General features: G+C 62.1%; 47 protein-coding genes. 39 read left to right on the forward strand and 8 right to left on the reverse strand.

Annotated elements, in window-relative coordinates; all coding sequences use genetic code 11:
* The 32 genes from PLL20_10160 to PLL20_10315 all read left to right on the forward strand — a co-directional run.
* A partial coding sequence (locus PLL20_10160; protein ID HPD30349.1) for a TetM/TetW/TetO/TetS family tetracycline resistance ribosomal protection protein occupies positions 1 to 1,364 on the forward strand: 1,364 nt, incomplete at its 5' end.
* 362 nt (positions 1,365 to 1,726) lie between these two features.
* On the forward strand, positions 1,727 to 2,035 hold the full coding sequence (gene rpsJ / locus PLL20_10165; protein HPD30350.1) for a 30S ribosomal protein S10: 309 nt from the start codon (positions 1,727 to 1,729) through the stop codon (positions 2,033 to 2,035).
* Positions 2,036 to 2,163: 128 nt separating this feature from the next.
* A complete protein-coding gene (gene rplC, locus PLL20_10170) occupies positions 2,164 to 2,817 on the forward strand; it encodes a 50S ribosomal protein L3 (protein HPD30351.1) in 654 nt (217 codons plus the stop codon).
* 41 nt (positions 2,818 to 2,858) lie between these two features.
* Positions 2,859 to 3,512 (forward strand): 50S ribosomal protein L4, encoded by a 654-nt coding sequence (gene rplD, locus PLL20_10175; GenBank protein ID HPD30352.1) that lies wholly within the window; start codon positions 2,859 to 2,861, stop codon positions 3,510 to 3,512.
* Between the two features lie 40 nt (positions 3,513 to 3,552).
* Positions 3,553 to 3,864 (forward strand): 50S ribosomal protein L23, encoded by a 312-nt coding sequence (gene rplW / locus PLL20_10180; GenBank protein ID HPD30353.1) that lies wholly within the window; start codon positions 3,553 to 3,555, stop codon positions 3,862 to 3,864.
* 47 nt (positions 3,865 to 3,911) lie between these two features.
* Positions 3,912 to 4,778: a 50S ribosomal protein L2 gene (gene rplB, locus PLL20_10185; protein ID HPD30354.1), complete on the forward strand. Its 867-nt coding sequence runs from the start codon at positions 3,912 to 3,914 to the stop codon at positions 4,776 to 4,778.
* A 33-nt stretch (positions 4,779 to 4,811) separates the two neighbouring features.
* Positions 4,812 to 5,144 carry a 30S ribosomal protein S19 gene (rpsS, locus tag PLL20_10190; protein HPD30355.1) on the forward strand — a complete coding sequence of 111 codons (333 nt, stop codon included), beginning with the start codon at positions 4,812 to 4,814 and terminating at the stop codon, positions 5,142 to 5,144.
* A 60-nt stretch (positions 5,145 to 5,204) separates the two neighbouring features.
* Complete coding sequence (rplV, locus tag PLL20_10195; GenBank protein HPD30356.1) at positions 5,205 to 5,558, forward strand: 50S ribosomal protein L22; 354 nt, start codon at positions 5,205 to 5,207, stop codon at positions 5,556 to 5,558.
* A 67-nt stretch (positions 5,559 to 5,625) separates the two neighbouring features.
* Positions 5,626 to 6,330: a 30S ribosomal protein S3 gene (gene rpsC / locus PLL20_10200; protein ID HPD30357.1), complete on the forward strand. Its 705-nt coding sequence runs from the start codon at positions 5,626 to 5,628 to the stop codon at positions 6,328 to 6,330.
* Positions 6,331 to 6,397: 67 nt separating this feature from the next.
* Positions 6,398 to 6,817, forward strand: a complete 420-nt coding sequence (gene rplP / locus PLL20_10205; protein ID HPD30358.1) for a 50S ribosomal protein L16 — start codon at positions 6,398 to 6,400, stop codon at positions 6,815 to 6,817.
* 24 nt (positions 6,818 to 6,841) lie between these two features.
* Positions 6,842 to 7,081 carry a 50S ribosomal protein L29 gene (gene rpmC, locus PLL20_10210; protein HPD30359.1) on the forward strand — a complete coding sequence of 80 codons (240 nt, stop codon included), beginning with the start codon at positions 6,842 to 6,844 and terminating at the stop codon, positions 7,079 to 7,081.
* 70 nt (positions 7,082 to 7,151) lie between these two features.
* Entirely contained in the window at positions 7,152 to 7,439 is a 288-nt protein-coding gene (rpsQ, locus tag PLL20_10215; GenBank protein ID HPD30360.1) for a 30S ribosomal protein S17, read from the forward strand.
* 39 nt (positions 7,440 to 7,478) lie between these two features.
* Positions 7,479 to 7,883, forward strand: coding sequence for a 50S ribosomal protein L14 (gene rplN / locus PLL20_10220; protein HPD30361.1), 405 nt, complete (start codon positions 7,479 to 7,481; stop codon positions 7,881 to 7,883).
* 42 nt (positions 7,884 to 7,925) lie between these two features.
* Positions 7,926 to 8,282, forward strand: a complete 357-nt coding sequence (gene rplX, locus PLL20_10225) for a 50S ribosomal protein L24 (GenBank protein ID HPD30362.1) — start codon at positions 7,926 to 7,928, stop codon at positions 8,280 to 8,282.
* 2 nt (positions 8,283 to 8,284) lie between these two features.
* Positions 8,285 to 8,848, forward strand: coding sequence for a 50S ribosomal protein L5 (rplE, locus tag PLL20_10230; GenBank protein HPD30363.1), 564 nt, complete (start codon positions 8,285 to 8,287; stop codon positions 8,846 to 8,848).
* Between the two features lie 49 nt (positions 8,849 to 8,897).
* Positions 8,898 to 9,083 carry a type Z 30S ribosomal protein S14 gene (locus tag PLL20_10235; GenBank protein HPD30364.1) on the forward strand — a complete coding sequence of 62 codons (186 nt, stop codon included), beginning with the start codon at positions 8,898 to 8,900 and terminating at the stop codon, positions 9,081 to 9,083.
* 67 nt (positions 9,084 to 9,150) lie between these two features.
* A complete protein-coding gene (gene rpsH / locus PLL20_10240) occupies positions 9,151 to 9,546 on the forward strand; it encodes a 30S ribosomal protein S8 (protein HPD30365.1) in 396 nt (131 codons plus the stop codon).
* Positions 9,547 to 9,600: 54 nt separating this feature from the next.
* Positions 9,601 to 10,215, forward strand: a complete 615-nt coding sequence (gene rplF, locus PLL20_10245; protein HPD30366.1) for a 50S ribosomal protein L6 — start codon at positions 9,601 to 9,603, stop codon at positions 10,213 to 10,215.
* A gap of 29 nt (positions 10,216 to 10,244) precedes the next feature.
* Complete coding sequence (gene rplR, locus PLL20_10250; protein HPD30367.1) at positions 10,245 to 10,613, forward strand: 50S ribosomal protein L18; 369 nt, start codon at positions 10,245 to 10,247, stop codon at positions 10,611 to 10,613.
* 281 nt (positions 10,614 to 10,894) lie between these two features.
* Positions 10,895 to 11,341, forward strand: a complete 447-nt coding sequence (gene rpsE, locus PLL20_10255; GenBank protein ID HPD30368.1) for a 30S ribosomal protein S5 — start codon at positions 10,895 to 10,897, stop codon at positions 11,339 to 11,341.
* A 25-nt stretch (positions 11,342 to 11,366) separates the two neighbouring features.
* The gene (gene rplO / locus PLL20_10260) at positions 11,367 to 11,816 is read left to right on the forward strand and encodes a 50S ribosomal protein L15 (GenBank protein HPD30369.1); all 450 of its coding nucleotides are present in this window, start codon (positions 11,367 to 11,369) and stop codon (positions 11,814 to 11,816) included.
* A 31-nt stretch (positions 11,817 to 11,847) separates the two neighbouring features.
* Entirely contained in the window at positions 11,848 to 13,197 is a 1,350-nt protein-coding gene (secY, locus tag PLL20_10265) for a preprotein translocase subunit SecY (protein HPD30370.1), read from the forward strand.
* 30 nt (positions 13,198 to 13,227) lie between these two features.
* Positions 13,228 to 13,887 carry an adenylate kinase gene (locus tag PLL20_10270; protein HPD30371.1) on the forward strand — a complete coding sequence of 220 codons (660 nt, stop codon included), beginning with the start codon at positions 13,228 to 13,230 and terminating at the stop codon, positions 13,885 to 13,887.
* Positions 13,888 to 13,891: 4 nt separating this feature from the next.
* Entirely contained in the window at positions 13,892 to 14,698 is an 807-nt protein-coding gene (map, locus tag PLL20_10275) for a type I methionyl aminopeptidase (protein ID HPD30372.1), read from the forward strand.
* Positions 14,699 to 14,726: 28 nt separating this feature from the next.
* On the forward strand, positions 14,727 to 14,840 hold the full coding sequence (rpmJ, locus tag PLL20_10280) for a 50S ribosomal protein L36 (GenBank protein ID HPD30373.1): 114 nt from the start codon (positions 14,727 to 14,729) through the stop codon (positions 14,838 to 14,840).
* A gap of 33 nt (positions 14,841 to 14,873) precedes the next feature.
* A complete protein-coding gene (gene rpsM, locus PLL20_10285; GenBank protein ID HPD30374.1) occupies positions 14,874 to 15,263 on the forward strand; it encodes a 30S ribosomal protein S13 in 390 nt (129 codons plus the stop codon).
* Positions 15,256 to 15,651 (forward strand): 30S ribosomal protein S11, encoded by a 396-nt coding sequence (gene rpsK / locus PLL20_10290; GenBank protein HPD30375.1) that lies wholly within the window; start codon positions 15,256 to 15,258, stop codon positions 15,649 to 15,651. Before rpsM ends, rpsK begins: the two co-directional genes overlap by 8 nt.
* Positions 15,652 to 15,809: 158 nt before the next feature.
* Positions 15,810 to 16,442: a 30S ribosomal protein S4 gene (gene rpsD / locus PLL20_10295; protein ID HPD30376.1), complete on the forward strand. Its 633-nt coding sequence runs from the start codon at positions 15,810 to 15,812 to the stop codon at positions 16,440 to 16,442.
* Positions 16,443 to 16,590: 148 nt separating this feature from the next.
* Entirely contained in the window at positions 16,591 to 17,715 is a 1,125-nt protein-coding gene (locus tag PLL20_10300; protein HPD30377.1) for a DNA-directed RNA polymerase subunit alpha, read from the forward strand.
* Positions 17,716 to 17,821: 106 nt separating this feature from the next.
* Positions 17,822 to 18,466 (forward strand): 50S ribosomal protein L17, encoded by a 645-nt coding sequence (rplQ, locus tag PLL20_10305; GenBank protein HPD30378.1) that lies wholly within the window; start codon positions 17,822 to 17,824, stop codon positions 18,464 to 18,466.
* An 85-nt stretch (positions 18,467 to 18,551) separates the two neighbouring features.
* Positions 18,552 to 18,974, forward strand: a complete 423-nt coding sequence (locus PLL20_10310; GenBank protein ID HPD30379.1) for an HIT family protein — start codon at positions 18,552 to 18,554, stop codon at positions 18,972 to 18,974.
* 117 nt (positions 18,975 to 19,091) lie between these two features.
* Positions 19,092 to 20,780 carry a glycosyltransferase family 2 protein gene (locus PLL20_10315; protein HPD30380.1) on the forward strand — a complete coding sequence of 563 codons (1,689 nt, stop codon included), beginning with the start codon at positions 19,092 to 19,094 and terminating at the stop codon, positions 20,778 to 20,780.
* Positions 20,781 to 20,967: 187 nt separating this feature from the next.
* Here PLL20_10315 and PLL20_10320 read toward each other — a convergent pair whose 3' ends face one another.
* On the reverse strand, positions 20,968 to 23,250 hold the full coding sequence (locus tag PLL20_10320; protein HPD30381.1) for a glycosyltransferase: 2,283 nt from the start codon (positions 23,248 to 23,250) through the stop codon (positions 20,968 to 20,970).
* 300 nt (positions 23,251 to 23,550) lie between these two features.
* Here PLL20_10320 and PLL20_10325 point away from each other — a divergent pair, with 300 nt between their 5' ends.
* A complete protein-coding gene (locus tag PLL20_10325; GenBank protein HPD30382.1) occupies positions 23,551 to 23,769 on the forward strand; it encodes a hypothetical protein in 219 nt (72 codons plus the stop codon).
* Between the two features lie 336 nt (positions 23,770 to 24,105).
* Here PLL20_10325 and PLL20_10330 read toward each other — a convergent pair whose 3' ends face one another.
* The 3 genes from PLL20_10330 to PLL20_10340 all read right to left on the reverse strand — a co-directional run bounded on the left by PLL20_10330 (position 24,106) and on the right by PLL20_10340 (position 27,309).
* Positions 24,106 to 24,303: a ferredoxin gene (locus PLL20_10330; protein HPD30383.1), complete on the reverse strand. Its 198-nt coding sequence runs from the start codon at positions 24,301 to 24,303 to the stop codon at positions 24,106 to 24,108.
* Between the two features lie 373 nt (positions 24,304 to 24,676).
* Positions 24,677 to 26,629, reverse strand: a complete 1,953-nt coding sequence (locus PLL20_10335) for a cytochrome b N-terminal domain-containing protein (protein ID HPD30384.1) — start codon at positions 26,627 to 26,629, stop codon at positions 24,677 to 24,679.
* A gap of 164 nt (positions 26,630 to 26,793) precedes the next feature.
* Positions 26,794 to 27,309, reverse strand: coding sequence for a Rieske 2Fe-2S domain-containing protein (locus tag PLL20_10340; GenBank protein ID HPD30385.1), 516 nt, complete (start codon positions 27,307 to 27,309; stop codon positions 26,794 to 26,796).
* Positions 27,310 to 28,152: 843 nt separating this feature from the next.
* Between PLL20_10340 and PLL20_10345 the strand changes: the two genes are divergently transcribed.
* A complete protein-coding gene (locus PLL20_10345; GenBank protein ID HPD30386.1) occupies positions 28,153 to 28,749 on the forward strand; it encodes a hypothetical protein in 597 nt (198 codons plus the stop codon).
* Between the two features lie 31 nt (positions 28,750 to 28,780).
* On the opposite strand, the gene PLL20_10350 is transcribed toward PLL20_10345, so the two are convergent.
* Together PLL20_10350 and PLL20_10355 are read right to left on the reverse strand one after the other, a co-directional pair.
* On the reverse strand, positions 28,781 to 31,036 hold the full coding sequence (locus PLL20_10350) for a tetratricopeptide repeat protein (GenBank protein ID HPD30387.1): 2,256 nt from the start codon (positions 31,034 to 31,036) through the stop codon (positions 28,781 to 28,783).
* A gap of 100 nt (positions 31,037 to 31,136) precedes the next feature.
* Positions 31,137 to 35,285, reverse strand: a complete 4,149-nt coding sequence (locus PLL20_10355) for an SUMF1/EgtB/PvdO family nonheme iron enzyme (protein ID HPD30388.1) — start codon at positions 35,283 to 35,285, stop codon at positions 31,137 to 31,139.
* An 821-nt stretch (positions 35,286 to 36,106) separates the two neighbouring features.
* Here PLL20_10355 and PLL20_10360 point away from each other — a divergent pair.
* The 5 genes from PLL20_10360 (at position 36,107) to PLL20_10380 (ending at position 42,099) form a co-directional block, all read left to right on the forward strand.
* On the forward strand, positions 36,107 to 36,763 hold the full coding sequence (locus PLL20_10360) for a hypothetical protein (GenBank protein HPD30389.1): 657 nt from the start codon (positions 36,107 to 36,109) through the stop codon (positions 36,761 to 36,763).
* Positions 36,764 to 37,111: 348 nt separating this feature from the next.
* Positions 37,112 to 38,116 carry a flagellar motor switch protein FliM gene (fliM, locus tag PLL20_10365; protein ID HPD30390.1) on the forward strand — a complete coding sequence of 335 codons (1,005 nt, stop codon included), beginning with the start codon at positions 37,112 to 37,114 and terminating at the stop codon, positions 38,114 to 38,116.
* Positions 38,117 to 38,338: 222 nt separating this feature from the next.
* Complete coding sequence (locus PLL20_10370; protein ID HPD30391.1) at positions 38,339 to 39,364, forward strand: uroporphyrinogen decarboxylase family protein; 1,026 nt, start codon at positions 38,339 to 38,341, stop codon at positions 39,362 to 39,364.
* A gap of 351 nt (positions 39,365 to 39,715) precedes the next feature.
* Positions 39,716 to 40,921, forward strand: a complete 1,206-nt coding sequence (locus tag PLL20_10375) for a 2-oxo acid dehydrogenase subunit E2 (protein ID HPD30392.1) — start codon at positions 39,716 to 39,718, stop codon at positions 40,919 to 40,921.
* A 260-nt stretch (positions 40,922 to 41,181) separates the two neighbouring features.
* Entirely contained in the window at positions 41,182 to 42,099 is a 918-nt protein-coding gene (locus PLL20_10380) for a hypothetical protein (GenBank protein HPD30393.1), read from the forward strand.
* Here the strand turns inward: PLL20_10380 and PLL20_10385 are convergent, their stop codons facing one another.
* Together PLL20_10385 and PLL20_10390 are read right to left on the reverse strand one after the other, a co-directional pair.
* On the reverse strand, positions 42,100 to 42,708 hold the full coding sequence (locus PLL20_10385) for a methyltransferase domain-containing protein (protein HPD30394.1): 609 nt from the start codon (positions 42,706 to 42,708) through the stop codon (positions 42,100 to 42,102).
* Between the two features lie 208 nt (positions 42,709 to 42,916).
* Positions 42,917 to 43,195 carry a hypothetical protein gene (locus tag PLL20_10390; protein ID HPD30395.1) on the reverse strand — a complete coding sequence of 93 codons (279 nt, stop codon included), beginning with the start codon at positions 43,193 to 43,195 and terminating at the stop codon, positions 42,917 to 42,919.
* Positions 43,196 to 43,472: the final 277 nt, after the last annotated feature.

The raw sequence follows: 43,472 nt of genomic DNA on the forward strand, positions 1-43,472 counted from the left end.
ATCTGGCCCATCCGGTGTTTTGCGGGTCGGCGCTGGCGTATATCGGTATCCAGCGGCTGCTTGACGGCGTGATCGACTACCTGCCGAGCCCGCTTGATTGTCCGCCGATCGTCGGCCAGGTGCCGGATCTCGCCGACAAGTCGCACAAGGGCAGGTCGAAGGAAAAAGCCAAGGGCGGCACGGTGGAATGTCGCTGCGATCCGACCGGCCCGCTTGTTGCATACGTGTTCAAGGTCGTGGCCGAGAAGCCGGTGGACGTTTTTTTTGTTCGCGTTTACTCGGGGACATTGAAGACGAACTCGCGAGTGCTCAACCCGGCCCGCGGCGTCAAGGAAAACGTCAGCCGGATCCTCCGCGTCTTCGCCAAGCGGCGCGAGCCGATCGACAGTGCCGTGGCGGGTGATATCGTGGCCGTGACGGGTTTGAAGGAATCGCTTACGGGCGACACGTTGTGCGATCCGAAGCATCCGGTGCTGCTCGAGAAGATCGAGTTTCCCGAGACGGTGGTCAGCATGTCGATCGAGCCGCAGTCGTCGGCGGATCGTGACCGCATGCTGGAGGCGCTTGCGATGTTGTCCCGCGAGAACCCGACGTTCGAATACCGGGCGAACGAGGAAACCGGGCAGACGCTGATCAGCGGCATGGGCGAGCTTCATCTCGAGGTGCTTGTCAATCGGTTGCGGCGTGACATGAAAGTTGACGTCCGCGTCGGGACGCCCAGGGTCTCGTATCGGGACACGATCACGGCCGTGGCCGTCTGCGAGGAGGAATTCAAGCGGCAGACGGGCGGCAAGGGCCTCTATGCCAGGGTCAAGTTGCAGCTCGAGCCGTTCACTCCGAAGGAAGGCGAAGAGCACGTGGTTTTCGAGAGCAGGGTGCCGGAGGGGGCCATACGGCCGGAGTTTCTGGCGGCCGTGGCCAATGCGGTGAAGGATGCGGCAAGAACCGGTCTTCGCGGCTACCCGATCATCAATCTCAAGATCATCCTGCTGGAGGCCGCCGAGCACGAGACGGACAGCACGGAGGGCACCTTTGAGGCCGCAGCCCGAATGGCCTTCGATCGGGCGGCCGAGTCGGCCCAGCTTGCCCTGATGGAGCCGATCATGAGGGTCGAGGTCATCACGCCGGAGAGCTATTTTGGGGCGGTCAGTGGCGACCTTACCCGTCGCCGGGGGGTGGTCAACGACGCGACGGTACGTGGGGGGCAGAGGGTGATCGAGGCGATGGTTCCGCTTCGGGAGATGTTCGGCTATGCCACCGATCTCCGCAGTCTTACCCAAGGTCGTGGGAGCTGGACCATGGAGCCGTCCCACTATGCGATTGTGCCACCCTCTATTGGAGACGCAATTATTGCTGCGAGTTGAAGTTATGTCAGTTTGAATCCTTTGATGGGCGGCGCACTAGCGTCCGATAACTATCTCGGAAAGCGGCGGGCTGACGGACGTCGGAAAAGCGGAAAAAATCACGGCGGGCTGGGGTTGACAGATTCCTCAGGATGGCTAAACTTACGGGTCTGCGTCTAACCCATGCAAACCCTGTCGCCGTGGAGGTTTAGCGCGGAGGGTTTGGCGGACCGGAACCGATGACGAGGCCGATGGCAGCCCGTGTGATTGCCCGCGGAGGCGGGAGCGACGGGGGTTGCCGGGTCTTTTTCGGGGTTGTGGGTGCGGGCGGGAGCAGTGAGACAAGGCCGCAAAGGGCCGCAAGAAGCATTTAGAGGAAGGTCATGCAGGGCGAACGGATCCGGATCAGGATGGAGGCATACGACCCGCGGGCATTGGACGCATCGGCCCGCGAGATCGTGGATCATGCCAAGCGGACGAACGCGCGGGTGTGTGGTCCGATTCCGCTGCCGACCCGGATCGAGCGTTACACCGTCCTGCGCTCGCCGCACATTGACAAGAAGTCCCGCGAGCAGTTTGAGATGCGAACGCACAAGCGTTTGATCGACATCTACGAGCCGACCGCGCGGACGGTAGAAGCCTTGAATCGGCTGGTTGTTCCAGCGGGGGTGTTCGTCAAGATCAAGGCCTGATACCGACTGGGCGGCGGCTTTTTCGCTCCTACAGTCATCGTTTTTCAGCAGCTTGGCCGTGTGAGCTTGATCGCGCGGCATGACCCAAGAGGATGAGCCCGCAGGGCTTTGAAGGGAAGTCTTTTCACATGGTGGCGGCACTGCTAGGCAGAAAAGTCGGAATGACTCGGGTGTATACCGAGAACGGCGAGGTCGTGCCGGTGACCGTGATCCAGGCGGGGCCGTGCTCGGTTCTGGCGACCAAGTCGGCCGCGGGACCGGACAAGTACGATGCCGTGCAACTGGGCTTCGAGGACGTGAAGCCTCATCGGTCGACGCTTCCGATGATCGGGCACGCCGCCAAGGCGGGAACCGGTCCGAAGCGGCTGATTCGCGAGGTTCGCCTGAAGGAGGCCCCGCAGGCCAGTCCTGGGGATGTATGGACGGTTGAGCTGTTTGAGAGCGCCCAGGTCCGGTACGTGGACGTTGTTGGAACGACCAAGGGGCGGGGTTACGCGGGCGTCATGCGGCGTCACCACTTCGGTGGTCAGCCGAACTCACACGGGACGGAGCGGAAGCATCGTTCTCCGGGGGGTATCGGGGGCATGGCTCAGCGGGGTCGAGGCCGTTGCATTAAGAAGGGCAAGCGCATGGCCGGTCACATGGGCAATGCGCGAAGGACCAGCCGCAATCAGGAACTGATCCGTGTGGACAAGGAGAACCATCTTCTTCTGGTGAAGGGGAGCGTTCCTGGGCCGAACGGCGGTTACGTGCTGGTGCGGCAGGCCAAGGCCAAGAAGTAGGGTGGCGTGAGCCGCCCTGGGGCGGCAGCGGAGTGCAGGTGATGATCGAGGTACCTGTATACAACATGAGTGGCGAACGGACCGGAGCGGTCCAGGTTGACGAGGCCATCCTGGGCGGCCGCGTCCGCTACGACCTGCTCAAGCAGGCCATCTCGGCGTTTCAGATGAACCAATGGCAGGGCTCCGCGCGCACGAAATGCCGGTCCATGGTGGAGGGATCGACGCGCAAGTTGTACCGGCAGAAGGGCACGGGGAACGCCCGCATGGGTACGGTCCGGACGCCGATCCGACGCGGCGGCGGGGTGGCCTTTGCCAAACTGGAGCGTAATTACCGCCGCGAGATGCCGCGCAAGATGCGGCGAGCGGCCCGGAACAGCGCTCTTCTGGCCAAGATGAAGGCCGGTGCGGTTGCGGTGATTGACCCCCTGACGATGGACAAGCCCAAGACGAAGGAACTCTACGCGTTGTTCAAGGCCGTTGGGGCGGATCAGGGTTGCGTGCTGGCGATCGATCAGCCTAATGTGACGGTATACAAGTCCGGGCGCAACATCCCCAAGACGGAGATTCGACAAGTAGGGGATCTCAACGCGTATGAGATTCTGCGCCGTCGGAAGGTTCTCTTGTCGAAGGCGGCGCTGGATGCCGTGCTGGCTGATCCGGCGACTTTCGCACCGGCGTCTCGGAGCCAAGTTTGACCGGGTACGGGGGCAGCCCTGGAGTAAAGGATACTGAGCGATGGACATCTACCATACGATCATTCGGCCGCTGGTGACGGAGAAAGGGACGCACCAGAGCCAGGTATCGCATGAGCGGACCCGAACGCGGCCGGCACGGGGCGGAGCCTACACCTTCGAGGTCCATCCGAAGGCCAACAAGGCTCAGATACGGCAGGCGATCGAGAAGATTTACAACGTGAGGGTGATGTCGGTCCGGACATCGAACCGCAGCGGCAAGCGTCGGCGGTACCGGCTGACGATCGGGACAACCCGCGGCTGGAAGAAGGCGGTCGTCGTGTTGCACCCGGACTATCACATTGACCTGTTCTGACGGCGGAGTCGGGCTAGAGCAGAGAACAGAGGGAATTCGAGCGGGCCATGGGCATTAAGCAATACAATCCGACGTCACCGGGTCGCCGGGCCGGGTCGGTCAGTGATTTCAGTGAACTGACCGACAAGCGCCGCCGGCCCACGAAGTGTCTGCTGGAGCCGAAGAAGAAGACCGGAGGTCGGAATCACCACGGCAAGATAACCTCCTGGTGGCGCGGCGGCGGTCACAAGCGCATGTACCGACTGATTGACTTCAAGCGCCGCAACGATTCCGGCCGAGCCGTCGTCCAAGCCATCGAGTACGACCCCAACCGTTCCTGCCATATCGCCCTCATCGAATACCCTGACAAGACGAGAAGTTACATCCTAGCCCCGGCCGGTCTGAAAGCCGGAGATTGGGTGGAAAGCGGCGAGCAGGTGGAGCCGAAGCCGGGCAACTGTATGCCGCTGAAGCGGATTCCGGTGGGCATGGACGTGCACAACATCGAGATGATGCCGGGCCAAGGCGGCAAGTTGGTGCGATCGGCGGGGTCGAGTGCTCGGTTGGTGGCCCGCGAGGGTGATTGGGCGACGCTGCTCTTGCCGTCGGGCGAGATGCGTCAGGTTCGGGTGGAATGTCGGGCGACGATCGGCCAGTTGGGCAACGCCGACCACCAGAACATCCAAATTGGCAAGGCGGGGCGTAAGCGGCACATGGGCCGCCGGCCGCACAACCGCGGCACCTCGATGAATCCGATCGCTCACCCGCTGGGCGGCGGGGAGGGCCGAAGCGGCGGAGGACGCCATCCGTGCAGCCCTTGGGGTAAGCTCGCCAAGGGTGGCAAGACGCGCTCGCCGAGGAAGAACTCGAACAAGCGAATCCTGCGCCGCCGGCGAAGCGTGCGGTATGGACGGCAGGTGATCCGGAGCAAGTAGACGTCGGAGCTCAGGATCGGGAGCGAACCGAAGATGACGCGGAGTCTGAAAAAAGGGCCGTTTGTTGACGAGAAGCTGTTTCGCAAGGTTCTGCGCGCGAAGGAGACGGGCAGCCATGCCCCGATTCGCACGTGGTCCCGGCGATGCACGATCGTTCCAGAGTTTGTGGGTGTCAACTTCGAGATTCATAACGGCAAGGTATTTCACAAGTTGTTCGTGACCGAGGAGATGGTCGGGCACAAGCTGGGCGAATTCAGTCCCACCCGGAACTTCCGAGGTCATGGAGGCAAGGCGAGGGCGGCGGGAGCCGGGCCGGCCGCAGTTCCGGCAGGCGGGCCCGCGAAGGCTTCGTCAGGCGGCAAGTAAGGTGGAAGGGGCCGTCGGCGGTCAGGCCGGTGCCCGCAGGTTCCACAGAGGTAGACGATCGTGGCACACGGAACAGTGAAAGAAAGGCAATATCGGGCAGTGCATCGCTATGCCCGCGTCAGTCCGCGCAAGGCCAGATTGGTGGCGGACCTGATCCGCGGTCAGAAGATCAACACCGCGCAGGATATCCTTCGCTTCACGCCGAAGCGGGCCAGCGGGTTGATTGCAAACGTGCTGAAGTCCGCGATTGCCAATGCCAATGAGCAGGAGGCCGACGTTCGGCGGCTGTTCGTGGCCGAGGCCCGGATCGACCCGGGCCCGTACTTTCGCCGGTGGCGGCCGAAGGATCGTGGCCGGGCGCATCAAATACTGAAGAAGACGAGTCACATTATTGTTGTGGTTGAGGAGCGGTGAGCAGAAGCCTTTGGTCGCGGGTTCACAGGCGGACCCGTTCCGAGAGGCCGAGAGCCGGGAGCTGAGTGTGGGACAGAAAACCAACCCAATCGGGTTCCGAACCGGTATCACGCTGGATTGGAAGAGCCGGTGGTACGCCCCGAAGGCGGCCTATGGCGAGTTCCTCATCGAGGACTGTCGGATCCGCAAGTACATTGATGACCGGTTGAACGAGCGGCCGCCGTACGCCGCGGTATCCAAGGTGGAGATCGAGCGGACCCGCAACGAAGTTCGGGTGGTGCTGCACACTGCTCGCCCCGGTCTGGTCATCGGACCGAAGGGTGCGGAGGTGGACAAGCTTCGGGAGGAGCTGGAGGACCTGATTGACCGGAAGGTCAACCTGAATGTGGTTGAGATCAAGAACCCGGATCTGGATGCCCAGCTCGTAGCTGCGGCGGTGGCTGAGCAGCTCAAGAAGCGGAGCAGTTTCCGACGGGTTATGAAGATGCGGTGCGATGCCACGATGGCGGCGGGGGCCAAGGGTGTTCGGATCATGTGTTCCGGCCGACTGGGTGGCGCCGAACTGGCCCGCACCGAGACGCAGAAGATGGGATCGATCCCGCTGCAGACGCTTCAGGCGAACGTGGACTACGGTTTCGCGGTGGCCAAGACCAAGACGGGAGCGATCGGGGTGAAGGTGTGGATCTACCTGGGTAATTTCGGCGACGAGGCCGCGTCGGTCGAGTCGGAGGAAGGAGCCAAGCCGCGGCATCGACGGCGGGGCCGCAGGTAGTTGGGCTGGATGGGGCAGCGGGCTTGGCGGCCCGGCAGCCCGGAGTATTGAACGGAGAGCAATCGCCATGGCGTTGATGCCGAAGCGAATGAAATACCGCAAGTCGCAGCGCGGGAGGGTGCGAGGTGTTGCGCATCGCGGTAACACGGTGGCCTTCGGCGAATACGGGCTGCAATCGTTGGAGACCGGCTGGCTGACCGCTCGGCAGATCGAGGCGGGCCGTATGTGTGCGACCCATTTCCTGCACCGTCAGGGAAGGGTGTACATTCGGGTGTTTCCGCACAAGCCGGTGTCCGGCAAGCCGTTGGAGACCCGCATGGGCAAGGGCAAGGGTGAGCCGGAATACTACGTGGCCGTCGTGCGCGAGGGTGCGATTCTGTTTGAACTGGGCGGTGTGACCGAGGACGCGGCCCGGCGGGCATTGGCCCGGGTGGCCCATAAGATGCCCTTCCGTTGCCGGTTCGTGGCTCGACGGCATGCGGTGTGACGTGCGGCGACGAGGAGTTGAGGTATGAAAGTATCCGAAATCCGGGACATGAAGACCGAGGAGCTCCATGCCGAGATGGACCGGCTTCGCCGGCATCTGTTCGATCTTCGCAGCCAGGCGGTGACCGAGAATCTGCAGGATCCCTCGATGTTGACCAAGGCCAAGCGGGACATCGCCCGGGTTTACACCGTGCTTCGCGAGCGTGGTGAAACGGGCATCGAACAGAAACAGTATCACCTGGAGACGCTGGCAAGGCACAAGTAGTCGGAGCGTCCCGCGTGGAAGCGGGAGTCGGACGGCCGGACGCAGGCCGAAAGGAATCAGGTAGCAGGCGATGGCAGAGAACACGGCACAGGTCAAAGGGCGACGGGCCCGCAAGACCATGATCGGTGTGGTGACGTCGGCGAACAAGACGCCCAAGACGATCGCGGTAAGAGTGCACTATACGGCCCGGCACCCGAAGTACGGCAAGTTCCTGAATCGATCGCTGACGGTGAAGGCTCACGATGCGGCCTCGACGGCGAGGTTGGGTGACCGCGTGGAACTGATGGAATGCCGGCCGTTTTCCAGGACCAAGCGGTGGCGGCTGGTTCGCGTGATCGAGTCGGCGCCCCGGGACTGACGTAAGCCGCCGGCGGCTCGGTATGGACGAGATAGAGCGATGATTCAGCAACAGACCATGGTGGATGTGGCGGACAACACCGGCGCCAAGCAGGTGATGGTCATTCGCGTTCTCGGAGGCAGTACCGCGCGGGCCGGCAAGCCGAGACGCCGAGTGGCCGGGGTGGGAGACATTGTCATCTGCACGGTGAAGAAGGCGTTGGCCAACAGTGATTTCATGAAGCCGGGCAATCACAAGGCGCGCGTGGTGAAGGCGGTGGTTGTGCGGGCCAAGCATGCCACCCGGCGTCCGGACGGCAGTTACGTGCGTTTTGATCGGAACGCCGTGGTGTTGATCGACGATCGGAATGAGCCGCGAGGGACGCGGATTTTCGGGGCGGTGGCCCGCGAGCTTCGGGAGAAGGGGTTCATGAAGATTATCTCGCTGGCGGATGAGGTGGTTTGAACGGCTTGAGCGCAAGGCGCAAGTGAATTCGGAAGCGGAACAATGGCTTGCCACATCAGGAAAGACGATCTGGTCGAGGTGATTGCCGGTGACCACGTGGGCGAACGCGGCAAGGTGCTGAAGGTTTTCCCGAAGAAGGGCCTGGTGCTGGTGCAGGGCGTGAACACGGTTTTCCGGCATGTCCGGCCCAGCCGGCGCAATCCGCAGGGTGGACGGCTTCAGAAGGAGGCCCCGATCCATATTTCCAACGTGGTGCCTTACGACGAGAAGGCCGGCCGCGGCGGACGTGTCCGGTTCGAGGTGGTGCGAGACGCGGAGGGCAAAGTAAAGGCCAAGTATCGCGTGTCGGTTCGCGGGTCTCGACTGAGCGAATTGACCCGCGCAAAGGCGGATGAATAGGCATGGCTCGCTTGTTGGATAAATACCGGAACGAGGTGCTCCCCAGGCTTCTGGAACGGGCGGGCACCGATAACCGCATGGCGGTGGCGCGCTTGGACAAGATTGTGGTGTCCATGGGCGTCGGCAAGGCGGTTCAGGACAAGAAGCTGCTCGAGCTGGCCGCAAAGGATCTGGCGACCATCACGGGGCAGAAGCCCATGGTTTGCAAGGCCCGCAAGAGCGTGTCGAACTTCAAGCTCCGCAGCGGCATGCCCATCGGGCTGAAGGTGACGCTTCGCGGGACGCGGATGTATGAATTTCTGGACCGTCTGATCCACATCGCCATCCCGCGTATCCGTGATTTCCGCGGGTTAAACCCGCGAGGGTTTGATGGGCGCGGGAACTATTCCCTGGGGCTGAACGAGCAGACGGTTTTTCCGGAGATTGACCCGGCGGCGGTAGAGTTTGCGCAGGGTATGAACGTGTGCATCACGACCACCGCCAAGGGCGACCGTGAAGCGCGCGAGTTGCTACGGTTATTGGGCATGCCCTTCCGCAGCGACCCGGCCTTGGACGACAAGAAGTGAGATGATCATTCGGCGCCGGCAGTAAGCGCCGAGAGTTGGGCGGGCAGATATGGCAACCAAAGCGTGGGTTCACAAGGCAATGCGGCCTCCGAAGTTCAAGTGCCGGATCGTGCGCCGGTGCCAGATTTGCGGCCGCAAGCACGCGGTGTACCGGAAATTCAGGATGTGCCGCGTTTGTTTCCGGAAGTTCGCGAACGAAGGCCTGATTCCGGGCGTGAAGAAGGCGAGTTGGTGAGCGTCGCGAGGCCCCGGTGGTTGCCGGGGTACTAGCAGGACGGCCGGCAAGAAAGAGGACTGAGACGATGTGGAGTGACCCGATCGCCGACATGCTGACGCGGATTCGCAACGTGGCCATGGCCCGCGGCCGCGAGGTTAAGGTTCCCGCGTCGCGCGTGAAGGCCGGCATTGCCGAGGTACTCAAGCAGGAAGGATACATCCAGGAATACGACCGGATCGACGACGGGCGTCAGGGGATCCTGCGGATCAAGCTCAAGTACGGTCGCCGCGGCGAGCCCGTGCTGACGGAGATCAAGCGGATTTCCAAGCCTGGTCGGCGCGACTATCGGGCGGTTGAGGACCTGCCGGAGGTGCTCAACGGTCTGGGCATCGCGATCGTCTCGACCAGCCAAGGTGTTCTGAGCGATCGACAGTGCCGGGAACGGCACATCGGCGGTGAGGTACTCTGTACGGTGTGCTGACGGGGCGAGGAATGTATCCGGCGGAAGCCGGACGGTTTGGAAGGACTAAAGACGATGTCTCGTATCGGCAAGAAACCCATTCCGGTGCCCTCCGGTGTGCAGGTCATCGTGAAAGACCACACCGTGACGGCCAAAGGGCCCAAGGGGGAGCTGTCGTGGCGGTTCCCTGACGAGATCACGGTTCAGGCCGACTCGGGAGCCGGCCTCATCGTTGTGGGGCGCACGGACGATTCCAGCCGGGTCAAGGCGCTTCACGGGCTAACGCGGGCGCTGATTGCCAACATGGTTGCCGGCGTGTCCAAGGGCTATGAGAAGAGGCTGGAGATTTATGGGACCGGCTACGGCTGCCAGGTGAAGGGAGGCAAGTTTCTGCTCAACTGCGGATACATGGGTCGGGGCGTCGATGCGGAGGGCAAGCCGAAAGAGGCGCAGTATGTCATTGACATTCCCAAGGGGTTGACGGTCACGGTGGAAGTGCCCACGGCGCGCGGTGAAAGCGAGCCGGCGCGGTTCACCGTAACCGGCGCGGACAAGCAGTTGATCGGGCAGTTCACGTCGGAGCTGCGGTTGATTCGGCCTCCCGAACCTTACAAAGGCAAGGGGCTTCGATTTGTGGGCGAGCACGTGCGGAGGAAACAGGGCAAGGCTTTTGCCGGCGGGGCGAGTTGACCCGCAGACGGAGAGTATCGGGTGGCAGCATGAGCATGATCAAGGTCAAGCAGCAGCGTCGTCAGCGCCGCAAAATGCGGGTGCGGCGGCGCGTTTTCGGTACCGCGGAGCGGCCGAGGCTGACGATCTTCCGGAGCCTAAAGAATATCTACGCGCAAATGATCGACGACGAGACCGGACGCACGCTGGTCGAGGCCAGCAGCGTCAGCAAGGAACTGGCGGGCGTGGTGAAATACGGCGGGAACGTCGCCGCCGCCGCACAGGTTGGCGACCTGCTGGCACAGCGGGCCCTGGCCAAGGGTGTGAAGCAGGTGACCATGGACCGCAACGGTTACAGGTTCCACGGGCGTGTCAAAGCGGTGGCCGAGGCGGTTCGCAAGGCGGGTATCAAGATCTGAGGTGTTAGGATGAACCGGTTTTTCGGCGAGAGGGCGGCGAGCCGGTTGTGATCGAGGCGCTGATGGCAGATAACCAGACGAATGAGACTCAGGGCGAGGTTTCCGGCGAGCAGGTAACCCATTCGGCAGCGTCACGGCTGGCCGGCCGGGCCCCGGAACCTCCCGAAGGCGGCTCGTTTGCCCCCGAGGGCGAACGTCGGGAGCGAGACGAGCGAGGCGAACGGGGCCGTGGTCCCGGTCGTCCCGAACGAACCGGACCTGCCGACGGGCTCGACGAGGTCGTGGTCAAGATTTATCGGTGTGCCACCGTGGTGAAGGGCGGTCGGCGATTCAGCTTTGGGGCCCTGGTGGTTGTCGGCGACCGCAACGGTCGAGTGGGTATCGGCTATGGAAAAGCGAATGAGGTTCCCAATGCCGTGGAGAAGGGTGCCAAGGCCGCCCGGCGAAACATGATCAGCGTGAATCTGGACGGGTCGACGATTCCTCACATGGTTTTTTCAAAATATCGAGCCAGCAGGGTGAAAATGATCCCCGCCGGCGAAGGAACCGGCGTTATCGCGGGAGCCAGCGTGCGGGCGGTGATGGAACTGGCGGGTGTTAAGGACGTGTTGACCAAGGTCTACGGTTCGACCAGTCCGAAGAACCTGGTCAAGGCGGCGTTCGAGGGGCTTGCGGCCCTGCGGACCAAGGAAGACGTCCAAAAGCTTCGGGAGGTTGCGGTCAGATAGGGCCGCCGGGCGGGAGTGACAGGCCATGATGATTGCTGAGATTACCTCGAAGGCCAAGCGCAACCGACGTCGCAAGCGGGTCGGTCGCGGTCCGGGTTCGGGTCACGGCAAGACCAGTACCCGCGGGCACAAGGGCGAGAAGGCCCGGACCGGGACGCGTGGGCATGTGCTCCGCGAGGGCGGCCAGATGCTGTTCTTTCGCAGGATTCCCAAGCGGGGCTTTTCGAACTTCCGTTTCCGGCGGACGTTCCAGGTGGTTAATATCGCAGCGTTGCAGGAAACGTTCGAGGACGGAGCCAAGATCAACCCTTCGGTTCTGGCGGAGGCCGGTCTGATCCGAAGTGCCGCCGATCCCGTGAAGATCCTCGGCGTCGGTGACCTGTCGAAGAAGTTTGACGTCGAGGCAACCTGCTTCAGTACGTCGGCCGCGATGAAGATCACGCGAGCGGGGGGCCAGATCAAGTCGCTCGGCTGAGGCCGGCCGGAACGACTGGAGGCATGCGGGCATGTTCAGCACATTGGCGAACATTTTCAGGATCCCTGAGCTGCGCAAGAAGTTGATGTTCACGCTCGGGCTGCTGATCATCTATCGCCTGGGGTTTTACATTCCTTTGCCCGGTATCAACCAGGACGAGATGGCGAAGGCGGCCGAGGCGGCCGGGGGCGGCACGGGCTTCGGGCAGATGGCCGCGGTTTTCGCTCTGTTTACCGGCGGCGATCTTCAGCAGAGCACCATTTTCGGGCTCGGGATCATGCCGTATATTTCCGCCTCGATCATTTTCCAGCTCCTGGCGACCGTGGTGCCCTGGCTCGAGAAGCTTCAGAAGGAGGGCGAATCGGGCCGCAAGAAGATCAACGAGTATACTCGTTACGCCACCGTCGGACTGTGTCTGATCCAGGGCGTGTTCTGGGTCAACTACATGATCAACTCGCGCTACGTCTACAGGGACTTTGAGGATTCAGTTCTTTTCATGATGATGGCCGTCATGGCTCTGACGACGGGGACCATATTCCTGATGTGGCTCGGCGAGCAGATCGACGAATACGGTATCGGCAACGGCATCAGTCTGATCATCATGGCCGGTATCATTGCCCGAATGCCCAATGCCGTCATCGAGGTCTATCAGCGGGCGGATTTCAGCGTGGGCGCGGGGGCCCCGCAGGGTGCGATGACGCCGCTCAAGATCATCTTCATCCTGGTAGCGTTTGTGGCCGTGGTGGCCGGCGCGATTCTGATCACCCAGGCTCAGAGGCGTATTCCGATCCAGCAAGCCAAGCACACCCGCGGCCGGCGTGTTCTTGGCGGCCAGCGACAGTACCTGCCCTTGCGGGTCAATCACGGCGGCGTGATGCCGATCATTTTCGCCAGTTCTCTGATGATTTTTCCGGGCATTCTAATGAGTTACCTGGCGAGCGCTTTTGGCGGCAGCAACATCCTGAGAATCCTCTCCGATCAATTGAGGACGGGCAGCTATCTCCACGAGCTGGGCTACATCGGAATGATATACTTCTTTGCCTACTTCTGGACCGCGGTTCAGTTCCAGCCCAAAGAGATGGCCAACAACCTGCGGGATTACGGGAGCTTCATTCCCGGCCTGCGGCCCGGCAAGCGGACGGCGGACTACCTTGAACGGGTGATGACGCGTATCACCTACGTGGGTGCGACCTTCCTGGCGATCATTGCGGTGATTCCGACCGTGGTGTTCGTGTCGTTGGACGTTCCCTATCAGATCTCGGCCTTCCTGGGGGGCACGGGTTTGCTGATCGTGGTAAGCGTGGCCCTGGACGTGGTCCAGCGGATCGAGGCCAATCTGGTGATGCGCAACTACAAGGGGTTCCTGGGCGCCTCGGATTAGTGGGAGGTTCCCGAAGGGCATGCGATGGGTATGAATCTGGTCATTCTTGGTCCTCCTGGAGCCGGTAAGGGCACGCAGGCCGTGCGACTGGCCCAGGCCTTTTCGCTGCGGCACCTGTCGAGCGGCGACTTGCTGCGGGCCGAGCGGGCCAGAGGGTCCGAGTTGGGCAAGAAGGCCGCAGAGTATATGGACGCGGGCAAGCTGGTTCCGGATGAAATCATCATCGGGGCGGTTCTGGCCCAGTTGAGCAGCCTGGGTGACAAGGCGGGTTTGCTCCTGGACGGGTTCCCCCGAACGGTGGCGCAGGCCGAGAGCCTGGATAAGGCCTTGGCCGAAGCCGGCAAGCGGGTGGATGCGGTTCCCGCGCTGGCGGTGCCTGATGAGATGATCCTTGACCGGATCACCGGGCGGCGTACTTGTCCCCGGTGTAACGCGGTTTATCATGTAAAAACCCTGCCGCCGGCACAGGAGGGCATTTGTGACGCCGATGGCACCGCACTGGTTCAGCGTCCGGACGACACGGCTGAGGTTGTGAGACAACGGTTGGATGCCTATCACCGACAGACTGCTCCTTTGGAAGCTTACTATCGGAAGAAGGGGCTTCTTGTGGAGGTGGACGGCAGCCTAGAGATGGACGCAGTATTCCGGGCGCTGTCGAAAGCGGTTCGCCGACGGTTGGGAATGGAATGAGCCGTTGAGAACGATCAAGCGACGATCCCGAACCGCAGGGTTGAAGACACCGGAGGAAATCGAGCGGATGCGACGGGCCGGGCGGCTCGTCCATCAGGTGCTTCGCCGGATCGAGCAATACGTGCGGCCGGGCGTGACGACGGCCGAACTGAACGCGGTCGCCGAGGACATGATCCGGCAGGCGGGGGCTGAGGCCCTCTTTCGAGGGCAGCGTAACGACCGAGCGAGATTCCCGTTTCCCGCGGCCCTGTGCACCAGCGTGAACGAGCAGGTGGTACACGGGATACCGGGTGAGCGGGTGCTCGCGGAAGGCGACGTGGTCAGTGTGGACTGCGGCGTTCGGCTGGAGGGCTACTGCGGGGACGCCGCCACGACGATTCCCGTGGGCACGGTGAGCGAACCGGTGAAACGGTTGCTGAGGGTGACCCGGGAGGCGTTGGGGATCGCGGTGGCCCGTATTCGCCCGAAGGTGTGGTGGAGCGAGATCGCCGCCGAGATGCAGGCCCATGTGGAAGCGGCGGGTTTTTCGGTGGTACGTGATTTTGTCGGCCACGGAATCGGCAGCAGCATGCACGAGGAGCCGAAAATACCCAACTATGTCGATCCGAGGGAGCGGCGACTGGATTTCCTGCTCACGGAAGGAATGACGCTGGCGATCGAGCCCATGGTGAACATGGGATCGCCGCAGGTGGTTTATGAGGACTCTACGGGGTGGCCGGTGGTGACCAAGGACCGGCAGTATGCGGCCCATTTTGAGCACACCATCGCGGTCACCGGTCACGGGGCGGACGTGTTGACGGACGGGCGGTAGGCGTGCAAGCGCGGCGGAGGACCGAAATATGAAAGTGCGGAGCAGTGTTCGTCGCATTTGCGAGAATTGCAAGATTATCCGTCGCCGGGGCGTGATCCGGGTGGTGTGCTCGAATCCGCGTCATAAGCAGCGTCAAGGCTGACGGTAGGAGCCTGTTGCAGGAAGGAGTGGCAACGTGCCGCGTATTGCAGGCGTTGATGTGCCGAATGAAAAGCGAGTCGAGATCGCGCTGCGGTATATCTACGGCATTGGACCGCATCTGGCGCGGGTGGTGCTGAAAGAGGCGGGAGTAGATCCGAACACGCGGGCGAAGAATCTGACGGAAGACGAGGTCAGCCGAATCGCCGGCGTGATCGACCGGAACTATCTGGTGGAAGGTCAGCTTCGCAGGCAGGTGCAGCAGAACATCGCCCGTCTCCGTGACATCGGTTGCTACCGGGGTTTGCGTCACCGTCGCGGCCTGCCGGTCCGCGGCCAGAGGACGCGCAGCAATGCCCGGACCCGCAAGGGTCCGAAGAAGACCGTGGCCGGGAAGAAGGGCGTGAAGGAGATGCATCGTGGGTAAGGCAGCAGCGGGAACGGTCGTCAGGAGAAAGGCGCGGCGCAGCGTGGCCCGCGCGATCGCCCATATCAAGGCGACCTTCAACAATACGCAGATTACCATCACTGACACCAACGGTGAGGTGCTGACATGGGCGTCGGCGGGGACCGTGGGCTTCAAAGGCACGCGGAAGAGCACTCCGTTTGCCGCGCAGCGAGCCGCCGAGAAGGTGGCGCACGCGGCCCGCAAGTTCGGCGTGATGGAGGTCGAGATTCGCGTCAAAGGTCCCGGCCCGGGACGGGAGTCGGCGATCACCTCGTTGCAGGCGGCGGGGCTTCGGGTGCTGAGCATCGAGGACGTGACGCCGTTGCCGCATAATGGTTGCCGTCCGAGAAAGCGGCGCCGGGTGTGATTCGGGCGGTTTGGGAGCTGCCGGACACGGGAGTTCGGCTGAACGAGCGGGGACTTGAGACGGCAGGCAGGGTTGAACAAGAACGGACGCCGTGGTGGATGACCCGTTCAAGGCAGGTTGATCCGGTTAACGGACGCAGCACAAGGGAAACAGAATAGATGTCGCGATACATCGGTCCAGTCTGTCGGCTTTGCCGGCGAGAAGGCATCAAACTGATGCTGAAGGGGCCGCGTTGCGAAACCGCGAAGTGCCCGATGGAGAAGCAGTGGCGATCGAATCCGCCGGGCATGCACGCGTGGCGGCGCGGGAAGTCCAGCGGCTACAGCGTGCGGCTTCGTGAGAAGCAGAAGGTGAAGAGATACTATGGCATTCTGGAGCGCGGTTTCCGGCTGTATTTCCGTCGGGCGGAACGATCCAAGGAGAACACCGGGACGGCCCTGCTCCGGCTTCTGGAGTGCCGCCTGGACAATGTGGTCCGCAAGGCGGGTCTGGCTCCCTCGCGCAAGGCGGCCCGGGCGATGATCAGCCACGGGCACATCTACGTCAACGGGCGGAAGGTTGATCGGCCCGGCTTCAGCGTCAGCCAGGGCGACCGCATCACCGTGAAGAACTCGGACAAGAGCCGCAAGCTCGCCAAGAGCCACTTGGAACTGGCCGGCTCGCTGCAACCGCAGTCCTGGTTGCAGGTCGACGCCGACAAAATGGAGGCAACCGTGGTGGCCCTGCCGTCACGGGACGACGTCCAGATTCCGGTTGAGGAACAACTGATCGTGGAAATGTGCAGCCGGTAACGGCTTTTCGTGGGTGCGGGCCGAGTCGAAAGGGGTACCCGACGTCGTTCATCAGAGGCCGGTTCGTCCGGCCGCAGATGAAAGCCCGGTGATCCTCGAATCGAGCGCCGTTTGCATCGAGCTTGCAGGCAATTGTGGAGGAATCCCAATGCGAATCAGATGGCGTGGGCTTGAGTTGCCTACTCAGGTTGTTCGGGATGACACGATCAGTACGGACACCTATGCCCGGCTCGTGGTCGAGCCGTTTGAGCGGGGGTTCGGTACGACGGTCGGGAACAGCCTTCGTCGAATCCTGTTATCGAGCCTCGAAGGCGCTGCCGTTACCAAGGTGCGGATCGCCGGGGCCAGCCATGAGTTCATGAGCCTGCCCGGCGTGATGGAAGACGTGACCGACATTATCCTGAATATCAAGAGCCTGGTCATTCGCATGGAGGGCGAGGGCGAGGGCGAGAAGACGATGCACCTGTCCCGGCGCGGGCCGGGGGAGGTTTACGCTCGAGACATCGAGGCCGATCCGTCTCTTACGATTATCAACACCGGCCAGCTCATCGCGACGTTGACCGCCGACGTCGAACTGAACATCGACTTCTGGGTCAGCTCAGGTCGAGGCTACCGAACGGCGGACGAAAACCGCAACCCGGCGGACGAGCTCGGGGTGATCGCGGTCGATTCGGTGTTCTCGCCGGTCACCAGGGTCCGCTATAAGACCGAGGAGACGCGCGTCGGACAGAGGACCAACTACGACAAGCTGATTATGGAAATCTGGACCAAGGGCACGATCCGGCCGGAAGATGCGTTGGTCGAGGCGGCCAGGATTCTTCGCAAGCACCTCAACCCCTTCGTCCAGTATCACGAGTTGGGTCGGGAGCAGGTGGCCGCCCCGTCTGAGGCCGAGGCGACCGGCGGAATGATGGACAAGGCGTTGCAGGATCGTCTATCTATGCCGATCTCCCAGTTGGACCTTTCGGTCCGGGCAAGCAATTGTCTGGAGTCGGCGAAGGTGACCACCGTGGGCGAACTGGCCAGGATGACCGAGACCGATCTGCTGAAGGTGCGGAGTTTTGGCCGGACCTCGTTACGTGAAGTGAAGCGCAAGCTGGCCGACCTGGGCCTGAGCCTTGGGATGGTCTTTGGCGACGCGCCTGCTCAGCAGACTCCGGCGGGTGGTTCGGACACCGGCGAGGCCGCTCCGACAACGATGGCGACCGACGCACCGGCGGCGCCGGCAGTCGACGCCGGCACGGTGGGCAGCACGGCCCAGATGGGTCAATGAGGCGAGCAGGTTCGAACGACCGGGATCGGAGGACGGCTACGGGAGACTTTTGTGAGCTTGGGTCCCGGCGCGGGTGAGTCCGGCAGGTGAGTTGGGAGCGTTTGGAATGAGACACCTTGTTGCACGGCGGAAACTGAATCGAACGAGTGAGCACCGAGAGGCCCTTCGGCGCAATATGGCCCAGAGCCTCTTTGAGCATGGGCAGATCACGACGACCCTTCCCAAAGCGAAGGATCTGCGTCCTTTTGTTGAGCGGCTGATCACTCTGGGGCGAAAGGCCAGGTCTGGGAATCTCGCTGCCCGGCAACGTCTGGCCGCGCTGCTGGGTGACCGATCGATGATTCCCTCGGGCTACCAGGAGCAGTATGAGGATATGACGTATGCCGCCCGCGCCAAGGTCCTGCGGATGCGCAGTGGGCGGCGGTATCGGTTGGGTCAGGCCCGCGGTGGTCAGAAGTTCACGGCGGTTTCCATCGTTCATCATCTGATCAACGAGGTAGTTCCTCGGTTCGAAGGGCGTCCCGGCGGGTACACGCGGGTCATCAAGCTTGGTCCCAGCGGCCGTAACGACAATGCGCAGATGGCTGTTCTCCAACTGCTGGGAGAGGAAGAATCCCCCGGCACGGTGACGCGGCCTGAGAAGACCGCCCGGCAGCGCCGGACCGAACGGCGCTACGCGGCCGCCGCGAAGGCTGCCAAGAAGAGCCGCTCAACTCAGTCGCAGCCGACGGCGGAAGCTCAGGGCGAGTGAGGCGGACCGTAGACTTGCTGATCCGGAATGCGGCAGGCAACTCGAGGTCATGCCGAACCGCGGTACCGCGGCACGGAGGAGTGCGATGATCGATGCTTCCTGCGTATTCTGCAGAATCATTGCCGGTCAGATCCCGTGCATGCGTGTGTTTGAAGACGACGCTGCGTTGGTGTTCCTTGATATCGGTCCGCTGTCGGAAGGGCACCTTCTGATGGTCCCCAAGCAGCACGTCGAGCGGCTGGACCAGATGTCCCCGGAGCACGTCATGGCGATTACCCGCCATCTGCCCATGCTTGGCCGATCGCTGATGAAGGCCGTGGGGGCGGCTGCCTATAACATTCTCCAGAACAACGGTCGCGAATCCGGTCAGGAGGTTCCCCATGTTCATTTTCACGTTATCCCGCGCAAAGCAGGCGACGGTCTGGGGTATCGCTGGAACGCCTCAAAATACGCCCCAGGAAGGGCCGAAGAGATCCGCGACTTGCTGATTGCCGCCCTCAAACCGTAAGCCGTTGACATTCTTATTCCTAATCGTCATGATCAATTTGGGGTGGAACGAGGCGGCGCGTTTGGGATGGCGCTCGTTCTGAAGGATGCGACCACTCAACCGAGGTGTCCTGGTTTCATGGAATGGCTGTTCAGCAACGAAGGTTTTCGCGCAGTCTTTCTGGCGACCTATGTCATCATCCTGCTGATCGTCAGCGTTTATGGGTTGCATCGGTACCAGCTCGTCCATCTGTTCTATAAGTATCGCTCGAACAAGCCCAAGCTGACCGCCTGTTTCAGAGAGTTGCCGCGCGTCACGATCCAACTGCCGATGTACAACGAGCAGGCCGTGGCCCGGCGGGTGATTGACGCGACCTGCCGAATCGACTACCCGCGCGACCGCCTTGAAATCCAGGTGTTGGACGATTCGACCGACGAGACCGTCCAGATCGTCGGCGAGGCGGTGAAGTACTGGCGTTCGCAGGGCTTCAACATTTGCCACCTTCATCGCACCCAGAGAACCGGCTACAAGGCAGGCGCGCTCTCCGAGGGCATGAAAACTGCAACCGGCGAGTTCATCCTGATTTTTGATGCGGATTTTCTCGCGCCTCGGGAGATTCTCCGTGAGACCATTCATTATTTCTGCGACCCGCGGGTCGGCATGGTGCAGGCCCGATGGGAGCATCTTAACCGCGATCAGTCGCTCCTGACCAAGACGCAGGCGATTCTGCTGGACGGACATTTCGTCATCGAGCACGCGGCCCGTAACCGCTCGGGGCGGTTCATGAGTTTCAACGGGACCGCCGGGCTTTGGCGAAAGACGTGTATTGAAGACGCGGGGGGCTGGCAGCATGACACCCTGACCGAAGACCTGGATCTCTCCTATCGCGCGCAAATGAAGGGCTGGAAGTTCCTGTTTCTCTCTGAGTTGGCCTCTCCGGCCGAGTTGCCGCCGGACATGGAAGCCTTCAAGCAGCAGCAGTACCGGTGGGCCAAGGGCGGAGCCCAGACGGCCCGCAAGCTGTTGCCGACGGTTCTGCGCTCGCGGTTGCCCAGGCGAATCAAGATGGAAGCCTTCTTCCATCTCACGAGCTGCATCGTCTATCCGTGCATCGTGCTGCTCACTTTGATGATGTACCCCATCGTGTACCTCAAGGTGAGCATGTTTCAGGAAGGGTTCTGGAAATACCTCTTCGATTTCTCGATTCTCATTCTGGCGACCTGTTCGGCCGGGACGTTCTACGTCTGCAGTCAGCGGGTTCTCTTTCGTACGTGGGCCGACAGCCTGAAGTACATTCCGTTCCTGATGGCCCTGGGGATCGGTATCGCGCTGAACAACGCGCGGGCCGTGTTCGCGGGTTTCTTCGGCAAACCCGGCGAGTTCGTTCGGACGCCGAAGTTCGGGGTTGTGGCCCGTGACCACCGCTGGAAACGGCAGGTTGAGAACGCCCGCAAATCCCTCAAGCGGGTTAAGCTTCAGCCCTTCGTGGAGTTCGCTATTGCGATTTACCTGTTGGGCTGCGTAATCATGTGTTTTTCCGCTCCTCTGAATCCCGCCGATCCAAAGCAGCAGCGTCTGACCATCGGCGTGCCCTTCCTCTGCCTTTTCATGGTGGGCTATTTTTACGTGCCCCTGACGACGTGGTTCGGGCACCGCCTCGGCAAGATCGAATCTGAATTGCCTGAAGACCTGGCGGCCGTCCCGGTCAAGTTTTCTCTCCCGAACACGCAGGTGGCCCGCGGGGGCGGCTCGGCAGCGTCTCCCGACTATGCCCCCCTGGTCAAGCCCGACGTTCCAGCGATTTCCAGGCAGGAGCGAAAAGTCTGAGACCGCTCAGCCGCTAAGGAAGGCCGCGGATGGCATAACCGGACACTCGAAGGTCATTCATGCTGCCACGGCAAGTCTTCGACATATGGTTTTCGTCATTGACTGGCAGTCGGTCGTTCATCGGGTTTGTCAGGCAACCCGATTCGCGAAGCGGGTTTGCTCATCAAGCAGCACCGACGGGTCTTGTTCAGGTACTCCCTTGTCGAACTGAAGCCTGCTGCTGCAAGGCGTCTCGAATGTATTCGATCACTGTGCGTATGACGCGACCGTAGCTGAACTCCTGCAGCACGCGCTCCCGGAACTCCGCCAGGAGTTCGCGGCGCAGATCGGGCTTGTCCAGGAGTTCCTGGGCCACCGAAGCCATTTCCTGAGGGTCGCGGAACGTAACCATATCGAGTCGGGGGAAACTGGCGGCTGTTGCGGGCAGGGGCTCGCCTGCCTTTCGCCGCCGCCGGGCTTCCTCCAGATCAAGGCCGCCGAAGTCGGTTGCGATGTAACGGGTGAGCACAAGGCAGCCGCCGGCGATGGCCTCCAGCGATCGCTGATGTCGGAAGCCTGCCGGCATGGTCTGAATGGCAAAGGTCGCACAGCGGTAGGCCCTGCGAAGCGGTTCGCCGTGCTCGATGGGCCCAACGGCAAAAGGCGCGAGCTCGCGGACGTGCTGCCAGCCGTTACCATACAACCTGAACACCCGGCCGGTGTCCCGTGCCCATCGCGCGACCCACTGCAGCGTCCGGACGCGAAAACCGATGTCGAACGTGCGGTTCGCGTAGAAGGTGAAAAGCCGCTCGGCATCCTCCGGCCGGAGGTGCTTCCCGCGATCGCCGGCCAACCGTCGAACAAGCTCCGTAGGATCGGTGTTCGAGTAGTGTTCCCTCAAGTGTTCGCCCCGTTCCAGGACGCGGTCGACGAACGCATCTATGTCGTCCAGGATCGGATGCAGCTCGCGGGGCTGCTCGGCCCGCCAGTGCGTTCGCAACGCTTCGATCGTCTGGTTAAGGTGCCCCACGTACATCACGTCGCAGGCCAGTCGCTTCGCCTCCTCATCGCTAACCGGTTCCTCGCTGAACATCGCATCCGCCACGGGAATGGGAGCGGTGAAGAATCGATCGGCCGGGTACCCGAATTCCCTGGTGCAGCGGTTGCGGTAATAGCCAAAGGTGAAGTCGAGCGGACCGAGCGCCTCGCCGGCGCGGCGGCACATCAAATTGGGCAGTGGATCCTGAATCCAACAGGCGAACGGCACGTTGTTGATGAAGGCGTTCGGCTGCTCGTGGCGATGATGATCGATCATCAGCACCAGGTCGGGCTGAAACTCGATGAACGTCTCCATGTACGCGTGCGGACCGAGTATGAGATGGTCCTGAGCTTCGATCAGCAGTCGCGTCCGGATGCCCGCCCCCTCGAGCGCGCTGACCGTATCGCGCATCGAATACTTCAAGAATGTTGTAAACCGTGACGTGACGCACAGAACGCGGAGCGGGTCTTGTGGCCCGGCGGCAGCGTATCGTCGGGCCCACCAGGCGGCGTCGCGGTCGGCGTAAATCTCTTCGGCACGCCGGCGCAATTCGATCAGGTGGTCGATGCGATGCCGGTTGACCTCGGCCAGCCGTTCTTGTCCCGGCGTGGGTTTTTGTCCGGGCCACCGGACCGTCGCCTGGCAGGTTGACGGAAGTGGTAGAGTCGTGTCGGCGATCATCATGTTCCGCCAGGTTTCCCATGCGTCCGGTCCGCCCAGAATATACACCCGCGGATCGGCGAGTTCCGCCGACCAGTCGTGTAGTCGCAGCACCAAAGCCAAGGCTTTCAGGTTGGTTTCGACGATGTAGAGGGTGCTGCTGTAGTCCAGGAAGGTTCTGGCCGTCATGGCATAGAGCCCGGACAGCCACCAACCCATGCCGACTCCGTCGATCAGCAGGGGCGGTCCGCATTTACCCTTGAAAGCATCGGTCTTGGCGATGTGTTCCACGGCATTGCGGAAGTCCAGGGCTGCCGGAATCCACATCCTCGTGCCGTCCGAGCGCGATCCACGGACCAGCAGATTGCCGTCGTTGGCCTGGTGCAGCGTCAGATCCTTCTCCATCGCAGGCCACACGTTCGCAAGGGCGTCGGCGAGCATGGCTTGGTTCTGCCCCCTGGATCGAAGTGCGGCCAGGTTTGCGGCAAAGCGATTGTGCGTCTTGGCCCATGGGACGATCTCGTTAGGCACCTTGGCTAGTTGTTCGGCGGCGTCGAGCAGTTGGCCGGCCTCGGGGCCCGATCGTGGGCAAGCGCGGCCGATCTCCACCGCGATGCTTAAGAGCCCCTTGCCCGCCAGGGCCTTCATGGCCAGCCCGCGCATCGGCCAATCATCGGGCACCTGTGCGAGGTACATCTCCACCGTCGAGATGAACGGATAGAGGTCGGCCTCCTGGGCCATCGCCAAGAAATTCGCGCGCAGATCACCCGCCGCAGTGCCAAGAGTGGACATTACACCGGTTATCGACCGATTGAGGCTTGCAATAACACCAGGCGCCCGAAATGACGATTCGCCGTCACAGGCAGGCACGCGTTTTGTGCCGGTGAACCGTTTACCGGCATGGCGGATCTGGATACATGTCCCGGCGATGTTTTCTTCGGAACAAAACGGTGCCTCGTGTGTCTTATTATCTGGGGAAGCATTGTCCCGTCCGGGCTGCGGGGCGCGATGCTATGCCGAGCACAGATGAGGCTGCGACGGGAGGTCGGTGAAAGACCCGTTGCGGCCGCACTCTGACATACGGGGGTGGCCATGATTTGCCAGGAGCGTCCTCCGAAGATCGTTCTTGCGATCTGGATGGCGGTTATCATCATCGTCATGGCTGCCGCCTGGATCGTTATCGGCGCTCGCAGCGGTTTCATGGCCGGTTTGCTCTGGGCCGCAGTGATCTGGGTGATGCTTGGTGGAGTGGAAGTCACCTATTTCATCTTGCACCACCGCAGCAGAGACACGGCTCCACCGCCGACGTGATCAGGAACGCTGTCCGGGCCCCGCTCTTGTCTGAGTTCAAGGTACTCCGATCAGGAATACCGAGACGGTGCCGAAGTATCCGAGTGCGGCAGCGGCCGACCGGCAGGGGCCGTGAGTCACATGTGGAGCTTGCCGTTCAAGGCTCTGCCCCTTCCCGACCAGCGTACCATTGGGCACATCGGGTTTTCGCGGTGAAATCGCCGGAGGTGGGTGCAATGGGCGGTGAGACCATCGAGCGCAATGAGAACCGGAAGCAGCAGCGTGTTTTTGCTGCTTCCGGTCGTTATTCCGAGAACGCTCCTGCTAAACCGCCCGCGAACCGGACGGACGCAGGCATCACTCGTACTTGATTGCGCTGGTTGGGCAAGCTTCAGCGGCCGAGACGATGCCATCGCTGTTCGCCTGGATGTCTGCCCCGGCCTTCACGACGGCCGCATCCTTGCCCATCTCAAACACGTCCGGACAGGCGTCAACGCACGCCTCGCACGAGATGCATTCGCTCGCGTCAATCGAAACCTTATTGACTTCCGCCATAATCGTAGGTTCTCCTTTCGTTGGGCGGTCCTGCCGCCACATGTCCGATTGCGTTGACCGCGATCCGTGCCGTTCCTGGCCTTGCTCGGAGGCACGTCGCCGGCTCATTTGTTACTTGTCCCCGAAAACCGGCCGCCTGTCAACCGATGAAGGATTATACGTGTACTCCTGATCATTGCGGAACCGCCGGTCGGTCTGGGGCTTGATTGTCAGTCGTTTACCGATTGCTTTCGGCTCATGCGCACCGGTAATGAGGCGAACTGTCGGCACGCAAGCCGAGGGGGGCCTGGCGGATGTTACCGGCGGGTTGTGTGCCGGCGCCCCTCGAAGCCGCCGAAAAGGGCCGTTGGGCCTCCTCTCCATGTGATTCTGTTCAGATATTGAACGCCGAGGCCGGAAATGAAACGATGTACTTGATGTGGAACATCCAGCGAAGAAGCATTTTGATCGGCAGCAAACCCATGGTGGTCAGAAGAAGCATCAGGGCAAGGAACCGAGGCTTGCCCATCTGTAGGGCCAGCTTTCTCATCCACGTTCGCTTGAGGATGAGCGGAACACCGAGGAAGTACGCGGCCAGGGCGATCAGCCCCGGCAGTTCCCGGAGGAGCGACGCGGCGGTTCCCGTCGACTCCGGCGAAGGCAGCGATCGTCCCAGAGCATGCGTCCAGAACAGATCCGAGAAGTTGACGCAGGTCGCAACGGCGGTTTGCTGAGGGTCCCACGGTTCAAACGGGCCGAAAAAACTCCAGTTGGGGCCTCGCAGGAACGTGCCGATGACGATCGGAAGCAGCCACAGAATGAGGAAGCCGAACAGGAAGACGGAGACGGCGAAAGGACGCTCGCGGAGCGTGTAATAACCGTTGCCTCGCCTGTTGACGTCCAGATAAGGCAAGGCGCAAAGGCCGACGATCGTCAGGGTAGGGATCAGGAAGCCGGCGAGCCAGGGGTCGAAATAGACCAGCAGTTCCTGCAAGCCCACGAAGTACCACGGGGCTTTGGATGGGTTCGGGACATCGGCGGGGTTCGCCGCGGCCTCTAGCGGCGCCCGCAACAGAATGGACCACACAATCAAGCCCGCGGCCGCGATCAGGAATATGACCAGCTCCACGCGCAGCACGTCGGGCCAAACCATCACCCGCAGGCGGTCTTCGGCTTCGCAGGGCGGCAATCCCCGGCCTAGCCGCTGATCGTTGATCGCCATGCGTCGAGCGGCAAGCCAAAGGAAGCCGATGGTAGCACAAACCATAAGGGAAATTGCGACATTGTCGGGCTGAAGAATGATCCATGAGAACTGTGGGTCGGCACACGCCGTCGCCCAGCCGGCCAGGAAGAGAAAGCCGAGAATCGCGGCGAAGACCGGCCGGCTCCACCACCGGTAGGCCGCGAGCCCGATGACCAGGACCGCGATTGCGATGGGCAGCAGCCTCTCGGGTCGGCAATACCAGTTGACCAATCCCTTGATGCCGCTCCATGATCCGAAGACGGCCGTGAGTAGCAACGCCGTCAAAGCTGCCAAAGCAAGGACAAGGGCTGTTCGATTGGAGCGACGGCGTGCCTGCGACGGAGTGTACAGTTCGTCAGGCCCGCTGATACCCCCATCCTTGCGGATTCGCCAGAAGTGCAGCGAGATGAAGATTGCCGAGATCACCGGCAGCACGGCGCAGTGCAGCACGTAAAAGCGGAGCAGGGCGGGTGGTCCGACGTCGCGGCCGCCAAGAAGAAGCGATTTGGGGTCCCAGCCCGCCGGCAGCCGGCCGGACCAGGGACCGTCGCTCCCGATCACAGGGGCGGCCGAGACCATGTTGGTCCCTACCGTGACCGCCCATAAAGCCAACTGATCCCACGGCAGCAGATAGCCGGTGAACGACAACAGCATGGTCAGCACGAGCAGCACAACGCCGATGCACCAGTTGAACTCACGGGGGGGTTTGTAGCTGCCCGTCAGAAACACTCGCAGCATGTGCAGCCAGGCGGCTATCACGATGGCGTGAGCGCCCCAGCGATGAATCTCCCGCACCAGACCGAAAGAAACAGTCGCTCGCAGGGCCTGCATGTCCGCGTAGGCGTGCTCGGCAGCCGGTCGGTAATAGAACATCAGCGCGATGCCGGTGATGGTCTCGATGACGAAGAGAACAAACGTCAGCCAGCCCATCGCCCAGGTGAACCAGAACCGCAGCGAGTACCGCCGCATGTCCACCGGATGGATGTGCAGGAAAAGGTTGCTGACCACGACCAGGGCCCGGCCTTGGCGATCGCGGGGCAAGCCGTGACGAACTACGGATTTCCAGATCTGCGATGAGCGAATACGGTCGCTGATGCCTGCCATGGGGGTTGTCTGTGCCTTTTGCGGCCTATGGCCGAACTCGATCACAGCCTCCGCTGCCGCTGGCGAGAACATGTAGACAATCTGTCTGGCCGAGCATTCTCAACTCATCATTCGGTATTCGCAATCGTCGAGTGCCGGACAAAGCATTTTGAGGCCGCACGCGGCTAAGCGGAGATGAAGCTGTCCGGATGGTCCCATTCACCTCGTTCTTTCCTGAACCGCCGATTGCTGTCGATGATGACGTGGTCGTCTTGAACCCGGATAGCCAGGCGCTCCAACGGGCGTGGCGCAGGACCGTCGAGGTTGGTCCCGTCCAGGTCGAAGCTGCTGCCGTGACAGGGGCAGCGAAAGCGGCCGTCGTTGCTCACCCACGCCACGCGGCAACCCAAGTGCGTACAGGCTGCGCGGATGGCGACAATCCTCTTTGCCATCCGGACGATCCAGATTGCCTTGTCACTTACCGCGTCGCTGATCTGACCTGACGGAAGAGCGGCGTAGCGATCCAATGGACCGGCATCGACCTCGTTCTCTTGCCGACTTGCCGGGCTAGGCCGCAGGAACCGGGCGGTCGCCCACGTTCCTGCTCCCAGGCTTGCACCGAGGGCGAGCCAGCCGATTCCGCCGGCCGAGAGGATCCGGCGTCGCGGTACCTGGGGGTCATTCGACATGTCGTTTGCCATTTCCTTGTCTGCCCGCCGCCCTTGTACTTCCGCACCCGGAGGCATGTTACCAGGAGATGTCGGTGCTGTCGTCGGTGGTTCCAGGAATGAACGGCAGGCGTGGATCGCGGTGCGGTTCAGGGATGCCCGAGTGCGTCCGATAAGACGGGTGTCAGCGGAGTATCAGATAGGGGACGCTTCATCGTCACAAGCAAGCCAAGCAAGCTTCGAATCATGGGCCATGATCGGACTCGTAGTACCGCAGGTCAGAGTCTGATCTTCAAGAGAGATAGGCTGGCCGGGGGTTGAACGACTGTTTTCAGTAGACTCTTTCTGCTTAAGATGCTTCAAGATATGAACTTGTGTTTATTGAGGTGCTGGCGTGGCGGCAGACCCCCGGCTTGGACGGATTCGACGCGGAGCTAGAGTATTCGTACCGGATCAAGCTTGGCGACCGACGCCTGGCGATCCGCAGACGACTGTTTGGGGAATAATTCAACCGATGTCAGATTGATATTTTTTGCCTCGTGCATGAAAAACCGGTGCTTTTTCGCTTGCATACAGCCAGTCGTCAGGGTATGATTATGCGAAGGAGGCTGGAGTGCAACACCCTATCTCAAGGAGGAGTCGGCAGAGGCTCCCGCAGTGGTGTGCACGTACCGGCTGAGAGGGAAGAGCGAAAGAGCGAGGGTCAGGATAGCGTAGTTGAGCATTTCGACCTTCCGGAATCTTACGCTCGGGTTGCAATGTGCATATCGCTCACGGAATGACGAACCGCGCGGTTCGGTTCCGCGAGGCAGCAGCATGACGGGACAGCGATCGAGTCCCGTTATGTCGGGTCGTTTTTCTGAGGAGGAGACAAGTATGAAGAAAGCAATGGTATTTGTGCTGTTGGCGATGGCTGCGCCGGCCTTGGCGGGCAACCTGAATCTGGCCGACGCGAAAGCGTGGGGAGCGCCGTGGGGTCAGGCGGCCACCGTGTCGGATCAGGGAAACGGCGTGTTCAACCTGAGCATCGGCTATGGTAGCGCTGGTGTCTTCTGGCGTCTGCCCGCTTTCCCGAGCGAGATCGTCCGGATCACGGGCACGTGGACAGGCGACTGTGGCGGCGCCGGCTGGGCCGAGGTGATGATGTTTACCTCGACCGAAGGCATGAGCGATGCCGAGATCGCCAATCGGATCGATACTGGCAATGCCGCGGACATTGTTGCCAAGCACGATTCTTGGGGCCTGAATGGCGGTCCGGCTTGGCCATGGCAGGCCATTGAGGCTGCGCCGATGACACCTCCGGGTGGCAAATATGAGATTCACGCCACCTGTGCAGAGGTTGTCGTGGCCCTGAAGGTCGGCCAAGTGGGCCAGCCTGGCACATGGGCTACCTACGATCTCACCTTCATTCCTGAGCCTGCCGCAGCGTTGCTGCTCGGGCTGCCGCTGATGCTGCTGCGTCGTCGTCGCTAATCAGGCGCGACCGAGCTGAATTGTCAGCGATTCAGGCAAGAAACGGAGGCCGCCGGATTTGAAATATCCGGCGGCCTCTTTTGTGCGCATCGCACGCATTCTTCGCGGAATGCACTTGCGGACCGTCGCCCGCTTGTGTCGGCGGTATGGCATGGGGCCGGCCGGAACGAAGACTCGATGCGGGCTGCGTGCTCTGGGCGGCTTCCAGGCCTGCCTTGGCCTTCTGGTTGTGGGGGTCTACCTGTAAGGCCGTTTGGTATGCTTTGGCGGCCAATTCACTCTGACCCTTGCGAAGGTACAGATCTCCCAGTCGGCAATGGGCATCAGCGTGCTTCGGGGCCAATGCCACGACTTTGCGAAACGCGCTTATTGCCTGATCGGATTGGTCCAAGCCCATGTAGGCGTAAGCCAAGGCGTAGTAGGCTTGAAGCTCATTGGGTCGAAGGGCTGCGGCTTTCTCAAAATGGGGGAGGGCGTCGTTCAAGCGATTCTCCCTGGCCAGGCGCTGGCCCCACGAATAGTGGGTCTGGGCCAGGCGATCCGTGACTTCCGGGCTGTCGGGCCGATAACGGCTGACCTCGGCCAGACGGGCCAGGGCCTTATCGAATTGACCGGCGTACAGGTGCGCCGTTGCGAGGTTGAAGAGGATTTCAGGGGAGTGTGGTTGGCTCTGAAGTGCTGCCTCGAAGTGCCGACTTGCCTCGTCCCATTGTCCTGCCATCCCGCATGCCATGCCCAGGCCGTTGTGGGCCTCGGCCGATTCGGGTTTGATGGCCAACGCCCGAGTGAATTGCGACATTGCCTCAGTGGTGTCGTTTTGCCGGCTCAGAGCCTCGCCGTACGTGATGCGAACCTTGTAGTTGTCCGGATCGAGCTCGACGGCTTGCCGAGCGTGCCGCACAGCGTCCTCGATCCGGTTCTGATCGATCAGGTGGGACGCGAGCGCCTGGTGAGCCCATGCCGTTTTCGGGGCGATGCTCAGGATGTGTTCGCAGTACGTACCGGGATCCTGCCACTTGAGCTGATATCGGTCTGCGGCGACGGCATAGCAGGCCGCCGCCCCAAGCGGAACAACGACGACGGCAGAGCGGCACAGCCTCCTTGCGACGCCTGCCTGGGCGATGTTCCACAACCGGCTTAGCAGCCAGGTGAGGATGAGAAGGAAGCCCACTGCCGGGAGATAGGCGTATTTGTCGGCCGCCACCCCCATGGCGTACCCCACGTTCAGCAGAGTAGGAGCCAGGGCGACGAGGAAGAACAGCCAACCCGCCATGAGTGCCCGCGTCCAACGCAAGGATATCACAAGGCCGCCGGCGAGAAGGACGGTCGAGACGGCCCCGAGAAAAACGGACCGGTTTGACAAGTCGATGGGCTCGGGAAACGGGTATACCGAACACAGATTCGCCGGCCATATCATCTTGAGAGGATAGAACAGCACGTTGTGGCAGACAATCAGCAGGTTTTGCTCAAAGGAGATGCCCTGCATCGCGGTCAGATCCACGTGTCTTTGGGAGATGACTGTGATGATGGCGGAAGCAACGGCAATCGCAAAGAATGGCAGCTTCTCGATGAGCCTGCGCCAATCCAATCGACCAAGTGGCCAGTAATCGAGCAGCAACAGCAGGATCGGCAGGGGCGTGACCGTGGGCTTGGACAGCAGGGCGAGAAGAAACATCACCAGGCTGGCGGCATAGATCCCGCGGCTGCCCGAACGTGCGTATCGGACGTAGAGGACCATGCTGATCAGGGCGAAGAAGGTGGCCAACGGCGTCTTTCGTTCGCCCAGCCACGTGACGACCTCGACGGTCATCGGATGCAGGCCAAACAGCAGGCCCGCCAGCACCGCGGGCACCGGCCGGTGAAACAGCAAGTAGAGCAGGATGATCACCAGGACGGTGTTGGCGACGTGCAGCACCAGGCTCGTGCGGTGGTAGGGCATCAAATGGTCCGGCCGGCCGCCCATGGCCGAGTCGAGCATCAGCGAGATCATGGCCAGCGGCTGATAGTAACCCTCGACCATCGCCGGTCTGGTCACCTCCGCCAGGAACAGGCCCGCGTGGCGCCAACTGGGGTTTTGCACGCGGTAGTTCTGGACGACATAGTCGCCGTCGTTCATTGAAAGCGCTTGGGCCGTCAACGCCCTCCTATGGGCGAAGAAGACGATGATTGTGACCGCGACGAGCATCACCGCCGGCAGCACCCGAGACGTGGTGACTGCCTCGGTTGTATCCGGGCGATCCGACCCGGTGCCGCCCTCGTCTCCAGGCGGTTTGGGCGCTGATCGCACAGTGCGTTTCTGTTGACTGCGGCTCATGTCCAATAAGGTAACCGGGAACTTCGAGGCTGCCTACACCCGTGTGTTCAAGGCGGATGGCGGCCGTGGGGTTTCAGTCGGCGCAGTGCGGATCCGGCAGCGTGTCCGGGCCGCTCAGGCATCGCTGGAGGAGCCCGAAATCAGCCTGGTCCACGTCCAGATCTTCATCGAGCCTGGCATCACTGCAGGCGGGGTTGTATTGGGGTATTCCGTTTCCGGTGAGACAGGCTAGAAGCGCTGCCACGTCATCCTGATCGACATCGCAGTCGTTGTCGAGGTCGCCGGGCAGTCGGGCGGGCACTTCAAACTCGTACGCGCCCATGTCCACCACGCATCCTTGTATGCGAGGACGGGCTTCAAGATCAACCGGGACGGGTTCAGAGGCGTCGCCGTCGTGGTCCAGATCAGCCTTGTCCGGCGGCAGGGCGAGAGTGTCTCCACCATTGATACAGGGCGAGCCCGCCTGTGGGTGGAAGCCGTATATCTGGTAGCTCTCGGCGCCCGTGATCCAGGATGCTCCAAGTTCAATCGTGTTCCGCTCAGCTAGAACGGTGACGGTGTTGGCGGTGTTGGCGACGATCAGCATCTGAAGCGGCTGCGTCGTGTCGGGGTTAACCAGTTTCCCGACCCATTGGTTCGGCGTCCATGTGGCGTTTGCGTCCGTAAAGGTGATTTCGAACGTGTCCGGATCGTACGTTCCGGGAGCCGTCCAAATTCCGGATGTTCCACCCATGAACAGCGGATCGGCGTCGATGTTGCCGTTCTGCCAGCTTAACGTGCTACCGCTTTCGACGTAGGCCCCGGCCTGCCCGTTGTGGATATCGCTGTACGAGACGGTCAGACTCCCACCGGCGAAGACGGCGATTTCGGGGCCTCGTGCAGCAGTGTTGTCCCATAGGATGCAGTTGACTGTCGTCGCGCTGCTCTGGTTGCAGGCCAGCGCGCCCCCGTCGCCGCCGGCCATATTGGCCGATACGGTGCAGTTTGTGAACACGGGATTGGCAAGGTAACCCTGTATCCCCCCGCCGTTGGCGGGAGCGAAATTGCCGCTGACGAGGCAATTGGTGACGGCGGGGGCATTGGTGCTGCAGTAGAGACCGCCGCCGGAGGTTACGCACGTGTTTCCGCTGACGATGCAGTTGGCGATGACTGGGCTGTTGTAATAGCAGTACATTCCGCCGCCGAAGTAAGAGTGGTTTCCCACCAGCGAGCATCCGGAGATGACGGCCTCGCTCCTGTTACAGTAAATGCCGCCGCCCGTGTTGCCGTGATTCCCGCTGATGTTGCAGTTGGTAATGATCGGGTTGCTTTGGTAGCAGCGGATGCCCCCGCCGCTGACCGCGCGGTTGCCGCGAAAATCGCAACCATCGATGATTGCATGACTGGCGTTGCAGCAACTGATCCCGCCTCCGCTGCCGTAGTCCGCGATGTTTCCGTAGAAGCGGCAGTCAACGATCGTCGGGCTTGCCGCGTCACAGGCGATGCCGCCTCCGAAGCCCGCGGTGCAGTTGCGGATCACGCAGCCTTTAATCGTCGGGCTGCTGCCGACACACAGGATGGCGCCCCCGTCCTGGCCGGCGGCCAGGACGGAACCGTTGATCATGGTGATTCCGTCGACGATGGACGAGGCACCTTCGCCGGAATGGAAGCGAAACGCTCGCCCGGCCCCTTCGCAGTCGATGATCGTTTGAGCGGGGCCGTTCTGGCTGCGTACGGTGATCGCTTTGCCGCCGAAATCGAGGTCGCGATTGCCCGGGCCGGTGTAGACCCCGTCGCAGATGCTGATCACATCGCCGGGAACGGCGGCGTCGATGGCGGCCTGTATGGTCGAGAAGTCGCCTCCGCCGCCCTGGCAGACGGTGATCGTGAGGCTGGCCGATGCCGGTCCGATCTCGTACACGTATGCCGAGCCCGAATGTGTTCCTGAATCGCTGTCATACGGCGAGCCGACGATGGCGAAGTCTCCGTTCACGCAAACCGCCTGTCCAAATTGGTCGCCTGCGGCGGCGTCCGAGGCGATGATCTTGGTCTTCCGTATCCAAGCCGACGCGCGCCGATGGAACACGCAGGCTGCACCGGCGTTGTTCCCGCCTTCGTCGTCGTACAGTGTCCCGACGACGATGGAATCGCCGCTGATCGAGACACTATGGCCGAACATGGCACCGGTCTCGGCATTCGCCGCGGAGAGCTTCTCGGCCTGGGCCCATTGTGTTCCCTGTCGCTCGAATACGTATGCCGAACCCGAATCGTTCCCGCCGTCGTCGGTCCACGGGGCCCCGACGATGGCGTGGTCACCGCTGATCGATACGGATAGCCCGAAACCGGCGAAGGCCTGAGGATCAGCCGCCACGAGCTTGGCCTGCTGTGTCCAGTTGTCGCCGTCATGAAAGAAGACGTAGGCGGATCCGGAGCCCGTCACCGTATCGTCGTCGCCGTACGCGCCGATGACGGCGTGGTTGCCGCAAATACTCACTGCCCAGCCGAAGCTGTCGCCGGCGGCGCCGTCGTCGGGCTTCAGCTTGGCTTGCTGAGTCCACGTATCCCCATTTCGCAGGAAGACGTAAGCTGATCCGGACGCGCTGCCGTTGTCGTCGTCGCCGTACGCGCCGACCAGTGCGAAATCGCCGGCTATGGCGACCGAACTGCCGAACTTGTCGCCGGCGGCGGCGTCCGAGGCGACGAGTTTCGCCTGCTCTGTCCAACTTGCGTCAGTTCTCGTGAAGATGTACGCGGCCCCGGAATCCGCACCTGCGTCGTCTTTGTCGGGGGCCCCGACAATGATGTAGTCGCCGCTGATCGCCACGCAACGGCCGAACTTGTCGTCCGCGCCGGCGTCGGAGGCGTAAAGCTTGGCCTGGTGGACCCATTTGAGCCCTTCGCGGCGGAGAACGTAGGCCGACCCGGAGTTGGAGCCGTAGTCGTCGTCGAAATGGGCGCCGACGACGGCGCAGTCGCCGCAAATCGCGACCGTACGCCCGAATTCGTCATGGGCGGCCGGGGTACCGGCGAAGACCTTGACCTCAAGGGGGCTGCCCACTTGCACGAGTCTCATGCCGAAGGTGATGTCGGCCCAGGTGATCAGTGCATTGACATAGACGGACGAAGCGGCCTGTTTTTCGGCACTGCTCACCCACGACCCGCCGTAGATGGCACAGTGCCGGGGGCCCGGACCGTAATCCTGGCTGAATTCCCACACGTTGCCGGCCATGCCGTAGAAGCCATAGCGGTTGGCGGTGGCATTTGTCGCGAACGTGCCGCCATGATCCGTGCCGTCATAGAAATCAACGGGAACGGGGCCGTTGTCCCAGGGGTCGCCGCTGTCATAAAAGTTCGCGTCAGCGCCGGTGTTGACCTCGCGGCCGAAGCCGTACATCCAGTGTCCGGGCGCAGCCTGCCACCCGCCGGAGTTGGTTCGGAAGGTACCGGGGGCGTTGGGATCCCAGGCGGCGGCCTTGAGCCATTCGTTGAAATCCTTGGGATCGGGCCGGCTGATCGGGGCCAGCAGGCCCGTATCATCCATGAACAAGCGGTAGCCCCGATAACGGCGGACCAGTTCCGTTCGCTCCGCGTCGTTGGGGTTTCGCCCTGCGGTATAAGGGTCGTCGTGCAGGGGCTCCTTGCCCCACCAGTCGATTGTGTTGATTGTGATGGGGTGCCAGTTTCCGATATGCGGACCTTCGGTGTAGCAGCAGTGCTCTTGGCCGAGGCCCTGGTCGATTGTCAGCCAGTTGCAGAACTTCATGGCCCCCATCCAGGATATGTGCCGGACAGGATGCTTGGCCTTGCTGCCGAATCCGTCGGAGATCACGCTGTAGCGCCGGCCGACGGGCATCAACGGGTCGTAACGGATGTCGGATGTGAAGACGTCGTTGTGCGACAAGAAAATCGGTTCATTGGCCGACATGTTGCCGTCGAGATAGACGCTCCCGTGGGGACCAAAGAACATGTTCGTGGATCGGCGGGTGCGCGGGGCTCGCTGAGCGTCACGTTCGGCGTCGTTGAGGAAGTCACAAAACTGCTGATTGGTGATCTCGAACCTGCCCATCCGGTAGGTGTACTGAGGGCCGCCGGGCTGCCCCCCGCCGGTGACCGCGATCATGTAGTCGCCCATCGTGGCGCCGGTTCCCTGGACGTCAGGATTGAAGATGCTTTGGGCGCAGACAGTCCCCATACGGGGAGAGAGGCTGTTTGCCAGCATCAATAATGCGAGTGTGTAGCGCATCCTTCCCCTTCTCGCAGCTTGGCTCTTGATTATACCCGGCGGATCGACTCGTGGGGCATCACCCCCGCTGGCCCGATCGAACGAGGGCACGCGATGCATCCAACGAGGGACTCTGAGCGCGTCGCGGACGGCATGCCCGGGCCTGCAGGTCCGCGGAAAAGAGGGGTGCTTCCAGGCCTGGGGGATCGGGCCGACACCCGGGCCGCGGGTCCGCGGAAAAGAGGGTGCCTGGGAGCAGGCTGATGGTGGTACCCATTCGGACTCCATATCACCATGGGCAGACGGCGCGCTATTCGAGAGATCGTTCGGGGCGGTTCGGGCAGGTTCTTGGGCCCGGTTCTCCGCCGGACGTGGCGGTGCCGTCTTCGTAAACCTTTTCTGATAAGTAACTTGTGGTTCTTGGGCAGGTGAGGCTCGGGTGGGTGCGCTGACAGATCCAACCGAATCATTGCCGTCCGTCTCAGTGCTACAGCCTGAATTGGCGATTCTGGCTTGCGGATCGTCGGCTGGCAGGGTATGCTACTGTTTGGGTCCGGAGCGAATCTCAGACATCAGCCGAGCCAATGGCAGCCGGTTTGGTGATTCTGGTCTTGTCCGGATCCGGATGAGAGGAAGAGCGGAGGAACATGGGTCGGGAAAAGCTGGGGGGTGGACTGAACGCCAGAGTCGGGCGCTCCCACCGGGTCCAATTCTTTCGCACCAAGAATCTTGAGTATCTCAGGCACGGTAAGCGAGGGGATCGCTTCAGAGGCAGCGTGTGCCACTGGGGGGACAGATCCTGCCTTGTGTTGCCGGGCAGTAATTAGAGGAGGAAACGAGTGATGAGGAAGGTACTGATGGGTCTGGTGGTCGTGTCAGCGATTACCGCGTCGGCGAGTGCCGCGAATCTGCTGACCAACGGCAGCTTCGAGGATGGCATGAATGGTTGGACGAAGGCCACTTTCTACTGGGCCGGGTGGGGCACTGGGGCTCCCGCAATCAACTCGATTACGGGGCTGGGGACGTTCGGGGGCTTTGGTGGTCCGCAGGACGGTTCTCGCTATGCCGGGTTCGATATCAGCGGGCATGCGAACTACCACGTGGGTGCCTACCAGACCTTCGCCACCGAGGTGGGCCAGACCTATGACGTGACCGGTTGGTTCGCCGGCGGTCGAGAGGCAGCCAATGACAGCATGTGGTGGGAGATCAAGGTATCTCCAGGTATGACGTCTGATCCGGACGCCGCGGGCACTCTCATTGCCAAGCGCGAGGTCGGCCCCAACGATCCATGGTTCTCTTTCACCGAAGACTTCGCCGGCCAGTTTGTCGCAACGGACAGCATGACGACCGTCTTTCTGAAGGTGGGCCGCGTCCAAAGCGCTGACTGGAAGATATCTGCGGCTGTTTTTGACAACCTGAAGGTGGAACTGGTTCCCGAGCCTGCTGCGGCCTTGTTGCTGCTGGCCGGTCTGCCGTTGCTGCGTCGTCGTCGTGCATAACTGACGTCGGCCGATCTGATCGGCAGTTTGTATGACCATGAAAGACCGTCGTGTTGCGAAACACGGCGGTCTTTTCTTTTCCTTGTTCCGCGCTGTGGCCGGGCGCGGTTTACCCTTGGAGACGGCGAGGCAGCCTGACGGAGTGTCACGGACGGCTGGGCGGGCGCCAGGAGGCCTCGTGCGAGAGTGTGACGCCTGGAACGTCGCGTCGCCGAGGTGTTACCCTGCCTGTGTATGAGAGCGGTCTTGTTATCGGACGTCGAGTTTCTCAAGTCACCTCCCTTGGCTGTCCGATAAACCGGCATGAGGTGCGCATGAAGAGCGCGCCGAGGGGAGCTATCGCCTCACATGGCGGATGTACTGGATCAAGCAGAAGTTGATGCACTGCTTTCGGCGGTCTCGACGGGCGCGCCCGAGAGTGGCGAGTCGCAGGTGTTCAGCCGTGCGCGGGCCAAGCCGCAAGAGGTCCGCACCTACGACTTCAAACGCCCCGAGCGGGTCAGCAAGGACCAGATGCGCTCGCTGGAGGCGATCCACGAAGGGTTTGCCCGCAACTTCGGGGCGTCCCTGTCGGCTTTCCTGCGGACGATTGTCGAAGCCCGCGTCGCAACCATCGAACAGCTCACTTACAGCGAGTTCATTCATTCGCTGCCCAACCCCACCTGCTTCAACCTGCTGAACTGTTCGCCGCTGGAAGGGCAAATCTGCCTCGAAATCAGTCCCCTCATCATCTACCCGATCATCGACCGTCTTCTTGGCGGATCAAACGCCGAGCTGTTCATTCCGCAGCGGGCCTTGACGCTGATCGAGTGGAGGCTTGTGGAGCGGATCACCAATCGTGCCGTGTCCACGCTGACCGAGGTATGGTCCGGCCTGGTGGACGTGAAGTTTGAGCTGGCTGAGACGGAATCGAACCCGCACCTTGTTCAGATCGTGGCTCCGAACGAGGTGGTTGTGGTTATCGGGCTGGAGCTGAAAATGGGCAACAGGGCCGGCACGATGACTTTGTGCCTGCCGTTCAACGTCATTGAGCCGGTGATGACCAAGCTGGCCACCCAGAGCTGGTTGGCTTATCAACGCAAGGCACCCAGCCAGGAGCAGCAACAGCGGCTCGCGACCAACCTCAAGCGAGCCGAAGTCGAGGTTCGTGCTTTCCTGGCTGAGACGATTATCACCATGGACGACTTGCTTCACCTGCAGCCGGGTGACATCATCCGAACGGCCAAACCGGCCAATGCCGAGCTGACTCTCCAAGTGAGGGATCGCAGCAAGTTTGCCGGACGAATCTACCAGAACAAGGGGATGCGCGTCTTTCGTATCACGCGGCCAATCGAAGGCGAAGAGCCGCTCTGAGTCCCGTCGCAGATTCCTGAAGAGTGGGCAACCGGCCTTGATGGTGGCCGGCGTTTTGGGCAACAGGCAACGTCCAGCCTTCGAGTCAGCGGTGTTCCCTGGGGTCATGCGATCTTGCCGGAGACCCCGGTTGCGCATTGGTCATTTCGCAAGCCTCTTGAAATGTGGTAAGTCGGCCGGCAATCAGTTATCGTGCCCGTCTTCCGGTGAGGGCTCGGCCTTATGACGGGACAAGATCGGGTGATCAGCGTGCTGAAGGGTGGGCGTGTGGACCGGCCCCCGCTGTTGCCGATCCTGCACTCCGGACTTGCCGGCTTGCTTGGTGTTCGGCTGGGTGACTACTTCACCGACGCCGCGACCATGGCTCGCGTGGCCGTCGAAGGATGCCGCCGTTTCGGCTTTGACGGCGTTCAGCTTTCGTTGGGAGTGACCGGCGAGGCCGAATCGTTGGGCGCCAAGGTGGATCAGCCTGCAGACGGCGCACCCGTGCTTCGGCAGCATCTCCTGGCGGACGTCTCGAATCTGAGCAGCCTCAAGCGGGGCGATGCTGCATGCCGAGGACGGATGCCTTTGTTTCTCGACGCACTCAGGCGCGTCAGGAGCCAGGCCGGTTCATCGCTGTTCTGCCTGGCCACGCTCAGAGGTCCGCTCAACATCACTGCTCAGCTTCGCGGAGTCGAGGATACTCTCGTCGACATGATCGAGAGCCCCGACCAGATCTCGCGGATTCTCGATTTCGCCGTGGATGTCGCAATCACAGCCTCGGAGGCCGCCCTCACGGCGTCGGCCGACGGCGTGGTTTTCGGCGAGGCCACTTGCTCGCCCAATTTCATTTCGCCCGAGCTCTACAGGCGTCTGATTCTGCCGCGACACAAGCGACTTGTGCGTTCCCTGCGGTCCATGGGCTGGAAGGTTGTCGGGTTTCACGTGTGCGGCAACATCCTGCCGATTCTCGAAGACCTTATCTCAACGGGCGCGGACCTGATCGATGTTGATTACCAGGTTCCGGCCGACCAAGCCGTTGAGCGGGCGGCTGGTCGTGTCACATTGCGAGGCAATCTGGATCCGAGTTCGGTATTCCGATTCGGTGACTCGGTTAAGGTCAGAGCGCAGACGCGCGAGTTATGCCGGGTCGTGTCGGGCGCCCGGTGGATTCTCAGCAGCGGTTGCGACATCCCGCCCGGCACGCCCGCCGAGAATCTGCAGGCCTTTGCCGAGGCCGCTCGCGACACCTGCACGGGTCCGTAACAGGTTCGGTGGGGGAGAGATACGCTTTTCTCTGCGGGCTTTTCAGCTCGGCCACCGTTTCAGAACCGCAACGGTGAGGGAGCGGCCCATTGCGGTGTGGCGGCTCGGTGATCCGGCCTGTCCTTGATCCACTTGCGGGAACCAGTCAGGGGCCTCTCGTTTGCGCCCGGGGTTCTGAACGAGCTGTTCAGAATGTCGCAGACTGGCTCGAGAGGGTCGAGTTGCCGGTTGCTGACGCGGTCCCAGTCCGCAGATACAATGGCCGGTGCCGGTCCGAGACTGGTCGATGGTCGCCGTGAGCTGCGGTCATTTCTCGCGGTCGGTGGTCGGATTGTTGCGGGAGTCAGATCTGTGAGCGGTTTTGTTCAGTCGGTTTTGGCAGTGCGCATGCCTCAGATCAACGTTAATGACGAAGAGGTGACTCTGATCGGCTGGCACGTCGTCGACGGTCAGGAAGTCGGCGCAGACCAGCCGTTGTGTGAGGTTGAAACGAGCAAGGCCGTCGGTGACGTGCCGTCCCCGGCGTCAGGCGTAGTGAGGCTGGCTGCTGAGGTCGGCGATGTCATCCCGATTGGCCAGGTGTTTGCCTACGTGGGGCCATCCATAGAGGCTATCGACGCTTTCATCGCCGCACGGGGCGATGCTTCCACACCATCGGTCGCGAGGCGGGCGGCTGAATCATCGCGTGTCGGCGGGGTTGACGCGACGGTCGGGGCGATTGAACTGGCCCGCAGGTACGGGCTTGATCTGGCTGCGGTTTCCGCCTCCGGGCGGATTCGCCGATCGGATGTCGAGCGATTCATTGCCGAGAAAGGGTTGGCCGCACCGGTCGGCCGAGCGGCAACTACCCGGGATGTCGTCAATCTGCCGCCGTCGCTCAAGGACAAGGTCGTCGATCAGGGGGCGTTGCCGGACCATCTTCGATCGATTGGCGAGCACCTGGCCCAGACCCAATCGCACCTGGTTGTGGCACACGTGGTGATGGACGCGTGTGCGCGGGGAGTGGCCGACTGGATCGACTCGCGGCGCAAGGCCGGTGTGATGACCGGTCCGATCCCGATCCTTCTGTACGCTGCCGCCGCTGCAATCGCCGTCGAGCCCAGGCTTCGGCAGTTCCGTCTTGGCGGACGCGCGTATTCGTATCGTGACATCGATATTGCATTTGCCGCCCGAAGCGGGGATGGCCGGTTGTTCACGCCCGTGGTGCGCGGGGTCGATCGTCTTGGTCTCGATGATCTAGCGAGAGAGTGTGCCCGCCTGTGCATGGCCGTTTTTCGAGGGAATCTTGCGGTCGCGGAAATGTCCGGGGCCTGCATGACGGTTTCGGTGCTCAGCGAGCATCCGGTTCGCTTTCATGTCGGTCTGCAGAACGTCTGGCAATCCGCAATCCTGACGGCGGGGGCGATACACGATGAGGTTCGCATGGATGACGGCCGACCCATCTGTGTGCCGGTGATGACTCTCACGCTCTCGTATGATCACGGATTGATGGATGGATGGGAGGCCGCGGGGGCTCTCAACGAGGCCAAGTCGTGCATCGAGGCGATAGGCCCCTGATGTTTCTGCCGCTGCCGGCATGTTGTTCAGGCCGCATGGCATATGGCTGACGATGTTTCGCGATCATCTCTGAAACCCCGGCCGGTCCGCGCCGAAGACGCAGTCTCGCTTCACAGGCTGCTGGTGGCTGAGTTGCCCGATATCCCGGCCGACTTCCGCGGTGGCTTGCCAGGTGGAACTGGCAGTATCGTGACAACCCTTTCCGTCGGGACCGGCCGGCGGGATGGGTTCTGGCGGACGGCGAGCAGGTGGTGGGGCACTTGGGCGCGGTATATGTACCCGTGGGGGCACGGGGACGGTTCGTCATTGGCGCGATCGGGGCGGATTACGTTGTGTCGCAGGATGCGCTGAAGGCCGGCGGTACGTTCGTCGGCCTTCAGCTTGCCCAGGCGTTTTTCGACGGCACCAGCGGCTGCCTGCGGATGGCGACAACGGCCAACGAGAAGACCGGTGCGGTTTTCGGCCGGTTCGGCTGCCGCCCGGCGGAGTGGACTCGGGAGTTTTTCCGCGCGCCGACAGGACTGGTGCAACAAATACGCACGTGCCGGGGCGGAGCGAATCGTATCGTGCGACGGCTCATGATGGGGCCGCTGGGCCTTGTCGGGAGGAGTGTGCTCGCCGCGGCATACGGTCTGTGCGGGCATCGACCGGCTTTGCCGATCGCGCCCGGTTGTCGACTGGACATCGGCATGGCTCCGCTCATTCTGGAGGCTGCCTCGCTGCACGGGCGGACCGCGCCGGTTGGCTTCGGTATCGCACGCAGCCGGGAGTACCTCGATTGGCGGTATGTGCGGCATCCTGAGTCGGCGAACATCCGTGCGTTGCTGGTTCGACGCCCTGAGGGCGAGGTAATCGGGGCCGCAGTGGTTTTTCTCGACCGGCAGGATGGACGGCGTATCGCCTATCTTGAGGAGCTGACCGTCGCGACCGGCGACGAAGCGGCAATGCACACTCTGGTATGCGCCGCCCTCAGGCTGGCAGGCGATCACAAAAGCCATTATCTCGTCTGCACCGCCGGGCGTTCGGATCTTCGCGGGCGGTTTTGGGAATACGGGTTTGAATCCCGGGCCCGATCCGCTCCGGCGCTGGTCATCGGCGGCCTGGAACAACAGGCGGGATCCGCGTCGGACGATTCTTTGATAGCTGCGGCCGTCTTTCACCACGGCGACATGTTCTGATTACTTCCGCCCGGCGGCGACGAAGTAATAGCCGCCGAGATGTGCCTCAACCCTCAAGTTGGTGAGTAGCTCGGCCAGCTTCGTCTCATATGGCCGTCCGGTCTCCACGTGGTTGAGCCACAGCCAGCCTCGGGCAAGCCTTCTCAGCGGTCCCCAGCGATCGAAACGGCCGAAGTCCAGCACCACCATTCGCCCACCGGGGCTGAGGTGTCCACATGCCCGCTCCAAAGCGGACTGCCAGTCGGGGATCATCGACAGACTGTAGGCAAAGAGCACCGCATCGAATCGTTCGTTCAGGGCTAGCCGCTCGGCATCGGCGCCAACCACCGTGAGGTTCACATACCCGCGCGACGCGACGCGCCTGGCCGCACGGCCGAGCATGTGCTGGGAGAAATCCACACCCACCAGCCGCCCCCGGGCTGGATCGAGACGTTTGACGATGTGCTCGAAGTTCAGGCCGGTCCCGCAACCGATCTCGAGCACGCGGCTGTCCCGTTGGATTTCGAGCAAGTCAATTGCCCGTTGACGACCGTACAGGAACATCCACCGGGTCAGGTCATAGACCCCGGCCTGGTAGCGATAGAAACGTTGGACGGGATGTGTGGGCACCGACGGCCTCCGGGGTCTTATCGCGCTGTCTGATCCCGTCGCAGTATAACCTCACGCTGACACGCACGGGCGCCAGAGTCAACTTGCTCAGGCAGCTCTTTCAGAACCGCGAGCGTGCTTGCCAGGCCAAAGCCCGGCGAAGGCGGGAGGGAGCAGCCGCCCTGCGATGGGTGGCCCGAGTCTGGTGGACCTGGGATTGTCCAACCCCCTATTGGCCGACCGCAATCTCCAGCGGGTGGCCGGTCGAGGCGGGGAAGGTCACGTGAGTTGGGTCCGTGGAGTTTGGGGCCGTCAGGGTCAGGTGGTACGTTCCGGGTTGGGCTGAGATGGTCAGCGACGGGGTGGCCAGGATCGTCTGGCCGGCGGGGAGCGGTTCTCTGGTCGCGCCGCCGATGCCGGCCGTGGTTGTGAACCGGCGGGCCGAATCGTGTGCCTCAATCGCAGGCTCGGTCGTCGGGATGGCGATGGGGCCGTTGATCGTCGGCAAGTCTGCGTCCTTCCGGCCAAGGATGTGGGGGGGCGGGGAGGTTGGGCGAGGTGTTCGGGGTGGATCGGATGACGCCGCGGACAGCCGGCCCCCGCCGCCTGGCTGCTCGCCCGGGTTGGGCGAGGCGTTCGGGGTGGATCGCATGACGGGGAACCGGCCACAGTTTTCCTTAAGTGTTTAATCGATAACGACTTAAGATCTCGGTTGGGTTTGTTTGGCGCGGGGGGGCGGTCGGCGGTCGGTGTCCGGCTTTTGGCGCGCGAGGGTCGCTTCGGGA

The organism is Phycisphaerae bacterium (assembly GCA_035384605.1).
Taxonomy (GTDB): domain Bacteria; phylum Planctomycetota; class Phycisphaerae; order UBA1845; family PWPN01; genus JAUCQB01.

Coding starts and splice junctions, on each gene's coding strand:
- rpmC (HPD30359.1), top strand. CDS start 6,842: ATGAAAGTATCCGAAATCCGGGACATGAAGACCGAGGAGCTCCATGCC.
- rplX (HPD30362.1), top strand. CDS start 7,926: ATGGCTTGCCACATCAGGAAAGACGATCTGGTCGAGGTGATTGCCGGT.
- PLL20_10330 (HPD30383.1), bottom strand. CDS start 24,303: ATGGCGGAAGTCAATAAGGTTTCGATTGACGCGAGCGAATGCATCTCG.
- rpsH (HPD30365.1), top strand. CDS start 9,151: ATGTGGAGTGACCCGATCGCCGACATGCTGACGCGGATTCGCAACGTG.
- PLL20_10310 (HPD30379.1), top strand. CDS start 18,552: ATGATCGATGCTTCCTGCGTATTCTGCAGAATCATTGCCGGTCAGATC.
- PLL20_10355 (HPD30388.1), bottom strand. CDS start 35,285: ATGCGCTACACACTCGCATTATTGATGCTGGCAAACAGCCTCTCTCCC.
- rpsJ (HPD30350.1), top strand. CDS start 1,727: ATGCAGGGCGAACGGATCCGGATCAGGATGGAGGCATACGACCCGCGG.
- PLL20_10370 (HPD30391.1), top strand. CDS start 38,339: ATGACGGGACAAGATCGGGTGATCAGCGTGCTGAAGGGTGGGCGTGTG.
- PLL20_10345 (HPD30386.1), top strand. CDS start 28,153: ATGAAGAAAGCAATGGTATTTGTGCTGTTGGCGATGGCTGCGCCGGCC.
- PLL20_10235 (HPD30364.1), top strand. CDS start 8,898: ATGGCAACCAAAGCGTGGGTTCACAAGGCAATGCGGCCTCCGAAGTTC.
- PLL20_10270 (HPD30371.1), top strand. CDS start 13,228: ATGAATCTGGTCATTCTTGGTCCTCCTGGAGCCGGTAAGGGCACGCAG.
- fliM (HPD30390.1), top strand. CDS start 37,112: ATGGCGGATGTACTGGATCAAGCAGAAGTTGATGCACTGCTTTCGGCG.
- rplE (HPD30363.1), top strand. CDS start 8,285: ATGGCTCGCTTGTTGGATAAATACCGGAACGAGGTGCTCCCCAGGCTT.
- PLL20_10325 (HPD30382.1), top strand. CDS start 23,551: ATGATTTGCCAGGAGCGTCCTCCGAAGATCGTTCTTGCGATCTGGATG.
- PLL20_10320 (HPD30381.1), bottom strand. CDS start 23,250: ATGTCCACTCTTGGCACTGCGGCGGGTGATCTGCGCGCGAATTTCTTG.
- rplP (HPD30358.1), top strand. CDS start 6,398: ATGGCGTTGATGCCGAAGCGAATGAAATACCGCAAGTCGCAGCGCGGG.
- rplB (HPD30354.1), top strand. CDS start 3,912: ATGGGCATTAAGCAATACAATCCGACGTCACCGGGTCGCCGGGCCGGG.
- rpsD (HPD30376.1), top strand. CDS start 15,810: ATGTCGCGATACATCGGTCCAGTCTGTCGGCTTTGCCGGCGAGAAGGC.
- rplF (HPD30366.1), top strand. CDS start 9,601: ATGTCTCGTATCGGCAAGAAACCCATTCCGGTGCCCTCCGGTGTGCAG.
- PLL20_10340 (HPD30385.1), bottom strand. CDS start 27,309: ATGGCAAACGACATGTCGAATGACCCCCAGGTACCGCGACGCCGGATC.
- rpmJ (HPD30373.1), top strand. CDS start 14,727: ATGAAAGTGCGGAGCAGTGTTCGTCGCATTTGCGAGAATTGCAAGATT.
- rplC (HPD30351.1), top strand. CDS start 2,164: ATGGTGGCGGCACTGCTAGGCAGAAAAGTCGGAATGACTCGGGTGTAT.
- PLL20_10360 (HPD30389.1), top strand. CDS start 36,107: ATGAGGAAGGTACTGATGGGTCTGGTGGTCGTGTCAGCGATTACCGCG.
- rpsS (HPD30355.1), top strand. CDS start 4,812: ATGACGCGGAGTCTGAAAAAAGGGCCGTTTGTTGACGAGAAGCTGTTT.
- PLL20_10335 (HPD30384.1), bottom strand. CDS start 26,629: ATGGCAGGCATCAGCGACCGTATTCGCTCATCGCAGATCTGGAAATCC.
- rplR (HPD30367.1), top strand. CDS start 10,245: ATGAGCATGATCAAGGTCAAGCAGCAGCGTCGTCAGCGCCGCAAAATG.
- rplN (HPD30361.1), top strand. CDS start 7,479: ATGATTCAGCAACAGACCATGGTGGATGTGGCGGACAACACCGGCGCC.
- rpsQ (HPD30360.1), top strand. CDS start 7,152: ATGGCAGAGAACACGGCACAGGTCAAAGGGCGACGGGCCCGCAAGACC.
- secY (HPD30370.1), top strand. CDS start 11,848: ATGTTCAGCACATTGGCGAACATTTTCAGGATCCCTGAGCTGCGCAAG.
- rplQ (HPD30378.1), top strand. CDS start 17,822: ATGAGACACCTTGTTGCACGGCGGAAACTGAATCGAACGAGTGAGCAC.
- rplO (HPD30369.1), top strand. CDS start 11,367: ATGATGATTGCTGAGATTACCTCGAAGGCCAAGCGCAACCGACGTCGC.
- PLL20_10300 (HPD30377.1), top strand. CDS start 16,591: ATGCGAATCAGATGGCGTGGGCTTGAGTTGCCTACTCAGGTTGTTCGG.
- PLL20_10315 (HPD30380.1), top strand. CDS start 19,092: ATGGAATGGCTGTTCAGCAACGAAGGTTTTCGCGCAGTCTTTCTGGCG.
- rplW (HPD30353.1), top strand. CDS start 3,553: ATGGACATCTACCATACGATCATTCGGCCGCTGGTGACGGAGAAAGGG.
- rplD (HPD30352.1), top strand. CDS start 2,859: ATGATCGAGGTACCTGTATACAACATGAGTGGCGAACGGACCGGAGCG.